Annotated in this window: 45 protein-coding genes; 34 read left to right on the top strand and 11 right to left on the bottom strand. The window is 50.4% G+C overall.

Features of this window, described 5'->3' with window-relative positions:
• Positions 1-120 precede the first annotated feature (120 nt).
• The 20 genes from A3849_RS26400 (at position 121) to A3849_RS26310 (ending at position 14,596) form a co-directional block, all read left to right on the top strand.
• A complete protein-coding gene (locus tag A3849_RS26400) occupies positions 121-534 on the top strand; it encodes a DUF1641 domain-containing protein (protein WP_074114067.1) in 414 nt (137 codons plus the stop codon).
• Between the two features lie 18 nt (positions 535-552).
• Complete coding sequence (locus A3849_RS26395; RefSeq protein WP_074114066.1) at positions 553-1,731, top strand: NAD(P)/FAD-dependent oxidoreductase; 1,179 nt, start codon at positions 553-555, stop codon at positions 1,729-1,731.
• 152 nt (positions 1,732-1,883) lie between these two features.
• The gene (locus tag A3849_RS26390) at positions 1,884-2,747 is read left to right on the top strand and encodes a DUF2785 domain-containing protein (protein WP_074114065.1); all 864 of its coding nucleotides are present in this window, start codon (positions 1,884-1,886) and stop codon (positions 2,745-2,747) included.
• A gap of 75 nt (positions 2,748-2,822) precedes the next feature.
• Positions 2,823-3,452: an SGNH/GDSL hydrolase family protein gene (locus tag A3849_RS26385; protein WP_074114064.1), complete on the top strand. Its 630-nt coding sequence runs from the start codon at positions 2,823-2,825 to the stop codon at positions 3,450-3,452.
• 312 nt (positions 3,453-3,764) lie between these two features.
• Positions 3,765-4,223: a ferritin-like domain-containing protein gene (locus A3849_RS26380; protein ID WP_074114063.1), complete on the top strand. Its 459-nt coding sequence runs from the start codon at positions 3,765-3,767 to the stop codon at positions 4,221-4,223.
• A gap of 172 nt (positions 4,224-4,395) precedes the next feature.
• Positions 4,396-4,956: a YhfM domain-containing protein gene (locus A3849_RS26375; protein WP_074114062.1), complete on the top strand. Its 561-nt coding sequence runs from the start codon at positions 4,396-4,398 to the stop codon at positions 4,954-4,956.
• A gap of 54 nt (positions 4,957-5,010) precedes the next feature.
• Positions 5,011-5,757: a type I methionyl aminopeptidase gene (gene map, locus A3849_RS26370; RefSeq protein ID WP_074114061.1), complete on the top strand. Its 747-nt coding sequence runs from the start codon at positions 5,011-5,013 to the stop codon at positions 5,755-5,757.
• Between the two features lie 31 nt (positions 5,758-5,788).
• Positions 5,789-6,109 carry a carboxymuconolactone decarboxylase family protein gene (locus tag A3849_RS26365; RefSeq protein WP_074114060.1) on the top strand — a complete coding sequence of 107 codons (321 nt, stop codon included), beginning with the start codon at positions 5,789-5,791 and terminating at the stop codon, positions 6,107-6,109.
• Between the two features lie 31 nt (positions 6,110-6,140).
• Positions 6,141-6,725, top strand: a complete 585-nt coding sequence (locus A3849_RS26360) for a DJ-1/PfpI family protein (RefSeq protein WP_074114059.1) — start codon at positions 6,141-6,143, stop codon at positions 6,723-6,725.
• Between the two features lie 25 nt (positions 6,726-6,750).
• Positions 6,751-7,566: a hypothetical protein gene (locus A3849_RS26355; protein ID WP_074114058.1), complete on the top strand. Its 816-nt coding sequence runs from the start codon at positions 6,751-6,753 to the stop codon at positions 7,564-7,566.
• A 53-nt stretch (positions 7,567-7,619) separates the two neighbouring features.
• The gene (locus tag A3849_RS26350) at positions 7,620-8,042 is read left to right on the top strand and encodes an Rrf2 family transcriptional regulator (RefSeq protein WP_074114057.1); all 423 of its coding nucleotides are present in this window, start codon (positions 7,620-7,622) and stop codon (positions 8,040-8,042) included.
• 144 nt (positions 8,043-8,186) lie between these two features.
• On the top strand, positions 8,187-8,465 hold the full coding sequence (locus tag A3849_RS26345) for a hypothetical protein (protein ID WP_074114056.1): 279 nt from the start codon (positions 8,187-8,189) through the stop codon (positions 8,463-8,465).
• A 34-nt stretch (positions 8,466-8,499) separates the two neighbouring features.
• On the top strand, positions 8,500-9,258 hold the full coding sequence (locus A3849_RS26340) for an XAC2610-related protein (RefSeq protein ID WP_074114055.1): 759 nt from the start codon (positions 8,500-8,502) through the stop codon (positions 9,256-9,258).
• 374 nt (positions 9,259-9,632) lie between these two features.
• A complete protein-coding gene (locus A3849_RS33110) occupies positions 9,633-9,809 on the top strand; it encodes a hypothetical protein (RefSeq protein WP_178382805.1) in 177 nt (58 codons plus the stop codon).
• Positions 9,810-9,848: 39 nt separating this feature from the next.
• Positions 9,849-10,427 carry an O-acetyl-ADP-ribose deacetylase gene (locus A3849_RS26335; RefSeq protein WP_074114054.1) on the top strand — a complete coding sequence of 193 codons (579 nt, stop codon included), beginning with the start codon at positions 9,849-9,851 and terminating at the stop codon, positions 10,425-10,427.
• Positions 10,411-10,956, top strand: a complete 546-nt coding sequence (locus A3849_RS26330; RefSeq protein ID WP_083613671.1) for a GNAT family N-acetyltransferase — start codon at positions 10,411-10,413, stop codon at positions 10,954-10,956. Before A3849_RS26335 ends, A3849_RS26330 begins: the two co-directional genes overlap by 17 nt.
• Positions 10,957-11,140: 184 nt before the next feature.
• Entirely contained in the window at positions 11,141-11,872 is a 732-nt protein-coding gene (locus A3849_RS26325) for a metallophosphoesterase family protein (RefSeq protein WP_074114053.1), read from the top strand.
• A 242-nt stretch (positions 11,873-12,114) separates the two neighbouring features.
• Positions 12,115-12,981: a VOC family protein gene (locus tag A3849_RS26320; RefSeq protein WP_074114052.1), complete on the top strand. Its 867-nt coding sequence runs from the start codon at positions 12,115-12,117 to the stop codon at positions 12,979-12,981.
• Between the two features lie 74 nt (positions 12,982-13,055).
• Positions 13,056-13,931 carry a beta-1,6-N-acetylglucosaminyltransferase gene (locus tag A3849_RS26315; RefSeq protein ID WP_074114051.1) on the top strand — a complete coding sequence of 292 codons (876 nt, stop codon included), beginning with the start codon at positions 13,056-13,058 and terminating at the stop codon, positions 13,929-13,931.
• A 29-nt stretch (positions 13,932-13,960) separates the two neighbouring features.
• Positions 13,961-14,596, top strand: a complete 636-nt coding sequence (locus A3849_RS26310) for an NAD(P)-dependent oxidoreductase (RefSeq protein WP_074114050.1) — start codon at positions 13,961-13,963, stop codon at positions 14,594-14,596.
• A 121-nt stretch (positions 14,597-14,717) separates the two neighbouring features.
• Here A3849_RS26310 and A3849_RS26305 read toward each other — a convergent pair whose 3' ends face one another.
• Complete coding sequence (locus A3849_RS26305; RefSeq protein ID WP_074114049.1) at positions 14,718-15,473, bottom strand: MBL fold metallo-hydrolase; 756 nt, start codon at positions 15,471-15,473, stop codon at positions 14,718-14,720.
• 232 nt (positions 15,474-15,705) lie between these two features.
• On the opposite strand from A3849_RS26305, the gene A3849_RS26300 reads away from it, so the two are divergent.
• Genes A3849_RS26300 through A3849_RS26290 form a run of 3 tightly spaced genes read left to right on the top strand, consistent with a single transcriptional unit; the run spans position 15,706 to position 18,493 of the window.
• A complete protein-coding gene (locus A3849_RS26300; protein WP_074114048.1) occupies positions 15,706-15,924 on the top strand; it encodes a helix-turn-helix transcriptional regulator in 219 nt (72 codons plus the stop codon).
• A gap of 47 nt (positions 15,925-15,971) precedes the next feature.
• Positions 15,972-17,993 (top strand): Na+/H+ antiporter, encoded by a 2,022-nt coding sequence (locus A3849_RS26295; RefSeq protein ID WP_074114047.1) that lies wholly within the window; start codon positions 15,972-15,974, stop codon positions 17,991-17,993.
• Between the two features lie 2 nt (positions 17,994-17,995).
• Entirely contained in the window at positions 17,996-18,493 is a 498-nt protein-coding gene (locus A3849_RS26290) for a GNAT family N-acetyltransferase (protein ID WP_074114046.1), read from the top strand.
• A 140-nt stretch (positions 18,494-18,633) separates the two neighbouring features.
• On the opposite strand, the gene A3849_RS26285 is transcribed toward A3849_RS26290, so the two are convergent.
• Positions 18,634-19,065 (bottom strand): threonine/serine exporter family protein, encoded by a 432-nt coding sequence (locus tag A3849_RS26285; RefSeq protein WP_074114045.1) that lies wholly within the window; start codon positions 19,063-19,065, stop codon positions 18,634-18,636.
• A gap of 28 nt (positions 19,066-19,093) precedes the next feature.
• Positions 19,094-19,861 (bottom strand): threonine/serine exporter family protein, encoded by a 768-nt coding sequence (locus A3849_RS26280; protein WP_074088513.1) that lies wholly within the window; start codon positions 19,859-19,861, stop codon positions 19,094-19,096.
• A 216-nt stretch (positions 19,862-20,077) separates the two neighbouring features.
• On the opposite strand from A3849_RS26280, the gene A3849_RS26275 reads away from it, so the two are divergent.
• The 5 genes from A3849_RS26275 to A3849_RS26255 are packed head-to-tail and all read left to right on the top strand — an operon-like array spanning position 20,078 to position 26,366.
• Positions 20,078-22,183: a chemotaxis protein CheA gene (locus A3849_RS26275; protein ID WP_074114044.1), complete on the top strand. Its 2,106-nt coding sequence runs from the start codon at positions 20,078-20,080 to the stop codon at positions 22,181-22,183.
• A 41-nt stretch (positions 22,184-22,224) separates the two neighbouring features.
• A complete protein-coding gene (locus tag A3849_RS26270) occupies positions 22,225-22,713 on the top strand; it encodes a chemotaxis protein CheW (protein WP_074114043.1) in 489 nt (162 codons plus the stop codon).
• Positions 22,714-22,738: 25 nt separating this feature from the next.
• On the top strand, positions 22,739-24,475 hold the full coding sequence (locus A3849_RS26265; protein ID WP_074114042.1) for a methyl-accepting chemotaxis protein: 1,737 nt from the start codon (positions 22,739-22,741) through the stop codon (positions 24,473-24,475).
• Positions 24,472-25,284, top strand: a complete 813-nt coding sequence (locus A3849_RS26260) for a CheR family methyltransferase (RefSeq protein ID WP_074114041.1) — start codon at positions 24,472-24,474, stop codon at positions 25,282-25,284. Before A3849_RS26265 ends, A3849_RS26260 begins: the two co-directional genes overlap by 4 nt.
• A gap of 32 nt (positions 25,285-25,316) precedes the next feature.
• A complete protein-coding gene (locus A3849_RS26255; RefSeq protein WP_074114040.1) occupies positions 25,317-26,366 on the top strand; it encodes a protein-glutamate methylesterase/protein-glutamine glutaminase in 1,050 nt (349 codons plus the stop codon).
• A gap of 167 nt (positions 26,367-26,533) precedes the next feature.
• Here A3849_RS26255 and A3849_RS26250 read toward each other — a convergent pair whose 3' ends face one another.
• Both A3849_RS26250 and A3849_RS26245 read right to left on the bottom strand, forming a co-directional pair.
• Entirely contained in the window at positions 26,534-27,118 is a 585-nt protein-coding gene (locus A3849_RS26250) for a YitT family protein (protein WP_178382804.1), read from the bottom strand.
• A 126-nt stretch (positions 27,119-27,244) separates the two neighbouring features.
• On the bottom strand, positions 27,245-27,763 hold the full coding sequence (locus A3849_RS26245) for a DUF3231 family protein (protein WP_074114038.1): 519 nt from the start codon (positions 27,761-27,763) through the stop codon (positions 27,245-27,247).
• 129 nt (positions 27,764-27,892) lie between these two features.
• Here A3849_RS26245 and A3849_RS26240 point away from each other — a divergent pair, with 129 nt between their 5' ends.
• A complete protein-coding gene (locus A3849_RS26240; RefSeq protein ID WP_074114037.1) occupies positions 27,893-28,105 on the top strand; it encodes a hypothetical protein in 213 nt (70 codons plus the stop codon).
• Positions 28,106-28,175: 70 nt separating this feature from the next.
• Here A3849_RS26240 and A3849_RS26235 read toward each other — a convergent pair whose 3' ends face one another.
• Entirely contained in the window at positions 28,176-29,048 is an 873-nt protein-coding gene (locus A3849_RS26235; protein WP_074114036.1) for a helix-turn-helix transcriptional regulator, read from the bottom strand.
• A gap of 160 nt (positions 29,049-29,208) precedes the next feature.
• Here A3849_RS26235 and A3849_RS26230 point away from each other — a divergent pair, with 160 nt between their 5' ends.
• The 3 genes from A3849_RS26230 to A3849_RS26220 all read left to right on the top strand — a co-directional run bounded on the left by A3849_RS26230 (position 29,209) and on the right by A3849_RS26220 (position 35,064).
• Positions 29,209-31,176, top strand: a complete 1,968-nt coding sequence (locus A3849_RS26230) for a glycoside hydrolase family 127 protein (protein WP_074114035.1) — start codon at positions 29,209-29,211, stop codon at positions 31,174-31,176.
• Between the two features lie 206 nt (positions 31,177-31,382).
• On the top strand, positions 31,383-34,115 hold the full coding sequence (locus A3849_RS26225) for a hypothetical protein (RefSeq protein WP_074114034.1): 2,733 nt from the start codon (positions 31,383-31,385) through the stop codon (positions 34,113-34,115).
• A 10-nt stretch (positions 34,116-34,125) separates the two neighbouring features.
• Positions 34,126-35,064 (top strand): hypothetical protein, encoded by a 939-nt coding sequence (locus tag A3849_RS26220; protein WP_074114033.1) that lies wholly within the window; start codon positions 34,126-34,128, stop codon positions 35,062-35,064.
• A gap of 100 nt (positions 35,065-35,164) precedes the next feature.
• Here A3849_RS26220 and A3849_RS26215 read toward each other — a convergent pair whose 3' ends face one another.
• A complete protein-coding gene (locus A3849_RS26215) occupies positions 35,165-37,600 on the bottom strand; it encodes a glycoside hydrolase family 94 protein (protein WP_074114032.1) in 2,436 nt (811 codons plus the stop codon).
• A gap of 120 nt (positions 37,601-37,720) precedes the next feature.
• Positions 37,721-38,776: a LacI family DNA-binding transcriptional regulator gene (locus A3849_RS26210; RefSeq protein WP_074114031.1), complete on the bottom strand. Its 1,056-nt coding sequence runs from the start codon at positions 38,774-38,776 to the stop codon at positions 37,721-37,723.
• A gap of 251 nt (positions 38,777-39,027) precedes the next feature.
• Between A3849_RS26210 and A3849_RS26205 the strand changes: the two genes are divergently transcribed.
• Complete coding sequence (locus tag A3849_RS26205; RefSeq protein ID WP_074088524.1) at positions 39,028-39,249, top strand: DUF6199 family natural product biosynthesis protein; 222 nt, start codon at positions 39,028-39,030, stop codon at positions 39,247-39,249.
• A gap of 625 nt (positions 39,250-39,874) precedes the next feature.
• On the opposite strand, the gene A3849_RS33720 is transcribed toward A3849_RS26205, so the two are convergent.
• Both A3849_RS33720 and A3849_RS26200 read right to left on the bottom strand, forming a co-directional pair.
• Positions 39,875-39,997: a hypothetical protein gene (locus tag A3849_RS33720; protein WP_256700920.1), complete on the bottom strand. Its 123-nt coding sequence runs from the start codon at positions 39,995-39,997 to the stop codon at positions 39,875-39,877.
• 17 nt (positions 39,998-40,014) lie between these two features.
• The gene (locus A3849_RS26200) at positions 40,015-40,200 is read right to left on the bottom strand and encodes a hypothetical protein (RefSeq protein WP_074114030.1); all 186 of its coding nucleotides are present in this window, start codon (positions 40,198-40,200) and stop codon (positions 40,015-40,017) included.
• Positions 40,201-40,411: 211 nt separating this feature from the next.
• Here A3849_RS26200 and A3849_RS33385 point away from each other — a divergent pair, with 211 nt between their 5' ends.
• Complete coding sequence (locus A3849_RS33385) at positions 40,412-40,513, top strand: YjcZ family sporulation protein (protein ID WP_218619260.1); 102 nt, start codon at positions 40,412-40,414, stop codon at positions 40,511-40,513.
• Between the two features lie 118 nt (positions 40,514-40,631).
• On the opposite strand, the gene A3849_RS26195 is transcribed toward A3849_RS33385, so the two are convergent.
• Positions 40,632-41,093: transposase (locus tag A3849_RS26195; protein ID WP_178382803.1), on the bottom strand; the 462-nt coding region annotated here is incomplete at its 5' end.

Raw genomic sequence — 41,093 nt, 5'->3', positions numbered from 1 at the left:
GTGACATTTATTACATAGAGAATGTTATAATAATCACATTGATGTAGACATTAATCTTTTCGTTCATATGCTAGTTCATCTTCTATATGAAAACAAAGCTAAAGTAAAGGAGCACTCATTATGTCAGAAACCATTACGCAAACCAAAGCTTTTACCAAAGAAGATCTCCTGGATCAGCTCTTGAAGCCTGAGGTGCAGGAGTCCCTAACAACACTGGTGGAGCAGCTTCCCCAGATTACACAGCTGGTTGGTGCATTAACCAAATCACTGGATTTTGTGCAGGCTGTTGCATCGGATGAAGTACTGAAAAATGATACAGTGGGTGCTATCAAAGAGCTTGCGGAGCCTGTAGTAGATTCCGTTAAAACGATGGCAGCTACAGTGATCGAAGCCAAAGATCGTGCCAATGAGAGCAGTGAAACGATCAGCCTGTTCGGCATGATGCGAATGATCAAGGACCCCCAGGTGCAAAAAATGCTCCGTTTCATGAATGCATACCTGCAGGTCAGCGGCGAACGTAATCCACATCAATAAGGACGGAGGAACATTATCATGTCAAAACATATCGTGATTCTCGGAGCAGGCTATGGCGGCCTTCTGAGTGCTATTAACGTGCGCAAATATATGAGTAAGGCTGAAGCTAAAATCACAGTCGTCAATCAGTATCCGACGCATCAGATTATTACTGAGCTACATCGTCTGGCGGCAGGGAGTGCCTCAGAACAAGCTGTAACTATGCCTCTTACCAAGCTTTTTGCCGGAAAAGACATTGATCTGAAAATTGCCAAGGTGAAGTCATTCTCCGTTGACAACAAGCAGGTGCAGCTGTCCGATGGGACGTCGCTTACGTATGATGCCCTTGTGGTTGCACTCGGCAGCACTACTGCATATTTCGGCATACCTGGTCTGGAAGAGTATAGTATGGTGCTGAAATCTGCTGCGGATGCGACAAAAATCCATGCCCACATTGAAGAACGCATTCGTGAATACTCCAAGACGCACAATCCTGCCGATGCAGCCATTCTGATTGGCGGCGGCGGACTGACCGGTGTGGAGCTGGTGGGTGAGATTGCTGATGTGCTGCCGAAGCTGACCAAACGGTATGGTGTGAATGCTCAAGATATCAAGCTGATGCTGGTGGAAGCTGGGCCCAAAATCCTTCCAGTGCTGCCGGATCACTTGATTGAACGTGCGGTAACCAGCCTGACTGCCCGCGGGGTAACTTTCCTGACCGGTCTTCCTGTAACCAATGTGGCCGGCAATGTGATCGATCTGAAGGATGGCCAGCAGATTGTGGCGAATACCTTCGTGTGGACCGGTGGGGTTCAAGGCAATCCTCTTGTCGGTGAATCTGGTCTTGAAGTAAACCGCGGCCGTGCGACAGTTAATGATTTTCTGCAGTCGACTTCGCACCCGGATGTTTTTGTGGCAGGAGACAGCGCCGTTGTCTTCGCAGCAGATGGACGTCCATACCCGCCAACCGCACAAATCGCCTGGCAGATGGGCGAGCTGATCGGCTACAATCTGTATGCTTATCTGAATAACTCCGCATCTGAAACGTTCAGCCCGATCAACTCAGGTACGCTTGCCAGCCTGGGACGCAAAGACGGAGTGGCGATTATCGGTGCCAGCAATACTCCACTCAAAGGCTTGCCTGCAACTCTTATGAAAGAAGCCAGCAATATCCGTTATTTGTCCCACATCAAAGGCTTGTTCAGCCTGGCGTACTAATTATCATATTATTACAAAGTCCAATATGACCTTCAAGCCACTGCCCGATCCTTATGCTGTAAGGAGCGGATAGGCTTGAAGGTTTTTTTGATCTGGAAAGGGGTACGATATTGTGTTAATTTACATAGTAAATCAATGGATGGAGTGAAACCATGAATAGTGTCAGAATTCAGTTAATGACCGATTTGCAAAGAATAGAAACGGAACACTACAGGCTTCGTGAAGGCGAAGAGCATCGGCGTTTCATCTCCCTGATGCTGGAGTATATCGGAGATCCTCAGCCGGAGCTAAGGGACGAGCTGATCTATCCGGCATTCTATGAATGGATTCTGGAGCAGCGGCAGTTCTCTTCTGACGAGCTTCGCGAGATTCTGGCGGTCCTGCTGGATGAGCAGCATCTGTTCCATGGCATAGGCGTGCAAGGAGATGACACGGTATTTACCCGAACCTTCACGATACTGGTCATTGGACTTATTATCCAGCGTCACAGAGAACAGCCTTTTCTGGATGCTGCTGGTTTTCTAACGCTGAAGACAGCGCTTCTTCGCTATTACACTGAAGAGAAGGACCTGCGCGGCTATGTTGAAGAGGGTGGCTGGGCCCACTCGGCGGCCCATGGTGCTGATGCCTTGGATGAACTGGTGCAATGTCCGGAATGTGATGAGCGGGTTCAGCTAGAGATTCTGGAGGCGGTTCGGGTTATGCTCCACAACGGGGCATATATCTTCAGAGACGAAGAAGATGAACGGATGGCGACGATTGTGGACACAATGATCCGCGGCAATCTGCTTGCGCGGGAGCGTATCGCTGAATGGATTGACAGTCTTGCGGCCTCCGGCAGCCAGCCCAGAATCCGCAGCCAATACATCAACCGGGTCAACAGCAAGAATTTCGTGAGGGCTCTATATTTCAGAAGAGAAAGGGAGGGGCTCGGGCAGGAGCTTCAGGAAGCTCTGCTTACCTCCGAGATGAAATTGAACAAATTCACAGTTGAAAGCATACATTCTGTTCAATAGATGCTCACCCGAAGTCTATTTGCTATAATAGATTTGTTTATACTATAACTGATGTTTCATAGGAGGCTTTTCAGTATGGAATTTCAAGAAAACGATATCATTTTGTTCCAGGGCGACAGTATTACCGATTGGGGCCGAGACTATGAAGATCCGTCCTCTCTGGGGGTCGGCTATGCACTGATGATAGCGGCACGGCTTGGGTTGCTGTATCCCGAAAAGAAACTGGCCTTCTTCAACCGCGGAATCGGCGGTAACCGTATTGCTGATCTTCAGAAGCGCTGGGACAAGGATTGCCTGGAGCTGAAACCAACTGTGGTTTCGATCTATATCGGCATTAACGACACCTGGCGCCGGTTTGATTCCGGTGAGGAAACTACGGCTGCACAGTTCGAAGCTTCCTATCGCGATCTGATCGAGCGCACTCTGGCAGCAACAAGCGCCAAGCTGGTTCTGGTTGAGCCTTTTGTGCTGCCGGTTCCTGAGGACCGCAAAGGCTGGCGCCAGGATCTGGACCCGAAAATCCATGTGGTGCGTGAGCTGGCCCGTGAGTATGGTGCTGTACTGGTACCGATCGATGGATTGTTTGCTGCGGCATCTGTGAAGGCGGAATCTGCGTTCTGGGCACCGGATGGCGTTCATCCTTCACCGGCTGGACATGCGCTCATTACCGATGCCTGGCTGAGAGCAGTAGGAGCCATTAGCTAAATGTAATAGGCAGCCTGTACTCCATACATATTAGCCTGCCATTCGTGGGCCGATCCATTGAGATATAACGGATCGGCCCTTTTGTTTTGATGCATCAAAAGGACATATTTTTGCAAATATACCAGGGATAAAACAAGTAAAAACTACGTTGTCATATACTTTGTGAACGGCGAATGATCAAAGAGAATTGAAGCTAATTCACTCTTGACAGTAATTAACTTAAGGAGTAAGTTAGATCTATAAATGATTGTGCAAAATATAATTACAACAAATTTAGTTTAATAAAAAATAGTATATGGGGAGAAATTCATTATGGCTAAAAATGAAAAAACTATCGAGTTATTCCAGATGTTAGTAACCATGCTTTCGCAGCAGTCTGTTGGACACAGAATAGAGTCCAGAATATTTGCCAGCCAGGGTTTTTCAAAACTTGGGGAGAAATATGCAGAACACGCAGAGGAGGAGATGCAGTTTGTCGAGAAATTCATTGACCGTATTATTGATCTTGGCGGCACCGTCAAGAACGGTGTAGCGAAGGAAGTTCCGGTATACGAAGATATCGAAGAATGGCTTACATATGATGTTGAGCTTTCCAAAAGCGGCTTAGGCCAAGTTGGCGAGATCCTTGAAACCATGATTGGCGATCCAATTTCCTATGATCTATTTAAGGATTATGTTAAGGATGAGGAAGAGGATATGCTGTGGGGGGAGCAGCAGCTTGAGCTTATGAAATTGATAGGCAAACAGAATTGGTTGATGAAACAGATATAAAATGATATTTGGGGTTTTTCTGGGCGGGAGTAGCACTGCTTATGAACCAGAAACTTAATGGGAAGGATCTGCAGACATTGCAGGTTCTTTTTTTTACAAAAGTGACAGAATGTTATTTGGTTCACAAGACTGATATAATTGGAGAATACATAAGAATTTGGAGGTGGAACCCATGAAAAGGCTGCTGCTGATCGTGCCGGTTCTGCTGGCTGTTCTGCTGAGCGGCTGCCAGAATGCTTTCGGATTCATCAATGCGAGATGGATTTCAGAGATTACCCTCGACTTTCAGTCTCAGGACGGCAAAACGCAGGATGAGCCCTTCGCGAGCAAGACCTTTACTGATCCTGCATTTATCAAGCTGATGGCAGATGCGATGAATGGCAGCAAACGGATCAGCGGCGAGCTGGATTATGGTGTCGAGTTCAGAATGAAGCTGACCTACGGGGACGGCTATACAGAGAATTATATTCTGAATCTCGGAGAGGACAGCGGGAACCTTGGACTGCTGGTTTCGGAGGAGAACAGCGGCAAAGGATATTCTGTTTCCGTCAAGAACGCCGATAAGCTAAGAAAGCTTGTCTATGCCCAAGGGAGCCCCGCCATTGACACCGGCTCTGAAGCGGCTCAGGCTTCAGATGCTGTCGATAGGCCGGCAACCATATTGCAGGGTGATCTTTTTCCGGTGACGGGATTTACCCTGAACTCCGATCACTCCTTACAGGAATTAGTATAAGAACAAATTCAGATTTGCCAGTGAAATGATATGAACCGAGAGGAATGTGGGCAGATGACTAGTGATACAGCACAGGATTTGCAAGGACTTAAGGCAGCAGGCCAAGTAGTAGGTTACACTATAGCGGAAATGAGGAAAAGTGTAGTTCCAGGTATGACAACCGCTGAGCTGGACGGGGTGGGAGCGGCGATTCTGGAGCGGTTTGGTGCGAAGTCTGCCCCCAAGGTTACCTATAATTTTCCAGGGAGCACCTGCATTAGTATCAATGAAGAGGTAGCTCACGGAATTCCGGGCTCCAGGGTTATTGAGGCGGGCGATCTGATTAACATTGATGTTTCCGCCGAGCTTAACGGGTATTACGGGGACGCTGGGGTTTCTTTTCAACTGCCGCCGTTCAATGAAAAAATTGTCCATCTATGCCGCAGCACCGAAGAGACCATGATGAGTGTTATTAATCACCTGAGAGCCGGGATGAAGGTTAACGAGATAGGCCGCATGATGGAGCTGGAAGCCCGCAAACGCGGGTACAAAGTCGTGCGGAATCTCTGCAGCCACGGCATAGGCAGATCGCTGCATGAGAAGCCTTTTGAGATCCTTCCGTTCTATAATCCGCGTGTAACCACAGTGCTGCAAGAAGGGCAGGTCATCACGGTTGAGCCTTTCCTCTCCACAGGAACGGATTTCGTGGAGCAGCAGTCGGATGGATGGACACTGAGTGTGAAGGACAGCAGCCGGGTAGCCCAGTATGAGCATACGATCGTAGTCACCAAGGGTAAGCCGATTATCCTGACAAGTGCCTGAAAGGCTCATTATACGAAACGGAGGCTATCAAATGGACAATACACCGCAAGTAAGTAATGCCTTTGCCACTTTTATGAAGGAAGCTCCGCAGCAGCAGCAAGCCTGGATGGAGACGGTTCGGAAATTGGATGCTGCAAGCCAACTGGATCCGAAGACAGAAGAGATTGCCTATATTTCGGTGTTGGCTGCGATGCGTCTTGAAAGCGGTCTGCCTTTTCATGTGAAGCATGCCAAGGCGCTTGGAGCCACAAGAGAAGAGGTTATCAGCGCAGTTCTGCTGGGCTTGCCGGCTGCTGGAAACGTGGTTATTCAAGCCTTACCGGTGGCTTTGCAGGCTTACGACAGTGAGTAATATGTGAAATTGCCGGGAGGAGAAGGATAAGATGCGTATAGCTTTTGTACTTTTTGATGGTATCACTTTTCTGGATTTTGCCGGCTTTTATGATGTGATTCGCCGTTTGGGGGCCTATGAAGCAGGCCAAGGGCTGGAGATGGACATCTGCGGCTTCACCGGACAGGTGAAGGATGAGCATGGACTGGTTGTTCAGATCGGCAAGGTTCAGCCGGATCTGGCGCAATATGACCTCGTATTTGTACCGGGCGGAATGGGGACGAGAAAGCTGCGGGATGATGAACTCTTCATCTCCTGGCTTCGGGGAGCCGAAGAGGTCCCTTATAAGGTGTCCGTGTGCACTGGTTCATTGCTGCTGGGTGCGGCCGGATTTTTGCGGGACTGCTGGGCAACGACTCATCCTTCTGCTTACGAACTGCTGGAGCCGTATTGCGAACGGACAGTGAAGTCGCGGATTGTACAGAATGGCAAGGTCATTACAGGGGGCGGAGTCTCTGCCTCCATTGATCTGGGACTATATATGACGTCGCTTCTGGCGGGAGAAGCTGCCATGCTTGCTGTCAAGAAACAAATAGATTACCCCTATGATGTGCAGGGAATCATTTGCAGACAGTAGAAGCGCAGGGAAACGGGGCAATGAGATGAAAGAAAGTCCAAATCTACCGGCAACACTGTGGCAGCAGGTGGACAACCGTGATCTATGGCCGGTACTCACCCAAGATATGCTTCAGAAGAGCGGGCTGCCCGGACCGAGGGCCAACCTCGCTCTGGCGGGCAGCTTTGCCAGCCTTTATGCCAAACCTGATATGACGGAAGATGCCTGGGAGCTAATCACGGCCTGGGCGCAGATCCCTGAGTCTGAAGCTGCTGCAGGTGATCCACAGGAATTTCTGGTGTTCTGTGCAGTCTGGGCCTGCGGAGCCCATTATGCCCATGGGGCTGCCGGACGGCGGAGCCAGGCGGAAGGATTCCTGCGAGCGGCAATGAATGACGCCAGATGGAGGATTCGTGAGGCCGCGGCAATGGGGCTGCAATCCATTGGCGAGTATGATTTTGTGCTGCTTAAGCAGTTACTAGAAGGATGGCGTGCGGGGTCTACGCTGCTTGAGCAGCGCGCTTTTGTTGCAGCACTGGCACATCCTCCGCTGCTGAAGTCTGAGCCCAATGCTCTGTATTGTCTGGAGGTGGCAGACGGGATTATGGAGGGAATCGGCAGAGACGCTTCAAGGTCAGCCGACCCGGAACATTTTCGCGTGTTGTCCAAGGGTCTGGAATATAGTCTGAGTGTATTTGCCGCCAGGCTGCCGGAGCCCGGATTTGCCATGCTGCGTAAATATGCGGAGAGCAGAGATACCCGGCTGATGAAGATTGTGAAGAGCAACCTGGGCAAATCAAGGCTCACCAAGAAGTACCCTGTTGAGGTTGCTGAGCTCCTGCAGGTATTGACAACCGGATAGAATGTAACTATTATAGTTGCATCTATGGGGTATCGCGCTAAGGAGAGATTTTCATGAACATCAGCACCCGGTTTGCGGTGGCTATTCATATTTTGACGCTGATCGACAGCAACAAGGAGGGCAAAAGCACCTCGGAATGGATCGCAGCCAGTGTCAACACCAACCCGGTGGTGATCCGGCGGATTACAGGCATGCTGCATAAGGCGGGTCTGGTTGAGGTCCGTCCCGGTGTAGCGGGAGCGAAGCTTACGCGAAACCCGGCCGAAATCACCTTGCTGCAAATTTATAGAGCAGTGAATGCGGTAGAGGCGGATTCGTTGTTCTCTGTTCACGAGCATCCGAATCCCAGCTGCCCGGTTGGCCAAAATATTGCCGGAGCCATAATCCCTGTCTTTTCTCTCGCCCAGCAAGCGATGGAAAATGTGCTGCAGGAGGTTACCCTGGATCAGATCGTGAATCAGATTCCGGTGTCTTGAAGTGTATTGGGTTTCGTGTCCCTGCAAGGGTATCCCCGTCATCATATTGATGCCTGCGGGATACCTTATTTTGTGCTTATACGTGCTTGCCAGAAGCCGACATGGTAAAATCAACCTAGTCACAAGCACAGGAGGAACTCCACCATGCGCAAGAGTAAAGTCCGATATCTCTTTATCTCTGTAGGAATATTGATACTATATATGGCATTCTTTCCTTCCTTAAGTCCGGAGCTTGCTGTCAGAAAAAGCCTGCTCCTCAAGCATCCGGTACTAGCCTTTACTGGAGAAGTATCTGAAGGCCGAATCCACAACGATCCGCGCTACGGGGATTTATATGTTGTGCCAAAGGCGGATTTGCCGTTTGTATATGTCAAAAAGAACAGACTTGGCTGGATAGCCGCTCCGGGTGGAAGCGGGCCATAAGTGCATCAGGCTGCTAAATCATGGAGGTGATATTATGGTCGAAAAAGTAGCTGGGGCTATAGTTTTTCTTTTTCTCATAGGGTCTATTGCGGGTTGCGGGGGAGTAGTAGACAGGAATACTGAAGCGGTACAAAAGCTGGACAATACAAGCGAGCCAAAGGAATCTATTAGTCATGTTGATCCTATCATTAGCATACAGCCTGAAGCAGAACCGGTGGGATCAGCGCTTGAAATTTCGGAAAAGCACATCATTGATCATGCGCTGCCGGAATATACCTTTGTTCTCTATGGTCAGGAACGGGAGTATATCCACAGTGCATACAAGATAGCTATCTTTAAATCCGGTCAGCAGAAGCCGTTGCAGGAACTAATATTTGAACCGACTGAAACTATGGATTCGGCACATCTGGGATTTATCGTGGAAGATATGAATTTCGACGGTTATAACGATATTCGGATACAAGCTAATCTACCAGCTGCGCCTAATATCCCATACTATTGCTGGCTCTGGGAGGCTGCTTCATCACGCTTTGTTCCAAGTGAGGAGCTGGAAGCGATCACCTCACCGGAATTTGATCCCAAGCATCAGGAGATTACTACATTTGGCCGGAGCAGCTCGGTTGAACATTTTTGGGAGACCTATAAGTATATCGGCGGTCTTCCTACCCTGATTTATAGAAAAGATGAACGTATTGATCCTTCGGAAGATACTGTATATACGGAGATTCACGAATTGGTGAATGGTGATTATAAGCTCACGAAGACAATCGAAGAGCCCTGGGAGGGTGAATGAAATTTAAGAAAACATTTAGCGGAAATTTATGTGATTTTAAGGTTCGGGGAGTATAGTTGAGTTCTCCACCCCCCAGTGGATAGATTTTTGTTTAGATCCTGCTGTGCCTCGGCGGGATCTTTTTATCGTGTATAGCACCGGATTCGACAATTTCAGCAAACCTTTATTTGATCTTCATACGCTTTTAAGCTTCAGGGCTTATAGTAATCCCATGACCCCCTTATAAATAGACCTTGGCCCTGCCGGACGTTGGCGGGGTCCCTTTTTTTGTATGGAGGACATGTACGGCAAGCTGGCTAAGGCGGTCTATTGCTTTACACAATATTCCAAGTGCAGTAGACTAACACCATGCATTCGCCGAAGGGAGAGGATTGATGTTGATTTTTGCACTCGGTTTATGGTTCATAGGTCTGGTGGCACTTTTGATCGTAATCAGAAAGGCTGTGGACGGATCCCGGACTTCAGACAAACTGGATATATTGATTGACGAAATCCGGCTGTTGCGTAAAGAGATCAGGGAGAACAAGCATATTATTGATAAGCGGATGTAACGCTGGAGCGATATATTTTGTCTACAGGAGAGATGCATCATGAAGACGTTCCGGATCGGAGACACGCGGCTGGAAGTTATTAAGGGAGATATTACGAAGTGCCAGGCTGACATTATTGTGAATGCGGCGAATACCAGTCTTCTGGGCGGCGGCGGAGTGGATGGAGCTATTCATAGAGCCGGAGGTCAGGATATTCTTGCTGAATGTATGGAAATCAGGAATAAGCAAGGCGGTTGTGCGGTAGGTGAAGCAGTCTATACAACAGCCGGGAGACTTCCAGCCCGATATGTAATTCATACCGTAGGGCCAGTGTGGAATAAGGGTGAGCAAAATGAACGTCAACTGCTGGGGAGCTGCTACCTGAATACCATGGAGTTGGCGCATAAACTGCAGGGCAGAAGCATTGCTTTTCCGAATATTAGTACGGGGATATATCGTTTTCCCAAAGAACTGGCTGCGGATATCGCTCTCCAGGCTGTTGCCGGATTTCTTCAGCAACGCACGGGTCTGGAAGAGATTATTTTTGTTTGTTATGATGATGAGAATTACAACTTATACCTGAATAGACTGCAAGCTGATGCCTACAAGGAGTGTTCCGGCAATGATCCTCTATCATAAGAAAGACCTCAGCGTAAGAAATCTGGAACCTGAGGACGCGGTGCTGCTGGTGAAATGGCTGTCGGATCCGGTTGTCCTGGAGTATTATGAAGGCCGCGACCGTCCGCATGATCCGGCAATGGTGCAGGAGCATTTTTACGAAGACACCCCGGAGGGGATGATCCGCGCTATTGTCTGTTACGGGTCGGAGGATATAGGCTACGTTCAGTTCTATCCCATTGATGACGATGAGCGGGCAGAGTATGGATTTACGGATTTTGCAGGTTCGATTTACGGAATGGACCAGTTTATCGGTGAACCAAGACTCTGGAATAAGGGTGTTGGCTCGCAGCTGGTACGAGAGACGGTTATCTTCCTGCTGGAAATCAAGCGGGCGGATAAAATTGTCATGGACCCGCAAAGCTGGAACCTCCGGGCGCTGCGTGTGTATGAGAAAAACGGGTTTGTGCGCAAAAAGCTGCTTCCGGAGCATGAATGGCATGAAGGGGAATATAAGGACTGCTGGCTTATAGAATACTGCGGTACCTGAACCAAAGAGCTGCTTATGAAAAATCAATTATCGCTTCTAGCGGCTAGTCTGATTCTGGGATTATCTATTATTAGCGAAGATCAGGTAATGAACCTCATGAAGAAAGAAGAGTCTATAGCGGTGCTAAAAGGCTTAGTTGAACGAAGAGATACTACATATCAGTACAGCATCGGAGGGTACATACGTGGAGAAAATCGCCATTATTTCTGATATTCATGGCAATGTAACCGCTCTGGAGGCCGTTTTGGCGGATATCCGGCAGCGTAAGATCAACAAGATCTTCTGTCTGGGGGACCTTGTAGGCAAGGGACCCAATTCGGATCTGGCAGTTGACCTGATCCGGCAGCATTGTGAGAAAGTGGTCAGGGGCAACTGGGATGAATACATCGCCTATGAAAGTGAGTTCGAGGCGATACAATGGCATCAGGCCCTCCTCGGACCCGGGCGAATGGCGTATTTGAGCAAGCTGCCTTTCTCCATCGAGTTCTGGATGAGCGGAAAGTACATCCGCCTGTTCCATGCTTCGCCGCGGAGCGTAAATGAGCGTATCCAGCCCTGGGACGATCTGGCGCTGCGGTTATCGCTTTTTGACCCTTCAGAGCTGTGCGCTGAACAGCTGCCGGCGGATGTGGCCGGATACGGGGATATCCACGGTGTATATCTGCAGCATCCGGAAGGAAAGACGTTATTCAATACAGGGAGTGTCGGCAATCCGCTGGATATCACACAGGCCTCGTATACCGTTCTGGAGGGAGCTTACGGCAGCCGTGATCAGACATCGCTGAATCTGCAGTTCGTAAGGGTTCCATATGATATCGAGCAGGCTGTGCAACAGGCCATAGACTCACAAATGCCCCAATTGGAGCCGTATATCCGAGAGCTTAGAACAGCAGAGTACCGGGGCAAGGACGCATGAATACAAGCTGTAGCTAGCTGGGATGGTATCCCGTTCAATTCTGATCAAGCCTGACCACGATGGGGTCGGCTTTTTCTTTTTTTTTGAGAAGGTAATTGACAAACTTATAGAATGCTACTAAACTAAAGTTAGTTAATATGTAACTGGAACTGTTACAGCTGTGAATGATAATATTGGAACTTGTTAAGACTAACCGCAATCGCGGGAATTGGATATCTTAGTTAAATTCAGGAGGGGTTTATATGACAACAGCAGCAACACTGCCGCAAACTTTGGAAATTGGACTTGTGCAGATTCGGGTAAGCGATTTGGAGCGTTCGCTTGATTTTTATCAGAATGTAGTTGGACTGAAGGTGCTCCGCCAGACTGGGCGTGAAGTGGAAATGACGGCAGACGGCCAGCATGTGCTCCTGGTGCTGCGGGAGATTGAGAATGCTCGGGTACTCCGGCGCAATTCTGCCGCAGGGCTGTATCACTTCGCCATTCTTGTACCGGACCGTCCGGGCCTTGGACTGGTGCTGCGTAATCTGATTGATTCAGGAATTCATGTCGGCCAAGGCGATCATCTCGTCAGTGAAGCATTGTATATTCAGGATCCGGATAATAACGGAATTGAGATCTATCGCGACCGGCCGCGGGATACCTGGAAGTATGAGGCGAACGGGAACGTTGTGATGACAACAGATCCGGTAGATGTGGATGGTCTGCTGGCCGCTTCTGAAGGTTTGGCATGGACGGGGTTGCCTGCGGGTACTATAATCGGGCACGTTCATTTCCATGTAGGCGATCTTGGAGAAGCTAAGAGGTTCTACGTCGATACGCTGGGTTTCGAGCAGACGGCTGCGTACGGTGATGCGGCGATGTTTATCTCGGCGGGCGGATACCACCATCATATGGGACTGAACGTTTGGGCAGGGCAAGGTGCTCCGGCAGCACCGGCCGATGCGGCGGGCATTGACTATTTTACCCTGCTGCTGCCAAGTGTTCAGGAACGTGATGCCGTAGCCGAACGGGTACGTTCCGCCGGATACAGAGTGGATACAATGGATGGCATAGTAACGGTTACCGATCCTTGGAACATAGGCATTAAGCTGCTGGTGAAGCCGTAAAGAAACCAAAACTTGTTCATCTTCGCGCATTCCCCTATAATATGTGGAAATAAATGAGCGAAAGGATGAATGTTTTGAATCATTTCAAAATGGCATATGTTGTCCTTTGTCATAAGAACCCGGAGCAGATCAACCTGCTGCTGGAATCGTTAACGGATGAGCATGTGGAATTCTTTCTCCATGTGGACCGGAAAAGCGGGATTGAGGCTCAGATTCTCCACCGGGAAGACATTCATTTTGTGAAGCAGCCTGTAGATGTGCAGTGGGGCCATTACGGCCAGATTGAATGCATCCTCAAATCCTTTGAGCTGATTCATGAGCAGGGACGCTTCGATTATATTCATATTATAAGCGGGCAGGATCTGCCGCTGGTTCCGAACCGGACGATCGTTGACTTTTTCAAGGACAATCAGGGTAAAGAGTTCGTCAAACATCTGCAGCTGCCAAATGATGCCGAAATGTGGGGGTGTATGTACAGAGTGTCTGTGTATTATCCGAGATTCCTCGTCTCGCGGGCCAAAACGGTCTCGGAGATCCGCAACCGGTACATTAACCTGGTGATGTCGGTGCCGGTGCTGAAGCGCAGCCTGAAGAATCTGCCGGATGCCCTATACAAGGGTTCGAACTGGATGTCGGTTACCGGAGATTGCATGGAGTACATTTTGGAGTATATCCGCAGTAATCCCGGTTACGTCCGCTTGTTTAAAAACTCCTTTTGCGGAGACGAAATCTTTTTTCATTCGATTATCTTGAACAGCAGCTTTAAGCATAGGGTTGTTAATGAAATCAAACGCTATACCGATTGGGACACCGGACCGGAATTCCCGAGAACACTCCGGGCTGAGGATTACGAACGAATCCGGCAAACGGGAACAGAATGCTTTTGGGGCCGCAAGTTTGATCTGGATGTGGACCGGGAGATCGTTCAGGATATCCTGCAGCTGGCCTGATGCACTACTATACTTAGGAGGTACTTATCATGAAAATTGCAGTTATTGGAGCAAGCGGCAAGGCAGGAAGCGAAATCACCAAGGAAGCGCTGGACAGGGGGCATGAAGTTACGGCATTCGTCCGGGATGCCTCCAAAGTAGCGGGCAGCAAGGCGGCAGTCGTGGAGAAGGATGTTTTTGCTTTGACAGGAGAGGATTTGAAGGACTTTGATGCTGTGGTTAATGCCTTTGGTGCCCCATTTGGGGAAGAGCATCTGCATGTGGATGCCGGAAATGTGCTGATTGAAGCGCTGAAGGCTGCGCCGGATACACGCCTGATTGTCGTAGGCGGAGCGGGAAGCCTGTATGTGGATGAAGCTAAAACCGTGAGAGTGGTGGATACCCCGGGATTCCCTGATTTTGTGAAGCCAACGGCCTTGAACCAGGGCAAGAATCTGGAGATTCTCAAAGGCACTAAGGACTTGAAGTGGACCTTTGTCAGTCCATCTGCGAACTTTGCCGTAGGGTCCAGAACGGGTTCCTATGAGAAAGGCAAGGATCATCTGCTCTCCAATTCCAAGGGCGAAAGCTATGTCAGCTATGCGGATTATGCTATTGCCATTGTAGATGAGCTCGAACAGCCGCAGCATATCGGTGAACGGTTTACGGTAGTTTCGGAGTCCTGAGTCAATAGCCGCAAAGCTTGAGCTGGATCGTTGTTAAAATAACAGGCAGGAGTCAGACCGGTGTACACGGTCCCGCTCCTGCTTGTTATGTTTACCGAGGCATCCCTCCCGTAGTACGGAATTAATGGTCTCCCTGGGCCAGTTCGGCAATCCGCCGGTTCACATCACCACGGAAGAGGCCGCCGTGATAGCAAATCACCTGATCGATTTCAAACTCAGCAAATTTGTGCAGAGACTGGAGTGCTGTAGCCATGTCGGGTGTAGCTGCCGCATCGGGACCGCTGAGCTGGCCGCCGCGCACGGTCAGTGCATCGGCTGCGATCAGCGTACGGCTGGCGTGATGATATAAGCTCAGATGACCAGGGCTGTGGCCCGGAGTATGAATGATGGTAATTCCTCCTCCGATGGGCAGATACTCCCCTCCGGTGAGTGTCTGATCTACTCTTCCTTTGGGCGGATGGGCCAGTATATGGAGAAAAGCACGCTTCCATTCCTCTGGTACTGACGGCGGAATTTTGGCTTCGGCGGCAGCCACTGCGTCAGGAGTAAGCTTCAGCAGCATCTTGTCGCCTTCGATATAAGGCCGCTCGATTTCATGTGCGAGTACGGTGATCTTGGATTGGCTCTGTTCCAGGAGAGCCTGGAGGCTGCCGATATGATCGATATCCTGGTGTGTGATCAGGATGGTCCGCACAAGGTCCCAAGGTACAGAAGCTTCGGCGGCCGCTTCCTTGAACTTCTGTGCTGCCCCCGGTACTCCGGTATCGATTAGTACAGCTCCTGCTTCGTCCCAGATTAAGGCAGGGCAGAACGTGTCTGTTCCGCCCATCACCGGCACGGTAATCTCCAGCATTTCAATTCCTTTGGCGATATGCATAATATCCCTCCATTACAATAGATAAGAATGTGCCGTCAGGCTAATGCATATCATACATAAACTATGTAGTGGTTTCAAATGAAAAACATTATATTATAACACAAATAATTATTTTTGTCAACTATCTAAACGATGAACAATTTCAGTTATTTGTAAAGCATGCTTTACATTTAGCGGTGGAAATGATAATGTTTTATGTAAAGCTAGCTTTACATGACCTGGAGGAACAGTGATGAAAAACAAGCTTGAGGCAATCCGGAAGCAGCAGGGCATCAAGCAGGAAGAGCTTGCGGAGGCCTTGGAGGTGTCGAGACAGACGATCTGCTCATTGGAGAACGGGAGATACAACCCGTCGATCATTCTGGCTTTTAAGCTGGCAAGATACTTCAAGCTCAGCATTGAGGATATCTTTGAGTATGAAGAGGAGGAGAAAGGTGGGTTAACCCATTAGCAATAATAAAGATGATTACATGATTATATATCAGGGGAGTTGAGGATTTGGAGACATTTCTTGCTGTACTGTTAATGCTGGGACTGATCGCAGTCTCCAATATTGTGAACCGGTTCATCCCGTTTGTGCCGATTCCCCTGATTCAGATTGGACTGGGTGTTATTGCGGCCGCATTCCCGACGGGAATCCATATGTCGTTTGAGCCGGAGCTGTTTTTTGTGCTGTTTATTGCTCCGCTGCTGTTCAATGACGGGCGGCGGACGCCGCGCGACGAGCTGTGGAATCTCAGGGCGCCTATCCTGCTGCTGTCGCTCGGGCTGGTCTTTGCAACGGTATTTGTGGCCGGGTATGCCATCCACTGGATGATTCCGTCCATACCGCTAGCTGCTTCCTTTGCGCTGGCAGCCATTCTCTCACCTACCGATGCTGTTGCAGTCAGTGCGCTGGCCGGGAAGGTGCATCTGCCAAAGAGTATCCACCGCATCCTCGAAGGGGAGTCGCTGATGAATGACGCATCGGGGCTGGTCGCTTTCAAGTTTGCTATTGCGGCGGCGGTTACGGGGATGTTCTCACTTCCCAAGGCGACGATTAGCTTTGTGTGTATCGCGGCTGGAGGATTGCTGCTTGGAGCGCTTCTGTCATTTGTACTGATCCGGCTTAGTGTGTTTATCCGCCGCTTCGGTATGGAGGATGTTACCATTCACGTGCTGCTGCAGATCCTTACGCCCTTTATTATTTATCTGGTCAGTGAAGAGATTGGCGTGTCGGGCATCCTTGCTGTAGTGGCAGGGGGCGTAATGTATGCCATCGAGAAGGACAGGGCTGTATCGCCTCAATACAAGCTTCAGCTTGTCTCTGCAAGCACTTGGTCGGTGCTGCTGCTGGTTCTGAATGGTCTGGTCTTCCTGATGCTGGGGGTATCGGTTCCGGACGTCGTTCAGGTGATTTACAACGACAGTTCCTTGAATAACCTCATGGTGGCCGGTTATGTGCTGGCGATCACAGCACTGCTGATTGTACTGCGGTTTCTGTGGGTGTATGCATACTCTTTATTTGAGAGCCGGAGGCTGAAGACACCGCGATCTCCGCTGAAGTCGCAGCTCATTACATCGATTTCGGGTGTGCGGGGAGCGGTTACGCTGGCAGGTGCCTTCTCGATTCCGCTGGTTCTGGGTGATGGTTCACCTTTCCCGCAGCGGGACCTGATTATTGCTCTTGCGGCAGGTGTCATTCTAGTGTCACTGTTGATTGCAAGCATATTTTTGCCGCTCCTTGCGGAAGAGGAAGACACGGTCGTTGTGGAGAGTGTTACGGTCAATTCGGAGCTGTCGGCAAGATCGGTAGTGATTGACGCCGGAATGAGTATGCTGCGAAGCTTGGTCTCGGAGAATCCGCTGCCCGGGAATCAGCCGGTATTGCTGGAATTCACAGACAAAATTGACAAGCTGTGCGCTCCGAAAATGGGTGATGATCCGGAAGCAGAACACTTCCGGCAGCTGGGGGTCCAGGCGAAGCGGAATGCAATTGCTGCTGAGCGTACGGAGCTGCGCCGGATGCTCGAGAACGGCACCGTCGCGGCTCCCGTAGCATCGAAGATGGAAGAACTGCTGGATCACAAGGAAGCCTTGATGTGCAAGCGGCTCGACACCCAGATCAAATTTTCGCTCACTGAAATTCAGCGCCTGTTCTCGGGGTTGTTCTCCGGGAGGCTGAACGGGGATGAAGGGCGGCTGGCAGCACAGAATGCCGAGAGTGCCCGTGTAGCCAAAATCTCAATGTGCCAGGCTGCCATCTCTGCGGTCAGCGCCGGAATGAGTGAAGAGAACCGTCTGGCTTCACAGAAGGTCATTGATAAATATGAGCAGATGGAGTCCCGGCTTATCGAGGGGGACGGCTGGATTAAGGATGGCGTCGTCGATGACCAGAAACTTGAACTGAAGCTGCAGGCGATTCAGGAACAGCGGAATACGGTGCAGCAAATGTATCAGAACGGGGCCATTAACCTGAAAATTGCCGGAAAGCTCCGCAAATTTGTCGATCAATTGGAAACAGCGATCTGGGAGGATTAATCATGGCGAACGGTTTGTCTTTTATGGAAATTGGGGAAGAGCATCTGGCTGAAGTAGTAGATATTTATAATTATTACGTGTTGAATACTACGGTTTCTTTCCATACAGAGCCGCTGGATGAGGCTGTTATGCGTCAGTCGGTGTTGCACGGGGACCCGCGTTTCCAATCCTACGCCATTCTGCAGGACGGTGTAATGCAGGGCTATGTTCTGATTGCCAGACATAAGAACAAGCAGGCTTACGATACAACCGGGGAGATCAGCATCTATCTGAGGCCCGGCAGCGGCGGACAGGGACTCGGCGGCAAAGCGCTGAGCTTCATTGAGAAACGGGCAGCCGAGCTTGATTTTCATGTTCTGGTGGCAACGGTATGCTCAGACAATGAACCGAGCCGCAGGCTCTTCACCAGACACGGATATGAGCAAAGCGCGCTATTCAAAGAGATCGGCAACAAATTCGGCAGATGGCTGGATATTGCAAGCTATCAGAAGATAATCTGACGCGGGGGAGTTAAAGCTCACCTTATCGCCTGGCATAAGAAAAAAAGCTGCTCCAGCTAGTCATCTTCATGACGTTGTGAGCAGCTTTTTTATGTTTCGGACAGCGAGCTATGGTAATGGGTTTGCCGTGTGCGGCGGGCTTAAGTGCTTCGGACATGCTTTCGCCGGAACATCTGTCCGAGTACTTCACTGAGCACAAGTCCGGTTGCGATGGCTCCGGAGAGGAGCAGGGCCTGGACAGCAAACTGGATGGCCAGATTGTTGTCGTTCTCGACGAACTTGCGCATGGCATCATAAGCAAGACCTCCCGGGACCAGCGGGATAATGCCGCCGACGCTGAAGATGATGACCGGCATTTTGTAGATACGGGCAAAGATCTGGCTGATCACCCCGACCACTACCGTAGCCGCGAAGGTAGCCACCACCGTGTCCCATCTTTCATCGAGCTGCAGATACAGCATCCAGCCCACCATCCCTGCAAAACCGCATTGTATCAATGCGCGGACTGGTGCATTGAATAGAATGCAGAAGGTGGCAGCAGCAATAAAGCTGGTTATCAGTTGCAAAATCATGAACAGTTAACCTCTTTCACGTAGGGGATCAAAAAAGTGACAGCACAAGCCCGATGCCTGTTCCGATCGCAAACGCCGTCAGGAATGCATCGGCTCCCTTGGAGAGGCCGGAGACCAAGTGTCCGGCCATCAGATCCCGGACTGCATTCGTAATGAGCAGTCCCGGCACGAGCGGCATGACTGAACCGATAATAATCTTGTCCATTTCCTGACCTATACCGAGCCTCACAGAGAGGAATGCGAGCAGTCCAATCAGGAATGAGGCAGTGAATTCCGCGAAGAAACGGATCTGTACCAGCCGGTGAAGGTATGTCGCTGCAGCGAATCCCAGTCCGGACACCAGGATGGCCGGCAGCGCATCCCACAGACTGCCTTTGAACATTACGGTGAAGCAGGCCCCGGTCAAGGCGGCGGCTACAATCTGCAGCCAAGCCGGATAAGCATGGGCTGCATCGTCCACTACACCCAGCCGCTCACGGGCTTCATTAGCGGTAAGCTGGCGTTCACTCAAGCGCCGCGAGATGTCGTTGACCTCGGACACCTTTTGCAGATCTGTGGTCCGCTCCGCGATACGGAACAGCTTCACCGGTTCCGTCCGGCTGGTGGTGAACATAATGACGGTCGGCGTCACATAGCTGTGTGCTCCCGGGAAACCGAGCGATGCCGCCATACGGCTCATGGTGTCCTCCACGCGGTAGGTTTCCGCACCGCTTTGCAGCATAATTTTACCCGCAAGCAGGCATAGGTCGATAATATCATGCGCGGAAGTATTGCTGTTGTTGCTTGTACTATCCAACTTCGTTCGATCCTCCCCTAGGGTGTTATATCTTCGATTGTCGCTGCAAATTCTCAAAAGATCAACCTATATTCATAATGTTCACTTAAATAATAAAAATTTATTAAAATATTGAAATAGATATTCACTTTTTATTTCCATTTTACGATATAAAAATGGAGAAATCTCACAGAATGTGATAACACTTCCCACTTGATGGGCCGAAAGGAGAATACAATGTCAGGCTCTTTTCCGGAGGATTCACTGCTTGAGTTGTTTATATTTGAAACCCTGCAATCGCTGCAGCAGCTGGAAGATTCGATTCTTGCCGGTGAGCAGCACGAAACCCTTCAACCTGAGGATATTAACCTTATCTTCCGGATTATGCATACAATCAAGGGCTCGGCTGCTGTGATGGGTTATACGAATATTTCTTCTTTGGCCCATATTATGGAAGATATATTTTTTTATCTGCGAGGCCACCCCAATGCTCCATATAATGCCTCCGAGCTGTCGGATCTCATTCTGCAAGGAGTAGATTTTACTAAGCTGGAGACGATCAAGATCAAGAATGGAGATCATGCTGACGGAGACTGTGCGTTGCTGGCTGAAGAGCTGAAAGCCTATTTACAGTATCTAAAAACCGGGTCTGCTGGTACCTCAGAGGTGCGGACACCGGAGGATATAGCCCAAAGAACGGACATTGTACACTCTGAAGCTGATCTGTCCAAAGGGGCATTCGCGCGTTTCAGAGCAGTTCTGCATTTTGAAGAGAACTGTCAGCTCGAGAATATCCGCGCATTCACGGTAATTCATCAACTAGGTGAGACCATGGACTGCAGGTTTACCTACTTGCCTGAAGATATTATAGAGAACCCTGACAGCTCAGAAGTGATCCGCCGGGATGGTTTTGTAATTGTGCTGGAGACACAGGAATGCGGGGAAGCGGTTGCGGCATTTTTGCGAAATGCTCCCTATGTAAAGGAAATGGCAATCGAACAGCTCGAAACGGAGAAGACAGCTGCTGTTCTCCCGGCACTGCCTGAAGCGCCTGAGACGGCGCCACAGACTATTGAACTGCCGGCTCCAGAGCAGAAGTTCGCGTCTGTGCCGGCCCCGGAGAAGAAGCCCAAAGAGGGTGGCCAGCCTTCTTCCTCCCAACAGACCATGATTAACGTCAATGTCGCCAAAATGGACAAGCTGATGGACTTAATCGGTGAACTGGTCATTGCCGAAGCCATGGTAACGCAGAATCCCGACCTGGCCGGTGTAGGAGGATCGCTTAGCAATTTCAACAAAGCGGCTAGACAGCTGCGAAAGATTTCAGCGGAAATGCAGGATGTGGTCATGTCACTGCGTATGGTGCCACTAGCTGCCACGTTTCATAAAATGAGCCGGATTATAAGAGATATGACCCGGAAGCTGGAGAAGGAGGCTGCACTTGTTATTCTGGGTGAAGAGACGGAGGTGGACAAGAATATTATCGAGCATCTGTCCGATCCCCTGATGCATCTGGTGCGCAATGCGCTGGATCATGGGATTGAAATGCCTTCTGAACGTCTGGCTGCGGGCAAACCGCGAAGTGGAACCGTAACACTTGAAGCCAAGCACTCCGGCGGAGATGTGATGGTGATGATCCGGGATGACGGCAAAGGGCTGCACCGGGACAAAATTGTTGCCCGCGCGCTGGAGAACGGGCTGCTGACCCGGGATGAACGTGAGATGAGCGATAAAGAGATTTTCAGACTGATTTTTCATCCGGGATTCTCGACCAAGGACAGTATCAGCGAATTCAGCGGGCGGGGAGTGGGCATGGATGTTGTTGTCAAAGATCTGGAAAAGGTCGGGGGCACCGCTTCCGTAGATAGCGTTCCGGGTGAAGGCTCCACAATCACCTTAAGAATTCCGCTAACACTGGCAATTATCGATGGGATGAATGTAGGTGTCGGGGATTCGCGGTTTACACTTCCAACGGCATCCATCATCCATTCTTTCAGGCCAAATGCGAAGGATCTGCTGAGTGACCCGCATGGAAATGAGTGGATCATGGTGCGCGGTAACTGTTATCCGGTGCTTCGCCTGCATCATTTATCCGGTGCATCGTACCAGAGTGGTCCCATAGACGGGGGTATTCTCATCATGGTTGAGGATGAGGGCCGCAGTCTATGTCTGCTTGCGGACGAACTGCTCGGCCAGCAGCAGGTGGTGGTGAAGGCACTTCCTGATTATATTCTGAACAGTGCGGGCAGTAAGCATTTTGTCGGCTGTACGCTGCTGGGTGACGGGAGCATCAGTCTAATCCTGGACGTTATCCGTCTGGCTTCATCGGTGAATCATAAATGATAAGAATGTGGGTTAACAGACAAGCTTAGGAGGTGTTCTTTGTGTCTGGACACAATGCATACGAAGAGACGCTGGAGGAGGATACCCAGCGGGATAAGTATTTGATTTTTTCACTCGGCAGCCAATTTTACGGGATTGAGATTCAATATGTAACAGAAATTATCGGAATCCAACCGATTGCCGTAATTCCGGATCTGCCGGAATATATCAAAGGGATTATCAATTTGCGCGGCAAGATTATCCCTGTGATGGATGTGAGAATGCGCTTTCATATAGACCCGGAACCCTATAATGACCGCACCTGTATAATTGTCATCGATATTCTGGACGAGGTACTGGGACTGATCGTGGAGAGCGTATCGGAGGTGCTGCCTATTCTGCCGGAGGAGATTGTACCTGCACCGGATTCACCGGGTGGCGGGGGATTTGTAACGCGCATAGGGAAGACCGGACATGGGGTAAAACTGCTGATAGATTGCGCCAAGCTGCTTCGGGACGCTGAAGTCGAGCTGCCGGGAACAGCGTTATAGCCGAAAGAATAAGGAGTAGATGATGATGAAATGGTTCAACAACATGAAGTTAGGTACCAAGCTGATCTCTTCGTTTATTATTGTTGCTATTATGGCTGGTGTTGTAGGGGTTGTGGGTATAGTTAACCTGAAACGGATCGACCGCAATTATACGGATTTGTATGTGAATTACGGCATAGGTGTGGGGAATATAGGAAAGTCGGGCATTGAATTTCATAAGATCCGGGCCCTCACCCGGGATGCGCTTATTAATCATACCTCTCTGAATAAATCAGAGACTATTCAAAAAATCAAGGCACTGGACACACAGCTCACTACCACGCTTGAAGAATTTGGAGTGAGTATCCAATCCAAGGAGACCCGTGATATCTTCAATAATTTAAAGGGGGTTATTACGGAGTATGACTCGGTGCGCGACAAGGCCATTGAAATCTCTGAAACCTCTGGTAGGGAAGAAGCACTAACTTATTTTTATAAAGAAACCTCAGGCATCGCTGCCCAGGCTAATGAATATATCGATGACCTGTTTGCGAGCAAAGAGACGAACGGCAAGAAAAAATCGGATGAGTACTCCGACGGGGCTGCCCGGACCATCCTGGTGCTAATGATCATTGTAGCCGGGGCAATGGGGTTGGCTGTGCTCCTGGGTATTTTCATATCCCGCATGATCAGTAAACCTGTGATCAACCTGGTGTATGCTGCGGACCGGATTGCAGACGGTGATTTGAATGTGGAGATTCGGAATGAGGCTGCTGATGAAATTGGCAAGCTGTCCAAATCCTTCCGTCGTATGTCATGCACTCTCAATGAGGTAATGAGCAGTATTCAGGGGGCGTCCGAGCAGGTGGCTTCCGGTTCAAAACAAATGTCAGAATCCAGCATGGCGCTTTCGCAAGGCGCAACAGAGCAGGCCAGCTCTATTGAAGAATTGACTGCGTCCATAGAAGAAATTGCCGCTCAGACTTCACGGAACGCCCATAGTGCAGAGCAGGCAAATAGGCTGGCCCAAGGAGCTATGAACAACGCCGTGCAGGGTAATTCGCAAATGCAGGATATGCTGGTGGCCATGGAGCAGATCAATGATGCCTCGGACAGTATTTCCAAAATTATTAAAGTTATTGACGAAATTGCCTTTCAGACGAACATCCTTGCACTGAATGCTGCAGTGGAAGCGGCTAGAGCAGGCCAGCATGGCAAGGGCTTTGCGGTTGTGGCCGAAGAGGTACGCAATCTGGCAGCACGTTCTGCAGGTGCAGCTAAAGAAACTACAGCTATGATCGAGAGCTCCATGAAAAAGGTGGAGGGAGGCACCAAAATCGCCGCCGCGACGGCCTCCGCATTGGAACAGATTGTTGGTGATGTCTCCAAGGTCGCAGAGATTATCTCGGAGATTACAGCGGCTTCCACAGAACAGGCCGCAGGGATCAGCCAGATTAATCAAGGAGTGATTCAGCTCTCGCAGGTGGTTCAGAACAACTCGGCCACATCAGAGGAGACTGCGGCAGCCAGTGAAGAGCTGGCAGGGCAGGCGGAGCTGATGCGTGAGCAGGTAACAAGGTTCAAACTGAAGCAGCAGCCCCAGAACACTTTTGCGGGTATGGAGGATTTGAACCCTGAAGTGCTGCGGATGCTGGAGCAGATGTCGAGAAACAAGCAGGCCGGCCCCAAAGCGCCGGCGTCTTCATGGGTGAAAGACAGTTCGCCAGCGGCTCCCGTTACGATTGCCCTCAGCGATAACGAATTCGGCAAATACAGCCTATGATTCCTATGACAGACCGCGAATTTGCCGAGCTGGCGGAGTTTATTAAGGCCCGTGCCGGCATTCACCTCAAAGCGGAGAAACGGGCGATGATGGCGGGCAGACTTCAACAAATGTTGCATGATAAGGGAATGACCAGCTTCAGTGAATATTACAGCTTTTTGCGCACTGGAGGGAGCGCCGCCGAGGTTGCATTGCTTGTGGACAAGATCAGTACCAATCATACTTTTTTTATGCGGGAGAGCGAGCACTTTTCCTATTTCCAGCACCATGTCCTTCCTGAACTGATGAGGCGGAAAGGTGAACGTGATTTGCGGGTATGGAGTGCCGGCTGCTCCAGCGGAGAAGAGCCGTACACGCTGTCCATGATCATCGATGAAGCTGTCGGCGGAGACAGGAGCGGCTGGGATACAAAGCTGCTTGCTACAGATATCAGCAGTGCTGTGCTGGAAACGGCGCGCAGAGGAAGCTATGGGGCAGGCGCCATGAAGGATCTGCCCGATAGCTGGCGGAAAAAGTATTTTGAACCTTTGACAGAAGGCGGGTATTCCGTGAAGCCGCATCTGCGGAGCCAGGTGCTGTTCCGCAGATTTAATCTCATGGAGGAGCGGTTTCCGTTTACCAGGCGGTTTCATGCTATATTTTGCCGTAACGTTATGATTTATTTCGACCATGCCACCCGCTATAAGCTGGTACGGCAATTCTATGATTGGACTGAACCCGGAGGCTATCTCTTCATTGGCCATTCCGAGTCACTCGACCGCGGGCTTACAGATTACCGTTATATCATGCCTGCAGTCTACCGCAAATAACAGCCAGGCTGTAGGGAAGGATAGATGTTCTTATGAGGAATACCCGAAGCATACGGGTATTGGTAGTGGATGATTCTGTGTTGTTCCGGGAAGTGATTTCCCGGGGGATCACTACCGATCCGCGTATAGAAGTGGCGGGGAAGGCGGGGGATCCTTTTGAAGCGAGGGATGAACTGCTGCGTTTGCGGCCGGATGTGATGATCTGCGATGTGCAGATGCCGAAGATGAACGGCATTGAGTTCATCCGCCGGCTGCTGCCGCAATATGTGATTCCGGTTATCGTCGTCAGCGGTGTGACGGAAGCGGTGTTTGAGGCGTTAAGCGCCGGAGCCGTTGACTTTGAAGCAAAGCCGGATATGAATTCACCGGGCAGTGTGCAGTATTTCCTGGAGCAATTGATCATTAAGATCAAGAATGCTGCCCAAGCGAAGATTCTGGCACCGGCGCAGCCTGCCCTTCCTGGCGGAGCGGGGTATTGGTCCCGTGCCGGAATGGATGGCCCTGGCCGTTCCCTCAAGGAGCAGCTGATTGTTATTGGTGCTTCTACCGGCGGGACAGAGGCGATTGCAAGTGTACTTAATGTACTGCCGCCGGATATGCCGGGAATTGTAATCGTACAGCATATCCCGCCTGTGTTCTCACGCATGTTCTCCGACCGGTTGAATCTCAGCTCGGCTCTCACAGTCAAAGAGGCCGAGGATGGTGATCTCGTTGCTCCAGGCAAGGTTCTGGTGGCTCCCGGAGACAAGCAGGTTGGACTGCGGCGGATTGGCGGACAGTATCGGCTGGAGTGTGCGGCCGGAGCGAAAGTGAATGGGCATTGCCCATCCGTAGATGTGCTCTTTGAGTCGGCGGCAAAAGCGGCTGGCGCACAGGCTATCGGCATTCTGCTGACCGGGATGGGCTATGACGGGGCGAAGGGGCTCCTGGCCTTGCGCCGCAAGGGTGCACGTACGATCGGGCAGGACGAAGCCTCATCTGTAGTCTACGGCATGCCGAAAGCAGCTTACGAGCTGGGTGCTGTGGAGAAGCAGGCTGCACTCTCTGCAATTCCCCGGCTGCTGTTATCCATGCTGCAATAGAGCTTTTCCTTTTCCTCGAAGTGTCCAACCCATTGTGCCAACCCAATGCCGCTGTGCTGTGCGGGATCTTCCGCATAAGACCAGCGGCTGGTTGCTGTCCAGCGGGCGCAGGCCCTTGCTTTTATTGTAATAGGAACGTATGATCGTATATATACGTATAGGTTCTTCTATTCGTCTTCAAGGGTACATAGACCGGTTGCTACTCCCCCGGAGAGGATGGTCAGGATGGAATGAAAAAAGGTTTCCTTGGAGATCAGGAGGCCGCCTGCGCCAATAATCAGCATATCTGTCAGAAAAATGATGACCCCCACATTAAGTGGAATGTAGCGCTTCATGAACTTGGCCAGCAGATCGGTACCGCCTGTGCTCGCATTGAAGCGCAGCATAAGCCCAAGGCCGCTGCCCATCAGGAACCCGCCGATAATCGCGCTGGAGATCGAACCAAGCTCCACATAATACAGAAAGTAGTATTGAAGCGGTCCCAGAAGCTCGATCAGAAAGGAGGAAACCATAAGCCCCAGCACACTGCTGTAAAAAATATCCCGTTCTTTGATCCAGGCAAGCAAAAAGACCGGGAGACTGCAAAAGACGATGGCAAGTCCGATTTTTGCTCCGGAAATATAATTAATAATGAGGGCGATGCCGATAATTCCCCCATCAAGTATTTTGTAGGGAACAAGAAAGAAGTTCGTGCCTGCGGCAATCAGCAAGCTGGACAGCAGGATAATGGCATATTTTAGTAAATATCGCATATTCAACATCTCCAGATTTTAAGGCATGTCTTCAGGGAGAACATGTCTTAATGAATATGCGTATACATGGAAAAAAATAGCTGAAAGCAAAAAATCCTGCTTGCGCAGGATAACCAGTCTGGAATCTTAGGCGTGAACGGGTTCCCGCTTCTTGAGTTCGAGCGGGGGAGGGACCAGCCAGCCTTTCTCTTTGTTGAGCTTCAGCAGAGCCAAGCCCAAAGCAGCCATTTGAGCATGAATCTTCATGAACATCATGCCGATATCTTCGCGGATGGACATGCCCATGATTTGGCTGCATACGACGAGACTCAGTGAGACACCGCTTGAAAGGGTTGCCGCAATTTCCTGATCGGAGAACCGGGCTCCAGCCGGAATATCCTCCAGCTTGACAGAGGGGCGGTCCGGCAGAGACGGGGGAGGTGTAAACCCGTTGCTCTTCAGCAGCTTGTCACAGTCTTTGATTTCATGCTGCGCCTGATCCATGAGGTCATCAATGATTTTTTTCAGATCCTGGTCCCCGGCATGGTAATGATAAGCCTGATATGTGGACATGGCCATTTTGGCTGCAGCCGAGAACGTCCAGAGATTGAAAATTTCGCCGTAGTGCAAAGGTTCGTCTTTAGGATTGCCGTTAAGAACTCCCATAATTACATACCCCTCTACAATAAGATTATGAACGTAATTTAGCATGTCCGGCGGAAGAGGTTTTATTCGGGTGACGAAGCCTTATGACAAGCATACTTGAAATTTACACGCAAGGCAGGAGTGATACGAATGAGCTTTATCTATAAAGTGCTGGTGAGTGATATGGAGCTGCTGGCTGCCGCGCTGTCGGAGGTCAATGTAACTGTAGCAGTAAAAAGCGGAGCGGGGATTGTAGAGCCCGGGGGACCCATTAGAGCCTATACGCCCCACTCCGTCCGAATCCGGGGATTGTCCTACAACCGGGACCTGCATGAATTCCGGGTCAGCGGGGAGGGGCGCTAGTACTGCTTCCTAATCTTTGGCGCATTCTTCGCCTCTTCTGGCTGAGCAGGAATATTCCATGACGCGGAGTTTAGCGGGAATACCGTTTGCGGAAGCGCAGTGGTGAAATGCCAACTTTGTGGGCGAAACGCCGCGAGAAATAGGCCGTACTCTCAAACCCGGTGCGTTCGGCAATACCGGCGATGGGAATCTCCGTCTTAAGCAGCAGCAATTTGGCTTGCTCCAGACGGTAATCTGTTAAATATTCCATGGGAGTCAGCCCGTAGACCTTCTTCATGCAGCGGGCCAGATAGTTATAGTGAAAATGCAGTGCATCCGCCAGGCTGACATTGGTCAGCGGCTCTGAATAGTGATTGCGCAAATAGGTTTCGGTCAGCTCGGCAATCTCTGCGGCAGGGCTTCCTCCGGTATCCTGCTGCGCGAGATCCAGCATCCTCAGCATATCCTCGAAGATCCGCTGCTGCTGCCATACCGCGCTGGAACGTCTTCCACGGTTCAGCTGCAGCAGCAGCTCGGCCTGGCCGCTCCGCTCCAAGGGATCAGGCAGCGGGCTGAACTGTGGCACACGGATGGTATAGGGGTGGGTGAGGAACTGCTGGAAGTGATGTTCCCGATTGGCATATACCGGTTCACCTTCGGCCTCAATCCATTCACCTACGGTGTGAAAATGCAGCCATACAAAGGAGGTTGTCTCTTCACAGGGCTTGACCGAATAATGGTAGCGGTCGGGCAGCAGGAGAAGGGTATGACCAGCCGGTACCGCCCACTGCTTATCTTCTTCCCCAATGAACAGACAGCCCTGTTCAACGAGCAACAGATCGAATTTACCCATGCGGCTGCGGCTGGGATGCTGATCCCCAGGCTGATACAAGGTACGGCCTCCTTCCAGAAAATACGGAAAGGGTGGTGCCGCCAGATGGATATAGGATGGATTGTGTGCCATTTTCCGCTCCTTAATAATTGGTTATTGGTTGGATGCGCTGCAAAGATCTCAGTGTGAAATAGTACAAAAACAGCGTTGCTTCTGATCCTGTTTTTTATTTATTTTACCGTCTATAATGGCAATTAGCGAGAAGAAAATAGATATAGAGGAGATGTGGAAAATGAACAAAATAACAGAGATCCATCAAGCGGCGTGCCAACCGTCCGTAACCATTCAGGATGAATTCTGGGGACGCTACATCCGTCTGATTCAGGATGTGGTCATTCCCTATCAATATGAAGCACTGCATGACCGTGTGCCGGATGCGGAGCCGAGCCATGCGATTGCCAACTTCGAAATTGCCGCCGGGAGAAAAGAAGGGCAGTTTCACGGCTGGGTATTCCAGGATAGCGATGCCGCCAAGTGGCTGGAGGCGGTAGGGTACTCGCTCCTTCTGAAGCGTGACCCCGAACTGGAGTCCCGGGCTGACGCGGTCATTGACCTGATCGCCGAAGCGCAGCAGCCGGATGGCTATCTGAATACCTATTTTACCATTAAGGAACCCGGCAAACGCTGGACCAACCTGCAGGACTGCCATGAGCTGTACTGTGCAGGCCATTTTATTGAAGCTGCGGTTTCTTATTATGAAGCAACGGGAAAAGACAAGCTGCTGAATATTATGCGCCGGATGGTCGACCACATCGATTCCATATTTGGACCGGAGGAAGGCAAGCTGAAGGGCTACGACGGACATCAGGAAATCGAGCTTGCTCTGGTGAAGCTGTATCGGTTGACAGGCGAGGAGAAATATCTGAAGCTAAGCAGCTTTTTCATTGATCAGAGAGGCCAGGAGCCGAATTTCCTGCGGCAGGAATGGGAAGCCCGTAACCGGGTTACGCATTGGAGCGGAACACAGACAGACAGCATGGACCCTGCCTACAATCAAGCCCATCTCCCGGTGAGGGAGCAGAGCGAGGCGGTGGGGCATGCCGTCCGGGCGGTTTACATGTATACGGCGATGGCAGATCTGGCGGCGATCACAGGAGATGAAGCCTTACGTGATGCTTGCGTCAGATTATGGGACAACATGACGGGCAAGCAGATGTATATTACCGGAGGCATCGGTTCCACACATCAGGGTGAGGCCTTCACCTTCGACTACGACCTGCCTAATGACACGATTTATGCAGAGACCTGCGCTTCAATTGGACTGATCTTTTTTGCCCGGCGGATGCTGGAACTGGAACCGGATGCGCGCTATGCGGATGTGATGGAGCGGGCGCTCTATAATAACGTTCTTGGCTCTATGGCACAGGACGGCAAACACTATTTCTATGTGAATCCGCTTGAGGTATGGCCTCAGGCCTGTACCTGCAATCCGGATAAGCACCATGTGAAATCCGAGCGCCAGGGCTGGTTCGGGTGTGCCTGCTGCCCTCCGAATGTGGCCCGGCTGTTGACCTCGCTGAATCAGTATATCTATACGGTCCATGGCGACACGCTGTATACCAACTTGTACATTGGCAGTGAAATGAAGACAACACTGGGCGGGACAGAAGTATGGGTCAGTCAGCAGAGCAGCTACCCGTGGGAAGGAACAGTCACGCTGGAAGTGAACCCTGCTCAGCCGGGAGAGTTCGGCATCGCTCTGCGGATTCCTTCCTGGAGCAGCGGCATGGAGATCCGGGTGTGCGGCGAGAAGCTGAGTACGGGTGAGAATATGACACAGGGATACTGCGTAATCCACAGAGTCTGGAACGCCGGAGATATCATCGAACTGAAGCTGCCTATGGAAGCGCACCGGGTGTATGCCCATCCTGAGCTGCGTGCAGATGCCGGGAAGACAGCCATCCAGCGGGGCCCGCTGGTCTATTGCCTGGAGGAGGCCGATAACGGCGCGCCGCTGAGCTCGATTGCGATAGATGAAGCAATTTCGTTCACGGAGCACTTTGAAGATTCGCTCTTGGGCGGTGCAGTAGTGGTAAAAGGCAAAGGCAGCCGGATAGAGCAGGCAGGCTGGAGCGGAGGCTTATACAGCAAAGCGAAGGCACCTGTGACAGCCGCAGAGATCACAGCCATTCCCTATTACCTGTGGGGCAACCGCGGCAGCGGTGAGATGAAGGTATGGATCCCGGAGAGCAAGGCGTAGACTGCTTGGGCATATCCTGAACCGTGTGCAATCAAGAATGAGAGGAACAAAAGCCACCCGTACCGCTACTGCAGCGTCAACGGGTGGCTTTTAAATTTGTGGCAAAGTTGTTGTAGGCAGGAGAGATTAACATATATATAGACAGTGGCTGTGGAATGACAAGGATTCTAGCCTCAGGTTCGATATAATCGAGGAGGAAGTGGATAATGGAATTATCGAATTCACAGAGGCGGTTGTACAAAGCGACATATGCGCCGATACGCGCCAAAGAGATCGTTATTGGAAGGCCTGGAAAAGCAATGGCTAAGACCGCGTATGTAGGAGCATTAGCCGTTCGCCCATCCGAGTTGCCGGAGTTGCGGCGGCATCTGTCAAGAGATGAGAGCGGAGAGCTGAAAGAAGCACTGGGCATTATCGAAAATACGGTCCGGGACACTTCGGCTAACGCAACCTACCGGTACAGCACGGAATTGGCATCCGTCTCTGTCGAAGCTCTCGTTCGGATCGGTCAAGCGCTCGCGGAAATTCGTGAGATGAAGGCGTCGTCTCTTGCGATAACGATTTCTGACTTGCGGGAACAATACCGTAATTGGGTGAGCCAAGGTCCACAGCGAGTTGCCCAACAGGTTGCTCAGGTGGACATCGCTGTCTCTCCCCCAGCCCCAACCTCTTCGTCAGAAGCGGTCTCGGCGGAAGGAAGGGACGTAAGCGGCAAGCCCACGAGAATGACTCAACAGCGTACCGTCGGGAAAACATCAAGCCAGCTATTTGTATACGCCGAACAGATTCAGCAGGAAATGGGGAATCTGACATCTGCAGAGGTATCCATTCGGCCTCCGGTGGAATCTATCGAAGATGCGATTGCTTGGGCTGCTGAACATCAGCCTGCTGTGTATGCTGTTTTAAAGCAGCATTCGATGGAGCATGCCTCCGCTCCGTTAGCGTACTCCAACTCTGATCCGACGCTTGTCATCGCTCACGTCATTCCTAAACTCACCGAAGCCAGCAGTTATACCCGTGCTGCTGTTAGCTCCTTCCAAGCGCAGAGTGCAATTGAACCTGTCGGCCGATTGCATTTAGAAAGGCTGGAGATGACCCCGGTAGGAATAGAAAGAGGAGAGTTGGTATCTTCCATTCCACTTACGCCCAAAGAAACAGTCAACATCACCCATCGGGAGTGGTCGGTCAGCAGCAGGGAGTTTGAATCGATCGTTCAAGACTACTTTGAGGATTATAGCGAGGAAGGCGTTACGGATAAGACGGATATTGCCCAATCTACAGAAAATCAGACGAAGCATGCCAGCGCACTCAGCTTCGGAGCTGCTGCCACCGCTAGTTATCTTGGTGTGACACTGAGCTCAACCTTCGGATACGACGCCAATTCCTCTGACGATCAAGCTCAGAAGGATAGCCGCAATCACTCTATTAGCACTACTCGTAAATCTTCTGCGCGGGTACGGAAGGATCATAAGACTAGCTTCCGCGTCTCCTCAGCGTCCGGGACCGAGGACCAGGCCGTGCGTATCATTACCAATCCCAGCGAAACAGAAGCAATGCGCGTAGACTATTACCAGATCATGCGCAAGTGGCGCGTCGACTTATACCGGTACGGGCTAAGAATGACTTACGATATCGTCATTCCAAGTCCCGGTGCAGACCTGATGCGGAAATTCAAGGATCTTGCCAATATCGATGAGCAGATGAGCAAACCGTTTGAGTTTCAGCTCAAGGTGAGCGATGTCACTCGGTATAACTGGCAGCAGCTGTCAGCTACCTATCAGGTAGCCGTTGATGCTCCGCCGATCGCTACAAAATCTCTGATGGCTAGCGCATCGGTTCAGAAGACGGCAGCTGATAAAGAGAAACTCTTCGTTAACTCCATCGAACTCGATATTGAAGCTAACTACGTGCTTTCCAGTGGCTATGTTTGGGTCAATTACTTCCATTTTGATGTGGGGGATGATGATTTTGACTTGGTCTTCGAAGTGCTTTTTGACGGGACCTCGATGGTCAAAAACCAATTATTTGACGACTATTATTCATCTGCTATGCAGAACATCCTGCTGGGTCGCAGTGGTCGGTTGACGATTCCTTATCTCCATAAAGGCGTTTCGGCCGCCAGTATTAACGTGACATATACGGTGACTTTACGCGATGAGCTGTACCAGGATTGGCAGTCCAAAGCTTGGAGAGCGCTTCGCTCAGGTGCGGAAGCTATTCATCAGCAAAATTGGGAATCTCTTCGCGAGCGCAGAGCCTCATTAATCTCGGACCTGGCCCCCTTTGATGCCCTAACGTTACGCCGGATGGAGCTTGAGGAAATAATGAAGGGCACGATGCGGTGGCTGTTCGGACCTTCCTTTAACGTTACGCCGAGTGACATCCAGTCTATCATTCAGAAGATGGCAAGCAATGATCCGCTGAATAACGACGCTCTTGATCCTTCTTCGTTAACCAATCAGCAGTGGAAGCGGATGATGGAATTCGGCGAGTTCATTAAGTATGTGCACGAAGCAATTGAGTGGGAAAATGTACTGTACTTCACCTATCCTTATTTTTGGGATACCCCCCAGAATTGGACCGTCAAGCAGTTGTTGGAGCACCCTGATTCTCTCCATCGCACATTCTTACGTGCAGGCAGCGCCCGTGTCGTCCTGACGATCCGCCCAGGGTTTGAGAGAAGCTTCTCGGAGCTGGTGGAATCAGGTTCGTTCGGTCAACTTCCAGGCGACCATCCGTATATTACCATTGCTGAGGAAATTCAGAAATATGCCAAAACGAATTATCCGGGCATTCCTCCCGCTAATCCGGCTCATCCTCCAAAGGAGGAAGAAGTGAACAAGGCCGAGCAGGGAAAGCTTTGCGCCACTTGGTGGGAATATACGCCGACTAGCGCCCTTGACGTCTCGATTAATACGCCTTTGACGGACATGGCCTAAGGAGACTCGTATGAATAAAAACAACGTATGCGGCATTGGCCAACGCTGCCATGTCAATGGCAAGGGGATCACGCGCTTCGGTACGCAATTTCCGCAGCAAATGGTTCGGAAGCTCGCTACTTCTTCTGTGCTGTTGGTCGAGGTGGATCCCGGGAATCCGATCAAACAGGTTGCCAGCGGCACGCTTATTGCTGAAAATGTCGTGCTTTGCGCCAGTCATACCTTAGGAAGTATGTTACTAAAAAAGACTGAAGTACACCTCTTTTATGAGTGCACCGATGGGTCGGCTGGAGCAGCTCCATATAAACCGGAGAAAGGCGAACAATGGCGTACTTGCAATTTGGCAGCTGATGCCCCCCAGGCGAAAGTTGTCAAGGAGATCGAAAGTGGTATGAAGGACGATCTGGATTACTCCCTCATCGTGATCGAATGGAAAAATACGCTGAATCTCTATGGACAGGATATGGTAATTGATTTACCGCGCCCTCCCGTCATCCCTAAACCCAGTCCGCAGTTAAGTGCGGAATTAATCTCGCTCGGACATTATATGTATGATGTTACAACTCCTAAATGCGAGCCCACACAAGCGACGGTAGGGAAGTTGCTTAAAGAACACGGTCCATATTATTTCACATTGAAGGGTACGGAATATAATTATGCCTCTTTCGCCCCTGAGCTTAGCGGGTTTTCAGGCGGAGGAATATTTAACAAATATGGCGATATCGTCGGGGTATACTCGGGGAGACTTTCTGATGTTAATGCGAAGATGCTGAGTCTCGAAGGGAGTACTTCTTTTCTCGACCTGGGTCAGTGCGCAAAAAAGCTTCCTGAATCACGCTTAGCCGATTGGTTCAACAATCCTTCCAAACCGCCAAGTCAGACACTGCTTCGTAAAGGCGACTCTAATCAGTCCGCTGCTTTCAGACAGTATACTATCGGAGAAAGCTGATTCTTTTAAGATAAGTTGAGCGGGGCTCCTCCTTTTACAAGGAGAAGCCCCGCTATTTTTTACTTAATATTAACGAACTGTAATATGCACCGGAAGCGGTTTAGCCCAGTTCTACAACCACGTGATGCACAGCGCCGTCGCCGACAGGAGCGATTACGTTGCCTTCAACAGCAGCGCCGTCGAGGGTGAGGCTGGCTACACCTTTGGAGACGTGGTTCGGGTTCTTGATCTGAATTACATAAGTATCTCCACGGAAGACGCGGGTGATTTCGAAGCCGTCCCACTCAGCAGGGATACAAGGATCTACTTTCAGACCGGTGAAATCAGCCTGGATACCGAGAATGGACTGTGTGATCGCTACATAGTTCCATGCAGCAGTACCTGTCAGCCAGGAGTTTTTAGCTTCACCGTGACGTACGGCATCTTTACCGGCGATCATCTGCGAGTACACGTAAGGTTCCATACGATGAACTTCGCTGATATCTTCCAGGTAAGCCGGGGCGATTTTCTTATAGATATCGAACGCTCTGTCGCCATGGCCCAGCACGGTTTCAGCAATCATGATCCAAGGGTTGTTGTGGCAGAAAATACCGGCATTTTCTTTGTAGCCCGGAGGGTACGTAGAAATTTCACCCAGGTTCAGATAGTACTTGGAGTACGGAGGCTGCTGCAATACGATACCGTAATCCGTATCCAGACGTTCCTGAACGGAAGTCAGCGCTTTGGCAGCTTGACCATTCTCAACGCCGATACCCGCCATTACGCACATACCCTGCGGCTCGATGAAGATTTGGCCTTCTTCGTTCTCCTTGCTGCCGATCTTGTCGCCGTAATGGTCATATGCACGCAGGAACCAGTCGCCGTCGAAGCCGTGGGATAGTGTGATAGCGCTCATATTCTCGATCTTCGCAACCGCGTCTGCAGCTACATCATCCAGTCCGCGCATGCGGCAGATTTCGGCATAGTCCGGTCCAACGAAGACGAACAGACCTGCGATAAACACGGATTCCGCTACGCCGCCTGCGATATTCTCAGTCGTCTGGAACGATTCGCCCGGCTCGGTGGAGAAGCAGTTCAGGTTCAGACAGTCATTCCAGTCCGCGCGTCCGATCAGCGGCAGGCCGTGAGGTCCGAGGTTGTTGGTTACGTGCTCGAAGGACAGCTTCAAGTGTTCAAACAGGGTAGCTGTGTGATCTGGATTGCTGTCAAAAGGAACCTGCTCATCAAGGATCGAGTAGTCGCCGGTTTCCTTGATATAGGCAGCCGTTCCCGAGATCAGCCATAGCGGATCATCGTTGAAGCCGGAGCCGACTTCGTTGTTGCCCTTCTTAGTGAGCGGCTGGTACTGGTGGTACGCACTGCCGTCAGGGAACTGGGTAGCAGCGATATCAAGAATACGTTCTCTGGCGCGCTCTGGAATCTGGTGAACGAAGCCGAGCAAGTCCTGATTGGAGTCGCGGAAGCCCATACCGCGGCCAATCCCGGATTCGAAGTAGGAAGCGGAACGGGACATGTTGAAGGTAACCATACATTGATATGGATTCCAAATATTAACCATACGGTTAAGCTTGTCGTCGCTGCTCTGAATCTGATATTTGGACAGCAGATTATCCCAGTGTGCAGCCAGAACAGCCAGGGCAGCATCCACTTGAGCATCTGTAGCGAATTGCTCGATTACAGCCAGTGCCGGTTTCTTGTTGATGACATTCAGGGATTCCCATTTCTCATCTTCAGGGTTCTCGATGTAGCCGAGTACGAAGATGAAGCTTTGTTCTTCACCTGGTTCCAGCGTGATGTTCAGGGCATGGGAGCCGATCGGCGACCAGCCGCTGGCAACGGAGTTGGTAGCTTCACCGGCAGCAACTGCCTGCGGAGCGTCCAGACCGTTGTACATACCCACGAAGGACTCACGGTCGGTATCGAAGCCGGCGATTTCTTTATTTACAGAATAAAAAGCATAGTGGTTTCTGCGCTCACGATACTCGGTTTTGTGATAAATAACAGAATCCTTCACTTCAACTTCACCAGTGCTCAGGTTGCGCTGGAAGTTGGTCATATCATCATTGGCATTCCACAGACAGAATTCGGCAAAAGAGAACAGCTTCACTGTCTTTTTCGCGGAGCCGGTGTTCTTAACGACCAGACGATGTACTTCAGCATTGTGGCCCATTGGTACAAAAGCAAGCTGGTTCACGGAAATACCGTTACGTTCGCCTGTAATGGATGTGTAGCCCAGACCGTGGCGGCACTCATAGAAATCGAGGTCGCGTTTTACAGGCATCCAGCCCGGGGTCCAGAAATCACCGTCATCATACAGATAGTAGTAGCGTCCGCCTGTATCCAGCGGAATATTGTTATACCGGTAACGGGTAAGTCTTCTCATCCGCGCATCGCGGTAGAAGGTGTAACCACCGGCAGTATTAGAGATCAGGCCGAAAAATTGCTCGTTGCCGAGGTAATTGATCCATGGGTAAGGCGTTTTGGGAGTGTTGATTACATACTCTTTGCGATTGTCGTCAAAGGTTCCGAATTTCATTAGAGAAAACTCTCCTTTCAATTGTGAACGCGCGTTTACAAGACTGAGAAAAAATTCCCTCGGGGGAAAGGGAGTTTCTCGAAATATAGGCCGTTTCTGCTTGGGTAATTAATGATTGCCTTACTTCTTCGGCGGCTGGCAGGAATCTCTTTCGACCAGCCGCGCCGGGAAGCTGATGGTGCTGAAGGTCGGCTGGCGGGAATCGCACAGCTCGATTACTTTCTCGACTGCAGCCTTGGACATTTCGTAAATCGGCAGACGGACGGAGGTCAGCTTGGGATGAATGCGTGAGGCCATCTGCACATCATCGAAGCCGGCGATGGAGATATCCTCAGGTACAGAAACCCCATGTTCAGAGAACGCTTCCATCGCAGAGATAGCCATATCGTCGTTGGAGGAGAAGAAGGCGGTTGGCAGAGCTTCACCGGAAGCAAGCAGCTTCTTGACCTCTTCATAGGCGGTTTCTTTGAGAAAATCACCCTTCAGGACGAATCTCTCATTCAGCGCCAGTCCGTGCTTCTTCAGCGTATCCTCGTAGGCCATGTAGCGTTCCCGCCCGGAGTAGGTGTTCATGCGGCCGCAGATCATGCCGATTTCTTCATGGCCCAGGCTGATCAGGTACTCAATTGCTTCAACCGTACCCTCGTAGTCCTTGGAATTCACGATAGCCAGATGGTTGCGGTCGAGATGCTCTGACATAATCTCTGAAATGTCGTAATCGATCAGCACAAGCGGAAATTCAAGACTGACCATCTCACGCACGATATCAATATCCTTCTGGGTACCGACGATAATACCGCCGTCAATCCGTTTCTGCAGGAAAGCCTGCTTCACCTTCAGGAAATCGTCCGGAGAGTATACGGTGTGTATCAGCACATAACAGCCGCGGGCGTTCGAAGTGTCGACAACGGCATCAACGAAAGGCGCGAAGTAATTGTTCTGATAGATCCGGGTCGTGTTCTCTTTCTCATTCATGCTGATAGCGAAAAGCCCGATCGTGTCGGTCTTCTTGCCGGCCAGAGCCCGGGCGAAGCTGTTCGGCTCATACTGATGCTGCTCAATGACCTTCAGCACCTTCGCCCGGGTCTCCTCAGGGACGTTGGAATAGTTGTTGATCACGCGGGAAACCGTGCTTCGGGATACCCCGGCGAGCTTTGCTATATCTTCGCTGCGCATAGTGCCCCCCTTTACATAAACGCGCGTTTATGAACCCATTGTAAGATAAAATCCTGCAGAAATCAATTACCTGGATCAAGAAATTTACTACAGGAATGAAACTCTGATTTTTCATTTACATATTGTACCATTTAGGCTATATTGAGATTACACCGGATGGAAGCTTGAACCCTGCCTGAAGAGGCGGGGATATTTATGCGAAGTACGGCCTTTTCTTAGTGGCTGATCGGATAAATAGGAGGAGTGGTTCAATGCCAAACGCTATTTCATGGGTATTCACAGCATTTCTTGCAGTCTGGACGGCGGCGGCAGCCTACGCTGCAATCCGGCCTTACTCCTTTTGGCGGATTACCCAGGGCTGGAAAGCAGTGAAGGAGCCGCCTAGAGCCTACTTTGTAGTTTCTGCTATGGGTGCAGCCATTTTTGCAGCTGTTGGACTCGGGCTGTTACTGTTGCCGTATATTCTAAAATAAAAAAAGAGGTAGTTCCCGTGAAGAGAATGATGACTGTAGCTTGTGTAATTGCTGGGATCAGCGGATGGTTTGCTTTCTTACACAAGGACTCGATTAACATCGGAGAGAATGACAGTTGAGCAGCAGGCTAGAATTTCTCGGGCTTTTCAATTTTTATAGAGAGCCCAATGAGAAAGGTTTGTCGATCGGTCTTATGTTGGCATCACTGCTTTCATTACTCCCTTCTTGAAATGGCTGCCTCCACATGTCGGGCAAATCCTGTTTACCTGCTGCAAAATCATCATCTCTGTTAATAAATATCTTCATCATTACAGAAAAGGAAGCCGGAGTTTCATACACTCTCTTAATAATTATCCGTTATAGTAGAAGCAACACCTGTTGTATGCACTTGGCCTTGCCGGTTAGCGGCAGGGTCTTTTTTTGATATTACGCCAGAATGTATATGTCTTCATGCTATAATTGTCCGCTGCGCCGGTTGCCTTTACATCATATGGACTGGCGGGCAAACTGCTTCTGCAGTCGCTATCTTCGGCAAGGCGGAGCGTGTGCGTGACGGTACACGAGGTGGGTTCTATGGCCAAGATGAATTATGGTGTACTTCCATCAGAAGACAGTTTCGTGGAGCTTAAGGGGCAAACGAGACATGCTGAATAATATAGCGGATGACAAAAAAGGCGATAATCAAAGACGAAGCCAGACCGAGTAAAAGGGAGACGATGGCCTGATCGGAACGTTTGGATTTGGTCATAAATTTCACCTCAGGGGTTAAAGCCGTACGAAACGTTTTATGGTCCAGTAGGGGAGCTTGAGCCGTCCCTCATTCGTTATAATCTCCAAAACGTCGGCAGCCGGATTAATTTCACATTTTCCAGTATACGTTTCTCCGCTAACCAGATGGACACGTTGACACATGCTGGCAACAAGTGCAAGCTGGATGTCCTTTTTCTTCATATCTTTCACTTCCCTTACCGCTATCTCTAAAATACTATGTATTTATTATTAAACCTCCTTGGCAATCCTTAACAGTCATTAAAGTTACATCTTTGTTATTATTTAATTTTGCTGCCACCTGCTGAAGCCACATCCTTTGCCGGTAGGCCCAAGCGCATGGGGGGAATCTGCATATCCTAAGCTGTACTCTATTTTAAGGAGGAATTATATTATGGGTGAAAATGTTGGCGGATACGGTGCCTTTACTTCTACCGGTGCAATCCTGGTTCTGTTTATTTTGCTGGTAATCATCTCGAAGACCATTCTGCTGTAAGCCTCTACGCTGCATCACAGACCAAAGGGGCTGTCCCAAAAGTAGTTTTCTATGAGTAGAGACAAACCCTTCTCATTTTCAAAACCGTAAAAAGGTCAAAAGAGCAACATTTCTCCCGTCACTGGAGAAATGTTGCTCTTTGTTTTTGGTCATTTGCAGCTTGCTTCAAGAGATTGTGGGCAAGGCAAAGCCAACCGACCTCAAGCGTCACTTTTTCCATGCCGCGAAGCAGAAAGCGCCGGAAGCCCCGGTTATTTTTCAGTTGTCCAAATACACTTTCTGGTTCCGTCATTCGGCGTACGGCCAGGCCGTAACCTTCCTCACTTCGCAAGATCTCCCGAGCCTGCTTTTGGTAACGCAGTCGTTCCAAACTAACAACCACTTCCCGATCTCCGGCTGCCTTCGTGCAGCGTTCCTTCAGCGGACAGCCCTCGCAGCTCTGACTTCGGTAATGACGTTTGTAAATTTCATATCCACTCTGTGAGACTTCCTTGCTTTCTCTGCGGAAATGCAGCATTTTCCCGGCGAGGCACGTCCAGTTATCCTCAGCTGCATTGTATGTCCAGTTCTCGATTTTACC

The organism is Paenibacillus sp. P46E (assembly GCF_001909095.1).
Lineage (GTDB): Bacteria > Bacillota > Bacilli > Paenibacillales > Paenibacillaceae > Paenibacillus_AQ > Paenibacillus_AQ helianthi.
Note: the sequence above shows the minus strand (reverse complement) of the source record. Positions and strands in the feature narration are given on the sequence as shown.

Coding starts and splice junctions, on each gene's coding strand:
- A3849_RS26400 (WP_074114067.1), top strand. CDS start 121: ATGTCAGAAACCATTACGCAAACCAAAGCTTTTACCAAAGAAGATCTC.
- A3849_RS26395 (WP_074114066.1), top strand. CDS start 553: ATGTCAAAACATATCGTGATTCTCGGAGCAGGCTATGGCGGCCTTCTG.
- A3849_RS26390 (WP_074114065.1), top strand. CDS start 1,884: ATGAATAGTGTCAGAATTCAGTTAATGACCGATTTGCAAAGAATAGAA.
- A3849_RS26385 (WP_074114064.1), top strand. CDS start 2,823: ATGGAATTTCAAGAAAACGATATCATTTTGTTCCAGGGCGACAGTATT.
- A3849_RS26380 (WP_074114063.1), top strand. CDS start 3,765: ATGGCTAAAAATGAAAAAACTATCGAGTTATTCCAGATGTTAGTAACC.
- A3849_RS26375 (WP_074114062.1), top strand. CDS start 4,396: ATGAAAAGGCTGCTGCTGATCGTGCCGGTTCTGCTGGCTGTTCTGCTG.
- map (WP_074114061.1), top strand. CDS start 5,011: ATGACTAGTGATACAGCACAGGATTTGCAAGGACTTAAGGCAGCAGGC.
- A3849_RS26365 (WP_074114060.1), top strand. CDS start 5,789: ATGGACAATACACCGCAAGTAAGTAATGCCTTTGCCACTTTTATGAAG.
- A3849_RS26360 (WP_074114059.1), top strand. CDS start 6,141: ATGCGTATAGCTTTTGTACTTTTTGATGGTATCACTTTTCTGGATTTT.
- A3849_RS26355 (WP_074114058.1), top strand. CDS start 6,751: ATGAAAGAAAGTCCAAATCTACCGGCAACACTGTGGCAGCAGGTGGAC.
- A3849_RS26350 (WP_074114057.1), top strand. CDS start 7,620: ATGAACATCAGCACCCGGTTTGCGGTGGCTATTCATATTTTGACGCTG.
- A3849_RS26345 (WP_074114056.1), top strand. CDS start 8,187: ATGCGCAAGAGTAAAGTCCGATATCTCTTTATCTCTGTAGGAATATTG.
- A3849_RS26340 (WP_074114055.1), top strand. CDS start 8,500: ATGGTCGAAAAAGTAGCTGGGGCTATAGTTTTTCTTTTTCTCATAGGG.
- A3849_RS33110 (WP_178382805.1), top strand. CDS start 9,633: ATGTTGATTTTTGCACTCGGTTTATGGTTCATAGGTCTGGTGGCACTT.
- A3849_RS26335 (WP_074114054.1), top strand. CDS start 9,849: ATGAAGACGTTCCGGATCGGAGACACGCGGCTGGAAGTTATTAAGGGA.
- A3849_RS26330 (WP_083613671.1), top strand. CDS start 10,411: ATGATCCTCTATCATAAGAAAGACCTCAGCGTAAGAAATCTGGAACCT.
- A3849_RS26320 (WP_074114052.1), top strand. CDS start 12,115: ATGACAACAGCAGCAACACTGCCGCAAACTTTGGAAATTGGACTTGTG.
- A3849_RS26310 (WP_074114050.1), top strand. CDS start 13,961: ATGAAAATTGCAGTTATTGGAGCAAGCGGCAAGGCAGGAAGCGAAATC.
- A3849_RS26305 (WP_074114049.1), bottom strand. CDS start 15,473: ATGCATATCGCCAAAGGAATTGAAATGCTGGAGATTACCGTGCCGGTG.
- A3849_RS26300 (WP_074114048.1), top strand. CDS start 15,706: ATGAAAAACAAGCTTGAGGCAATCCGGAAGCAGCAGGGCATCAAGCAG.
- A3849_RS26290 (WP_074114046.1), top strand. CDS start 17,996: ATGGCGAACGGTTTGTCTTTTATGGAAATTGGGGAAGAGCATCTGGCT.
- A3849_RS26285 (WP_074114045.1), bottom strand. CDS start 19,065: ATGATTTTGCAACTGATAACCAGCTTTATTGCTGCTGCCACCTTCTGC.
- A3849_RS26275 (WP_074114044.1), top strand. CDS start 20,078: ATGTCAGGCTCTTTTCCGGAGGATTCACTGCTTGAGTTGTTTATATTT.
- A3849_RS26265 (WP_074114042.1), top strand. CDS start 22,739: ATGAAATGGTTCAACAACATGAAGTTAGGTACCAAGCTGATCTCTTCG.
- A3849_RS26260 (WP_074114041.1), top strand. CDS start 24,472: ATGATTCCTATGACAGACCGCGAATTTGCCGAGCTGGCGGAGTTTATT.
- A3849_RS26255 (WP_074114040.1), top strand. CDS start 25,317: ATGAGGAATACCCGAAGCATACGGGTATTGGTAGTGGATGATTCTGTG.
- A3849_RS26250 (WP_178382804.1), bottom strand. CDS start 27,118: ATGCGATATTTACTAAAATATGCCATTATCCTGCTGTCCAGCTTGCTG.
- A3849_RS26245 (WP_074114038.1), bottom strand. CDS start 27,763: ATGGGAGTTCTTAACGGCAATCCTAAAGACGAACCTTTGCACTACGGC.
- A3849_RS26240 (WP_074114037.1), top strand. CDS start 27,893: ATGAGCTTTATCTATAAAGTGCTGGTGAGTGATATGGAGCTGCTGGCT.
- A3849_RS26235 (WP_074114036.1), bottom strand. CDS start 29,048: ATGGCACACAATCCATCCTATATCCATCTGGCGGCACCACCCTTTCCG.
- A3849_RS26230 (WP_074114035.1), top strand. CDS start 29,209: ATGAACAAAATAACAGAGATCCATCAAGCGGCGTGCCAACCGTCCGTA.
- A3849_RS26225 (WP_074114034.1), top strand. CDS start 31,383: ATGGAATTATCGAATTCACAGAGGCGGTTGTACAAAGCGACATATGCG.
- A3849_RS26220 (WP_074114033.1), top strand. CDS start 34,126: ATGAATAAAAACAACGTATGCGGCATTGGCCAACGCTGCCATGTCAAT.
- A3849_RS26215 (WP_074114032.1), bottom strand. CDS start 37,600: ATGAAATTCGGAACCTTTGACGACAATCGCAAAGAGTATGTAATCAAC.
- A3849_RS26210 (WP_074114031.1), bottom strand. CDS start 38,776: ATGCGCAGCGAAGATATAGCAAAGCTCGCCGGGGTATCCCGAAGCACG.
- A3849_RS26205 (WP_074088524.1), top strand. CDS start 39,028: ATGCCAAACGCTATTTCATGGGTATTCACAGCATTTCTTGCAGTCTGG.
- A3849_RS33720 (WP_256700920.1), bottom strand. CDS start 39,997: ATGACCAAATCCAAACGTTCCGATCAGGCCATCGTCTCCCTTTTACTC.
- A3849_RS26200 (WP_074114030.1), bottom strand. CDS start 40,200: ATGAAGAAAAAGGACATCCAGCTTGCACTTGTTGCCAGCATGTGTCAA.
- A3849_RS33385 (WP_218619260.1), top strand. CDS start 40,412: ATGGGTGAAAATGTTGGCGGATACGGTGCCTTTACTTCTACCGGTGCA.